The sequence below is a fragment of the Frateuria sp. GZRR33 genome (genome assembly GCF_051900425.1).
Lineage (GTDB): Bacteria > Pseudomonadota > Gammaproteobacteria > Xanthomonadales > Rhodanobacteraceae > Frateuria_A.
In genome coordinates, this window is the sequence record NZ_JBHZGK010000006.1 from 56381 (window position 1) to 113350 (window position 56970).

48 protein-coding genes, 1 tRNA gene and 1 riboswitch (2 of these 50 only partly in view) are annotated in these 56970 nt (G+C 68.1%); of the genes, 19 read left to right on the top strand and 30 right to left on the bottom strand.

Annotation, left to right across the window (positions count from 1 at the left end; translation table 11 throughout):
* On the top strand, positions 1-152 hold the 3' end of the coding sequence (pstB, locus tag ACFWZU_RS09285; RefSeq protein WP_439701430.1) for a phosphate ABC transporter ATP-binding protein PstB. Its footprint begins 619 nt before the window's first position; the window shows 152 of its 771 coding nt (coding positions 620-771); its start codon lies beyond the left edge, outside the window; it ends in the stop codon at positions 150-152.
* Positions 153-270: 118 nt separating this feature from the next.
* The gene (gene phoU / locus ACFWZU_RS09290; protein ID WP_439701225.1) at positions 271-987 is read left to right on the top strand and encodes a phosphate signaling complex protein PhoU; all 717 of its coding nucleotides are present in this window, start codon (positions 271-273) and stop codon (positions 985-987) included.
* Between the two features lie 247 nt (positions 988-1234).
* On the opposite strand, the gene ACFWZU_RS09295 is transcribed toward phoU, so the two are convergent.
* From ACFWZU_RS09295 to rnr, 3 genes are read right to left on the bottom strand one after another with little or no spacing between them, the layout of a single operon-like run.
* Positions 1235-1516, bottom strand: a complete 282-nt coding sequence (locus ACFWZU_RS09295) for a CBU_0592 family membrane protein (RefSeq protein WP_439701226.1) — start codon at positions 1514-1516, stop codon at positions 1235-1237.
* Positions 1513-2265: a 23S rRNA (guanosine(2251)-2'-O)-methyltransferase RlmB gene (gene rlmB, locus ACFWZU_RS09300; protein ID WP_439701227.1), complete on the bottom strand. Its 753-nt coding sequence runs from the start codon at positions 2263-2265 to the stop codon at positions 1513-1515. Before rlmB ends, ACFWZU_RS09295 begins: the two co-directional genes overlap by 4 nt.
* On the bottom strand, positions 2262-5150 hold the full coding sequence (rnr, locus tag ACFWZU_RS09305; RefSeq protein WP_439701228.1) for a ribonuclease R: 2889 nt from the start codon (positions 5148-5150) through the stop codon (positions 2262-2264). Before rnr ends, rlmB begins: the two co-directional genes overlap by 4 nt.
* Positions 5151-5286: 136 nt before the next feature.
* Between rnr and ACFWZU_RS09310 the strand changes: the two genes are divergently transcribed.
* Positions 5287-5371: transfer RNA gene (locus ACFWZU_RS09310), tRNA-Leu, on the top strand.
* A gap of 218 nt (positions 5372-5589) precedes the next feature.
* On the opposite strand, the gene ACFWZU_RS09315 is transcribed toward ACFWZU_RS09310, so the two are convergent.
* Positions 5590-6000 (bottom strand): VOC family protein, encoded by a 411-nt coding sequence (locus tag ACFWZU_RS09315; RefSeq protein ID WP_439701229.1) that lies wholly within the window; start codon positions 5998-6000, stop codon positions 5590-5592.
* Between the two features lie 203 nt (positions 6001-6203).
* Positions 6204-6297: riboswitch (glycine riboswitch) on the top strand.
* 38 nt (positions 6298-6335) lie between these two features.
* Here ACFWZU_RS09315 and gcvP point away from each other — a divergent pair.
* Entirely contained in the window at positions 6336-9224 is a 2889-nt protein-coding gene (gcvP, locus tag ACFWZU_RS09320) for an aminomethyl-transferring glycine dehydrogenase (protein WP_439701230.1), read from the top strand.
* Between the two features lie 827 nt (positions 9225-10051).
* Entirely contained in the window at positions 10052-12541 is a 2490-nt protein-coding gene (locus ACFWZU_RS09325) for a beta strand repeat-containing protein (RefSeq protein ID WP_439701231.1), read from the top strand.
* Positions 12542-12577: 36 nt separating this feature from the next.
* Here the strand turns inward: ACFWZU_RS09325 and ACFWZU_RS09330 are convergent, their stop codons facing one another.
* From ACFWZU_RS09330 to ACFWZU_RS09340, 3 genes are all read right to left on the bottom strand, one after another.
* Positions 12578-14662, bottom strand: coding sequence for a putative bifunctional diguanylate cyclase/phosphodiesterase (locus ACFWZU_RS09330; protein WP_439701232.1), 2085 nt, complete (start codon positions 14660-14662; stop codon positions 12578-12580).
* Positions 14663-14767: 105 nt separating this feature from the next.
* The gene (locus tag ACFWZU_RS09335; protein WP_439701233.1) at positions 14768-17734 is read right to left on the bottom strand and encodes a PAS domain-containing protein; all 2967 of its coding nucleotides are present in this window, start codon (positions 17732-17734) and stop codon (positions 14768-14770) included.
* Between the two features lie 453 nt (positions 17735-18187).
* Positions 18188-18607: a hypothetical protein gene (locus ACFWZU_RS09340; RefSeq protein WP_439701234.1), complete on the bottom strand. Its 420-nt coding sequence runs from the start codon at positions 18605-18607 to the stop codon at positions 18188-18190.
* A 144-nt stretch (positions 18608-18751) separates the two neighbouring features.
* Between ACFWZU_RS09340 and ACFWZU_RS09345 the strand changes: the two genes are divergently transcribed.
* Positions 18752-19255, top strand: coding sequence for a cupin domain-containing protein (locus tag ACFWZU_RS09345; RefSeq protein WP_439701235.1), 504 nt, complete (start codon positions 18752-18754; stop codon positions 19253-19255).
* Here the strand turns inward: ACFWZU_RS09345 and ACFWZU_RS09350 are convergent.
* Both ACFWZU_RS09350 and ACFWZU_RS09355 read right to left on the bottom strand, forming a co-directional pair.
* On the bottom strand, positions 19252-20133 hold the full coding sequence (locus ACFWZU_RS09350) for an NAD(P)H-hydrate dehydratase (RefSeq protein ID WP_439701236.1): 882 nt from the start codon (positions 20131-20133) through the stop codon (positions 19252-19254). The two genes, ACFWZU_RS09345 and ACFWZU_RS09350, sit on opposite strands and share 4 nt — an antisense overlap.
* Complete coding sequence (locus ACFWZU_RS09355; RefSeq protein ID WP_439701237.1) at positions 20130-20900, bottom strand: histidine phosphatase family protein; 771 nt, start codon at positions 20898-20900, stop codon at positions 20130-20132. The genes ACFWZU_RS09350 and ACFWZU_RS09355 overlap by 4 nt, the downstream gene beginning before the upstream one ends.
* A gap of 242 nt (positions 20901-21142) precedes the next feature.
* On the opposite strand from ACFWZU_RS09355, the gene ACFWZU_RS09360 reads away from it, so the two are divergent.
* On the top strand, positions 21143-21370 hold the full coding sequence (locus ACFWZU_RS09360; protein WP_439701238.1) for a hypothetical protein: 228 nt from the start codon (positions 21143-21145) through the stop codon (positions 21368-21370).
* Positions 21371-21466: 96 nt separating this feature from the next.
* Here ACFWZU_RS09360 and ACFWZU_RS09365 read toward each other — a convergent pair whose 3' ends face one another.
* From ACFWZU_RS09365 to miaA, 9 genes are all read right to left on the bottom strand, one after another.
* A complete protein-coding gene (locus ACFWZU_RS09365; RefSeq protein ID WP_439701239.1) occupies positions 21467-22816 on the bottom strand; it encodes a type II toxin-antitoxin system HipA family toxin in 1350 nt (449 codons plus the stop codon).
* Positions 22817-22819: 3 nt separating this feature from the next.
* Positions 22820-23086: a helix-turn-helix domain-containing protein gene (locus ACFWZU_RS09370; RefSeq protein WP_439701240.1), complete on the bottom strand. Its 267-nt coding sequence runs from the start codon at positions 23084-23086 to the stop codon at positions 22820-22822.
* Between the two features lie 282 nt (positions 23087-23368).
* Positions 23369-24661, bottom strand: a complete 1293-nt coding sequence (locus ACFWZU_RS09375; RefSeq protein ID WP_439701241.1) for an adenylosuccinate synthase — start codon at positions 24659-24661, stop codon at positions 23369-23371.
* Positions 24662-24722: 61 nt separating this feature from the next.
* The gene (locus ACFWZU_RS09380) at positions 24723-24908 is read right to left on the bottom strand and encodes a DUF2065 domain-containing protein (RefSeq protein ID WP_439701242.1); all 186 of its coding nucleotides are present in this window, start codon (positions 24906-24908) and stop codon (positions 24723-24725) included.
* Between the two features lie 6 nt (positions 24909-24914).
* On the bottom strand, positions 24915-25778 hold the full coding sequence (gene hflC / locus ACFWZU_RS09385; RefSeq protein WP_439701243.1) for a protease modulator HflC: 864 nt from the start codon (positions 25776-25778) through the stop codon (positions 24915-24917).
* The gene (gene hflK, locus ACFWZU_RS09390; protein WP_439701244.1) at positions 25775-26818 is read right to left on the bottom strand and encodes an FtsH protease activity modulator HflK; all 1044 of its coding nucleotides are present in this window, start codon (positions 26816-26818) and stop codon (positions 25775-25777) included. The genes hflC and hflK overlap by 4 nt, the downstream gene beginning before the upstream one ends.
* A gap of 335 nt (positions 26819-27153) precedes the next feature.
* Complete coding sequence (gene hflX / locus ACFWZU_RS09395) at positions 27154-28488, bottom strand: ribosome rescue GTPase HflX (RefSeq protein WP_439701245.1); 1335 nt, start codon at positions 28486-28488, stop codon at positions 27154-27156.
* 161 nt (positions 28489-28649) lie between these two features.
* Positions 28650-28916, bottom strand: a complete 267-nt coding sequence (gene hfq, locus ACFWZU_RS09400) for an RNA chaperone Hfq (RefSeq protein WP_439701246.1) — start codon at positions 28914-28916, stop codon at positions 28650-28652.
* A 216-nt stretch (positions 28917-29132) separates the two neighbouring features.
* The gene (gene miaA, locus ACFWZU_RS09405) at positions 29133-30071 is read right to left on the bottom strand and encodes a tRNA (adenosine(37)-N6)-dimethylallyltransferase MiaA (RefSeq protein ID WP_439701247.1); all 939 of its coding nucleotides are present in this window, start codon (positions 30069-30071) and stop codon (positions 29133-29135) included.
* A gap of 105 nt (positions 30072-30176) precedes the next feature.
* On the opposite strand from miaA, the gene ACFWZU_RS09410 reads away from it, so the two are divergent.
* The 3 genes from ACFWZU_RS09410 (at position 30177) to kbl (ending at position 33095) form a co-directional block, all read left to right on the top strand.
* Complete coding sequence (locus tag ACFWZU_RS09410; protein ID WP_439701248.1) at positions 30177-30611, top strand: hypothetical protein; 435 nt, start codon at positions 30177-30179, stop codon at positions 30609-30611.
* An 80-nt stretch (positions 30612-30691) separates the two neighbouring features.
* Positions 30692-31726, top strand: coding sequence for an L-threonine 3-dehydrogenase (tdh, locus tag ACFWZU_RS09415; protein WP_439701249.1), 1035 nt, complete (start codon positions 30692-30694; stop codon positions 31724-31726).
* Between the two features lie 175 nt (positions 31727-31901).
* Complete coding sequence (gene kbl / locus ACFWZU_RS09420) at positions 31902-33095, top strand: glycine C-acetyltransferase (protein WP_439701250.1); 1194 nt, start codon at positions 31902-31904, stop codon at positions 33093-33095.
* A gap of 267 nt (positions 33096-33362) precedes the next feature.
* Here the strand turns inward: kbl and ACFWZU_RS09425 are convergent, their stop codons facing one another.
* The gene (locus tag ACFWZU_RS09425; protein ID WP_439701251.1) at positions 33363-34145 is read right to left on the bottom strand and encodes a pseudouridine synthase; all 783 of its coding nucleotides are present in this window, start codon (positions 34143-34145) and stop codon (positions 33363-33365) included.
* Between the two features lie 106 nt (positions 34146-34251).
* Between ACFWZU_RS09425 and ACFWZU_RS09430 the strand changes: the two genes are divergently transcribed.
* Genes ACFWZU_RS09430 through ACFWZU_RS09460 form a run of 7 tightly spaced genes read left to right on the top strand, consistent with a single transcriptional unit; the run spans position 34252 to position 40961 of the window.
* On the top strand, positions 34252-35193 hold the full coding sequence (locus ACFWZU_RS09430) for an acyl-CoA desaturase (protein WP_439701252.1): 942 nt from the start codon (positions 34252-34254) through the stop codon (positions 35191-35193).
* Positions 35194-35196: 3 nt separating this feature from the next.
* Positions 35197-36441 (top strand): NAD(P)/FAD-dependent oxidoreductase, encoded by a 1245-nt coding sequence (locus tag ACFWZU_RS09435; protein ID WP_439701253.1) that lies wholly within the window; start codon positions 35197-35199, stop codon positions 36439-36441.
* The gene (locus ACFWZU_RS09440) at positions 36441-37211 is read left to right on the top strand and encodes a DUF1365 domain-containing protein (RefSeq protein ID WP_439701254.1); all 771 of its coding nucleotides are present in this window, start codon (positions 36441-36443) and stop codon (positions 37209-37211) included. Before ACFWZU_RS09435 ends, ACFWZU_RS09440 begins: the two co-directional genes overlap by 1 nt.
* A gap of 1 nt (position 37212) precedes the next feature.
* Positions 37213-38568, top strand: coding sequence for a class I SAM-dependent methyltransferase (locus tag ACFWZU_RS09445; protein WP_439701255.1), 1356 nt, complete (start codon positions 37213-37215; stop codon positions 38566-38568).
* Positions 38565-39107, top strand: a complete 543-nt coding sequence (locus tag ACFWZU_RS09450) for a DUF2878 domain-containing protein (protein ID WP_439701256.1) — start codon at positions 38565-38567, stop codon at positions 39105-39107. Before ACFWZU_RS09445 ends, ACFWZU_RS09450 begins: the two co-directional genes overlap by 4 nt.
* Positions 39094-39885, top strand: a complete 792-nt coding sequence (locus ACFWZU_RS09455; protein ID WP_439701257.1) for a DUF1295 domain-containing protein — start codon at positions 39094-39096, stop codon at positions 39883-39885. Before ACFWZU_RS09450 ends, ACFWZU_RS09455 begins: the two co-directional genes overlap by 14 nt.
* Positions 39882-40961, top strand: coding sequence for an SAM-dependent methyltransferase (locus tag ACFWZU_RS09460; RefSeq protein WP_439701258.1), 1080 nt, complete (start codon positions 39882-39884; stop codon positions 40959-40961). Before ACFWZU_RS09455 ends, ACFWZU_RS09460 begins: the two co-directional genes overlap by 4 nt.
* 152 nt (positions 40962-41113) lie before the next feature.
* On the opposite strand, the gene ACFWZU_RS09465 is transcribed toward ACFWZU_RS09460, so the two are convergent.
* A complete protein-coding gene (locus ACFWZU_RS09465) occupies positions 41114-42247 on the bottom strand; it encodes an OmpA family protein (protein ID WP_439701259.1) in 1134 nt (377 codons plus the stop codon).
* A 343-nt stretch (positions 42248-42590) separates the two neighbouring features.
* On the bottom strand, positions 42591-44042 hold the full coding sequence (locus ACFWZU_RS09470; RefSeq protein WP_439701260.1) for a bifunctional 2-methylcitrate dehydratase/aconitate hydratase: 1452 nt from the start codon (positions 44040-44042) through the stop codon (positions 42591-42593).
* A 372-nt stretch (positions 44043-44414) separates the two neighbouring features.
* Between ACFWZU_RS09470 and ACFWZU_RS09475 the strand changes: the two genes are divergently transcribed.
* Entirely contained in the window at positions 44415-45092 is a 678-nt protein-coding gene (locus tag ACFWZU_RS09475; protein WP_439701431.1) for a TerC family protein, read from the top strand.
* A gap of 39 nt (positions 45093-45131) precedes the next feature.
* On the opposite strand, the gene ACFWZU_RS09480 is transcribed toward ACFWZU_RS09475, so the two are convergent.
* From ACFWZU_RS09480 to prpB, 3 genes are all read right to left on the bottom strand, one after another.
* Entirely contained in the window at positions 45132-45905 is a 774-nt protein-coding gene (locus tag ACFWZU_RS09480; RefSeq protein WP_439701261.1) for a hypothetical protein, read from the bottom strand.
* A 282-nt stretch (positions 45906-46187) separates the two neighbouring features.
* On the bottom strand, positions 46188-47333 hold the full coding sequence (prpC, locus tag ACFWZU_RS09485; protein WP_439701262.1) for a bifunctional 2-methylcitrate synthase/citrate synthase: 1146 nt from the start codon (positions 47331-47333) through the stop codon (positions 46188-46190).
* 120 nt (positions 47334-47453) lie between these two features.
* Entirely contained in the window at positions 47454-48338 is an 885-nt protein-coding gene (gene prpB, locus ACFWZU_RS09490; protein WP_439701263.1) for a methylisocitrate lyase, read from the bottom strand.
* A gap of 119 nt (positions 48339-48457) precedes the next feature.
* Between prpB and ACFWZU_RS09495 the strand changes: the two genes are divergently transcribed.
* On the top strand, positions 48458-49474 hold the full coding sequence (locus ACFWZU_RS09495; RefSeq protein WP_439701264.1) for a MerR family transcriptional regulator: 1017 nt from the start codon (positions 48458-48460) through the stop codon (positions 49472-49474).
* A 238-nt stretch (positions 49475-49712) separates the two neighbouring features.
* Here the strand turns inward: ACFWZU_RS09495 and ACFWZU_RS09500 are convergent, their stop codons facing one another.
* From ACFWZU_RS09500 to ACFWZU_RS09525, 6 genes are all read right to left on the bottom strand, one after another.
* Positions 49713-50699 carry a malate dehydrogenase gene (locus ACFWZU_RS09500; protein WP_439701265.1) on the bottom strand — a complete coding sequence of 329 codons (987 nt, stop codon included), beginning with the start codon at positions 50697-50699 and terminating at the stop codon, positions 49713-49715.
* Between the two features lie 59 nt (positions 50700-50758).
* Positions 50759-51958, bottom strand: a complete 1200-nt coding sequence (locus ACFWZU_RS09505; protein WP_439701266.1) for an aminotransferase class I/II-fold pyridoxal phosphate-dependent enzyme — start codon at positions 51956-51958, stop codon at positions 50759-50761.
* A gap of 172 nt (positions 51959-52130) precedes the next feature.
* Entirely contained in the window at positions 52131-52640 is a 510-nt protein-coding gene (locus ACFWZU_RS09510; RefSeq protein ID WP_439701267.1) for a peptidylprolyl isomerase, read from the bottom strand.
* 76 nt (positions 52641-52716) lie between these two features.
* Positions 52717-54402 carry a trehalase family glycosidase gene (locus tag ACFWZU_RS09515; protein ID WP_439701268.1) on the bottom strand — a complete coding sequence of 562 codons (1686 nt, stop codon included), beginning with the start codon at positions 54400-54402 and terminating at the stop codon, positions 52717-52719.
* Positions 54399-55475, bottom strand: coding sequence for an alpha/beta hydrolase (locus tag ACFWZU_RS09520; RefSeq protein WP_439701269.1), 1077 nt, complete (start codon positions 55473-55475; stop codon positions 54399-54401). Before ACFWZU_RS09520 ends, ACFWZU_RS09515 begins: the two co-directional genes overlap by 4 nt.
* A gap of 272 nt (positions 55476-55747) precedes the next feature.
* Positions 55748-56970, bottom strand: partial view of a glycoside hydrolase family 65 protein gene (locus ACFWZU_RS09525; protein WP_439701270.1) — the 3' portion only. It continues 1162 nt past the right edge of the window; the window shows 1223 of its 2385 coding nt (coding positions 1163-2385); its start codon lies beyond the right edge, outside the window; the stop codon is at positions 55748-55750.

Below are 56970 nucleotides of genomic sequence, written 5' to 3' on the forward strand. Positions count from 1 at the left end.
TCACGCACAACATGCAGCAGGCGGCGCGCGTGTCCGACCGCACGGCCTTCATGTATCTGGGCGAGCTGGTCGAGTTCGACGAAACCGAGAAGATCTTCACCAAACCCGGCAAGAAGCAGACCGAGGACTACATCACCGGCCGCTTCGGCTGACGCGAGCTGCCTGCTCTGCCCCGGCCTTTGTCGAGGATGGGGAGGAGCGCTGGGCGAGGGCCGGGGTCGCCCTGATGTCCTTGCTCTGCCCGCCTAACGAACTACCCGAGACGAACCCATGACCAAAGACCACATCATCAAGAGCTACGACAGCGAACTGGCGCGCCTCACCGGCGAGATCGTCCGCATGGGCGAGCTCGCCGCCGCGCAGCTGGAGGCGGCCATCGACGTGGTCGAGCGCCGCGACGATCGCGCGGCCCAGCGCGTGGTTGCCAACGACGATGCGATCGACGCGCTGGAACAGGAAATCAGCCACGACGTGGTGCGCCTGCTCGCCCTGCGCGCCCCGATGGCCGGCGATCTGCGCAACGTGTTTGCCGCCCTGCGCATCGCCTCCGACATCGAACGCATCGGCGACTACGCGGCCAACGTCGCCAAGCGCTCGATCCCGCTGTCGATGGTCGCGCCCGTCGCCCCCACCAGCGGCCTGGGCCTGCTCGCCAGGCTGGCGGCCGCCGAGGTGCGCGACGTGCTCGGTGCCTATGCCCGGCAGGACGCCGAGCAGGGCTACCAGGTATGGAAACGCGACGCCGGGCTGGATGAGGCCTACACCGGCTACTTCCGGCAGCTGCTGACCTACATGATGGAGGACCCGCGCAACATCACGCCGTGCACGCACCTGTTGTTCATGGCCAAGAACATCGAGCGCATCGGCGACCACGCGACCAACATCGCGGAGAACCTCTGGTACCAGGTGTACGGCGAGCCGCTCGACAAGCAGCGCGACAAGCGCGACCTCACGTCGAATCCGGAAATGCCGAAGCTGGGGGGCTGAGGCAAGGTCTCCCCCATCCGGCCTGCGGGCACCTTCCCCCTGAACGGGGGAAGGAACAAGGCGGTGAGCGGCGGGGGCGACAAGCCTGGCGGGAACCTCCAAGGCGAGCCCTTCCCCCGTTCACGGGGGGAAGGAACAAAGCGGGTGATCGGCAGGGCGACAAGCTTGGCGTGAACCTCCAGGGCGAGCCTTCCCCCGTTTACGGGGGAAGGTGCCGACAGGCGGATGGGGGAAGCCTTGCGCCGAACTACAGATCCGGCAGGCTCGCCCGCTCCGCCTGCCGCCGTCGCGCGCTGCGCACGATCCCGAAGATTCCGATCGCCATCCAGGCCACCTCCAGCGCGAACGCCGACGCGTTGAAGCTCCCGAACAGCAGCGACAACGCCACTCCGAGTGCACCCAGGACGTTCATCAGCTGATAGGTAAGCCCATTGCCGTGCAGCTTGTGGGCCTGCAGCAAGAGAAACGCGAGCAGCACCAGCACCACGCCGGCGAAGCCGGCCCAGTCGTACCAGAACAGCGTGCTCATCGCTTTGCCCCCCGCTGTCGCAACGCCTCGAAAAGCACCACGCCGGTGGCGACCGATACGTTGAGGCTCTCCATCATCCCGGGCATCGGGATCTTCGCCACGAAATCGCACAGTTCGCGGGTCAGCCGGCGCATGCCCTCGCCTTCGCTGCCGAGCACCAGCGCCACGGGACCACGGAAGTCCACCTCGTAGACCGAGGTGTCGGTGTCGCCGGCCAGCCCGGTAATCCACACCCCGGCATCCTTGAGCTCGCGCAGCGTGCGCGCCAGGTTGGTGACTGCCACCAGCGGCACGCGGTCGGCGCCGCCGGCCGAGGCGCGGCGCACCACCGGGGTCAGGCCGACGGCGCGATCCTTCGGCACGACCACCGCCGTGACCTTGGCCGCCGCCGCCGAGCGCAGGCAGGCACCCAGGTTGTGCGGGTCGGTGATGCCATCGAGCACCAGCACCAGCGTCTCCATGCCGTCGCGTTCGAGCAACCCGGCCAATTCATCCTCGTGGGCCATCGGCGGCGGCTCGTAGAGCGCAACGATGCCCTGGTGGCGCGCCTGGCCTGCCAGCTTGTCCAACTGCTCGCGCGGCCGGTGGTGCACCGGGATGTGGTGGCTGCGCGCCTGGTCGACCAACTCCTTGATGCGTGCATTGCGCTGGGCGGTGGCGATGTCCACCAGCACTTCACGCACGCGCGAGGCGTCGTTGGCCAAGGCGCCTTCCACCGGGTTGATACCGACGATCCAGCTCTCGCTCATGCATCACCCTTGGGCTTGCGCCGACGGCGCGGCCGCTTGTTTGCATCCGACGCTGCCTCGAGCGCCTTGCGCTTGCCGCCGACGCCGCGGTTGGTCACTGCCGGGCTGTCCTTGGCGACCGGGTGGCTGGCCGGATTGGCCCTCGCTTCCCCGCCCTTGCGCGGTGCCGGCTTGCGCTGGCCCTCGTTGGCCTGGCGGCCACCAGCCGCCCTGCTCGACGACTGATGGTCCTGGCGCTGACGGGTACGCTCGGGCGCGCCGCCATCGGGTAGCGCCCGCCGGCCGACCGCCTCCGAAACAACCTTTGTGGCCTTGGACTTGACTCGGGGCAATTCGCGTGTCTGCGCCGGCGTCGCCTGGCGACCCAACGCCTCGGAAGCCACCTTGGCGGCCTTGCCACGCACGGCCGGCTGCTCCTGGGCCGGCGCGGGTGGGGTCCCTCGCCCGAAGGCGCGACCCACCGCCTGGGCCGCACGACCGAAGAAGCCCTGGGCCTTCACCGGCGCCTTGGGCGCGGCCTTGGGCAGCGAGTAGCGCTCGCCGCTGGCGCTGTAGTCATAGACCTTGCGCGAGCCGGCCGGCGGTGCGGCCTTTTCGCGGCGGGGCACCAGCCGGAAGTCGATCTTGCGGTCCTCCAGGCTCGCGCGCAGCACCTGCACACGCACATGGTCGCCGAGGCGGAACTGGTCCCCGGTGCGCTCGCCCTTGAGCAGCTTGCGGATCGGGTCGAAGTGGTAATAGTCGTTGGCGAGCTGGCTGATGTGCACCAGGCCCGACACGCGCGATTCATCCAGTTCGACGAACAGGCCGAACGAGGTCACGCCGGTGACCACGCCGTCGAATTCGCTGCCGACGTGCTTGGACATCCACGCGGTCTTGAAGCGCTCGTCGACGTCGCGCTCGGCCTCTTCGGCGCGGCGCTCGCGCTGCGAGCAATGCACCGCCATCGCGGCCATGTCGCTGGGCGAGTAGGCGTAGTCGCTGGGCTTGCCACCGGTGAGCGCGTAGCGGATCGCGCGGTGCACCAGCAGGTCGGGATAGCGGCGGATCGGCGAGGTGAAGTGCGCGTAGGCCTCCAGCGACAGGCCGAAGTGCCCGCGGTTCTCCGGCTGGTAGGCCGCCAGGCTCTGCGAGCGCAGCAGCACCGACTGGATCAGCTCGCGCTCCGGGCGGTCGCTCACCATCCGCAGGATGTCCGCGAAATCGCCTGGCGTGACTTCCTCCACCGGCGGCATGCGCAGCTTGAACTCGCGCAGGAACTGCTGCAGGTCCTCGTACTTTTCCGCCGGCGGCGGCTCGTGCGCGCGGAACAGCGCCGGGATCTTCTTCCTGCTGAGGAACAGCGCTGCCTGGACGTTGGCGGCGATCATGCATTCCTCGATCAGCTTGTGCGCGTCGTTGCGCTCGGTGGCGCCCATCGACTGGACCTCGCCACGCTGGTCGAGGCGGAACTTCACCTCCGGCGTCTCGAAGTCGATCGCGCCGCGGCGCTTGCGCTGCGCGGCCATCGCCTTGTAGAGCGTGTGCAGGTGTTCGAGCTGCGGCAGCACGTCGGCGACCTGGTCGCGCGCTTCCGGTTCGAGCAGGCCGACCGCCTGCCACACGATGTCGTAGGTCAGCCGCGCGTGCGAGCGCATCACGGCGTCATAGAACTTCGACTTGACCACCTCGCCGTCGTCGTTGATCTGCATGTCGCAGACCATGCACAGCCGCTCGACCTTGGGGTTGAGCGAGCAGATGCCGTTGGACAGCGTCTCGGGCAGCATCGGTACGACGAAGCCGGGAAAGTAGGTCGAGGTGCTGCGCTCGTAGGCCTCGCGGTCCAACGCACTGCCGACCTTGACGTAGTGCGAGACGTCGGCGATCGCGACCACCAGCCGCCAGCCGCCACCGCGGCGCGGCTCGGCGTACACCGCGTCGTCGAAGTCGCGCGCGTCGGCGCCGTCGATGGTCACCAGCGGCAGCTTGCGCAGGTCGGTGCGGCCCTGGCGCTCGGCGGCGGTCACTTCCGGCTCGACCTGCGCGGCGTCGCGCAGCACGTCGGCCGGCCATTCGTGCGGCAGGTCGTAGCTGGCGATCGCCATCTCCACCAGCAGCGAGGGCTGCAGGCGCTCGCCCAGCACCGACACGATCGTGCCCAGCGGTCCGCGATGCGGCGTGGGCGGATCGGTGATCTCCGCGACCACGATCTGCCCGGCGCGCGCGCCCTGCTCCTTCCCCGGGGGGATCATCACGTCCTGGTGCAGGCGCCGGTCGTCGGGCGAGACCAGCGTCACGCCGTTCTCGATCACCACACGGCCGACCAGCCGGGGCGAACGCCGCTGCAGCACTTCGGCGATCGCGCCCTGGCGCCGGCCGCGCCGGTCGATGCCCACCACGCTGGCGAGCACGCGGTCGCCGTGCAGCACCATGCGCATCTGCTGGGGCGAGAGGTAGAGGTCATCCCCGCCCTCGTCCGGGCGCAGGAAGCCGTAGCCCTCGGCATTGGCCAGCACCACGCCGGGGATCAGGTCCAGCTTGCGCACGGGCGCGAAATCACCGCGCCGGCCCTGCAGCAGCTGGCCGTCGCGCACCATCGCGCCGAGCCGCTTGCGCAGCGCGCTGATGTCGCTTTCCTCATGAAGGTCGAGCGCCTCGGCGATGCGTGCCTCGCTCAGCATCTCGCCGCGTTCGTCCAGCAGCGCCAGAATCGCCTCGCGGCTGGGAATGGGCCGCTCGTAGCGTTGCGCTTCACGCTCGGCGAATGGATCGCGACCACCCTTGGCGTGGGCGGGCGCGCCGGCCGGTGGCGTACGCCGTGAACCGCCCCGGGCGCGTGGTTTGGGGGCGCGCGGGGCCGCGGTGTCGCCGCCCTTGCCGGTGCGGGATGTCTTCTTTCTGGTCACAAAGGATCCTTGTGTTGGAGCGCCGCGCAGCATGCCGCGCGTTGCAATGAATTTCCTATCAACGAAGTGTTGACAAGCTGGGGGGACATGCCTACTCTACGCGGCTCGCGCAGCCCGAACGGCTCGCGCGACACCTGCCCAGGTGGCGGAATTGGTAGACGCACTAGTTTCAGGTACTAGCGGGTAAAACCGTGGAGGTTCGAGTCCTCTCCTGGGCACCAATTGTAGATGAAGCCCGCCGCAAGGCGGGCTTTTTCGTTTCCGGCTTTCGAATCACGCACGCATCCGCTGATGCCTCCTCTCCCCTTTAGGTAGAGGGACGGGGTGAGGGCGGGGCTCGCGGGGATGGTTGGCGCGACCGCTCCTGGAAGACCGCTCGTAGCAAGTCCATCGCAAGAGTGTCCCCATCACCTGAACCTTTTCGCGGAGGGGAGAGGGCTCAAGCGGGCGGGCCCTTCAACTCCACCATGTTCCCCTGCGGGTCGTAGCAGTAGATCGACGGCCCCTCGCCCTGCGCCCCGTAGCGGGAGCCGATGTCGCCCACGCGCACGCCATGCGCCTTCAGGTACGCCACGATGGCCGCCTCGTCGTAGCCCTCCACGCTCAGGCACAGGTGGTCCATGTTGTGCCCCTCGCTACCCGGCCCGGCGCCGCCCAGGCGGCCGAGCTTGCCGTCGAGCGGTACCAGGTCGATCAGCGAACTGCCCGCGCGCAGCTGCACCAAGCCGATGGCGTCCTGGCGCCGCTCCTCGGTACAACCGAGCACGTCGCAATAGAACGCCTGCATGGCCGCCAGGTCGTAGACGCGCAGTACCACATGGTCGATCTGCTGGAGTCGGAAGGGAGGCATGGGGCTGTGCTGCCAGCTGGGAGAGTGCGATGTTACAGACACCGGCCGAACGCACACCCACGCGCGCGGGCCGTTAAGCCAGGCCGCACGCGCGCGGATGGCCGGCCTGTATAATCGACCCTTCGCACGCGCCGGGAGAAGCGGGGAACAACCCGCTGCCGAAGACGCAACGCCCGTAATCGCTCAGGCCCGATACCGCCGCGTGCAAAAACTCTGGAGAGAGCGGTTCGATCCGCCGCCGAAGGGGCACGAAGCGTTCGCTTCCAAACTCTCAGGCAAAAGGACAGAGGGGCGCCCCGCGTGCGGCATGCACGCGTTGCCTTCGGACGCCCGTCATGAGCCACAACTCCACCCCTTCGCTGCGCGACCTGGAAAACCACGACGCCTTCATCGCGCGCCACATCGGCCCCAACGATGCCGAGATCGCGCAGATGCTGCGCACGATCGGCTACGACTCGCTCGAGGCGATGACCGACGCCATCGTGCCGGGCAGCATCAAGTCGCCCGCGCCGCTGGATCTGCCTTCGGCGGTGACCGAAGTGGAGGCGCTCGCCAAGATCCGCGCGATCGCCGACAAGAACCAGGTCTTCCGGAGCTTCATCGGCCAGGGCTACTACGGCACCCACACGCCCAACGTCATCCTGCGCAACATTCTGGAGAACCCGGCCTGGTACACGGCCTACACGCCCTACCAGGCGGAGATCTCCCAGGGCCGCATGGAAGCGCTGATCAACTTCCAGACCATGTGCGCCGACCTCACCGGCATGGAGATCGCCAACGCCTCGCTGCTGGACGAAGGCACCGCGGCCGCCGAGGCGATGACGCTGGCCAAGCGCTCGGGCAAGTCGAAGTCGAACGTGTTCTTCGTCTCCGACCGCGTGCACCCGCAGACGCTGGAAGTGCTGCAGACCCGCGCCGAGGCGATGGGCATCGACCTGGTCGTGGGCTCCGATGCCGACGCCGCCGCCGTCGACAGCTACGGCATCCTGCTGCAGTACCCCGACACCTTCGGCCACATCGGCGACTACAAGGCGCTGGCCGACGCCGTGCACGCACGCGGCGGCATCGTCTGCGTGGCAACCGACCTGCTTGCGCTCACCCTGATCGCCGCGCCCGGTGACTGGGGCGCGGACATCGTGGTCGGCAACACCCAGCGCTTCGGCGTGCCGTACGGCTTCGGCGGCCCGCACGCCGCGTTCATGGCCTGCCGCGACGCCTACAAGCGCTCGATGCCGGGACGCCTGATCGGCGTGTCGATCGACGCCGAGGGCAAGAAGGCCTACCGCCTGACCCTGCAGACGCGCGAGCAGCACATCCGCCGCGAGAAGGCCACCTCCAACATCTGCACCGCGCAGGTGCTGCTGGCGGTGATGGCGAGCATGTACGCCGTCTACCACGGTCCCGAAGGCCTGACCCGCATCGCCCGCCGCGTGCACCGTCTGGCCGCGATCCTGGCCGCCGCGCTGGGCAACGCCGGCGTGGCGGTGGGCAAGGAATTCTTCGACACGCTGCACGTCACCGGCATCGACGCCAAGGCGGTGCTGGCCAAGGCCGAGGCCGCGCGGATCAACCTGCGCCATATCGACGAGACGAGCGTGGGCATCAGCCTGGACGAGACCACCACCCGCGCCGACGTCGTCGCGCTGGCCGGCCTGTTCGGCGCGCAGGCGGACATCGACGCGCTCGACGCGGCCATCTCCGACGCCCTGCCCGCGGCGGCCGTGCGCAAGAGCGCCTTCCTCACCCACCCGGTGTTCAACACCCACCACAGCGAGCACGAACTGCTCCGCTACATGCGCGCACTGGCGGACAAGGACCTGGCCATGGATCGCACGATGATCCCGCTGGGTTCGTGCACCATGAAGCTCAACGCCACTGCCGAAATGATCCCCGTGACCTGGCCGGAATTCGGCCAGATCCATCCGCTGGCGCCGGCCTCGCAGACCACCGGCTACCAGGAACTGATCGACGGCCTGGAAGCGATGCTGGTCGAGTGCACCGGCTACGACGCGGTCAGCCTGCAGCCCAACTCCGGCGCGCAGGGCGAATACGCCGGCCTGCTCGCGATCCGCGCCTACCACCGCTCGCGCGGCGAAGGTCATCGCGACATCTGCCTGATCCCCGAGTCGGCTCACGGCACCAATCCGGCTTCCGCGCAGATGTGCGGCATGCAGGTGGTGGTGACCAAGTGCGACGCCAACGGCAACGTCGACCTGGAAGACATGCGCCGCAACGCGGAGAAGTATTCCGACCGCCTCGCCGCGCTAATGATCACCTACCCGTCCACGCACGGCGTGTTCGAGGAGGACATCGTCGCCATCTGCGACATCGTGCATAAGCACGGCGGCCAGGTGTACACCGACGGCGCCAACATGAACGCGCTGGTCGGCGTGGCCAAGCCCGGCAAGTGGGGTTCGGACGTCTCGCACCTCAACCTGCACAAGACCTTCTGCATCCCGCACGGCGGCGGCGGCCCGGGTGTCGGTCCGTGCGCGGTCAAGTCGCACCTGGCCCCGTTCCTGCCGCGCAAGCTCGGCGAGGACACGCCGGTGGGCATGGTGTCGGCGGCGAGCTTCGGCTCGGCCTCGATCCTGCCGATCAGCTGGATGTACATCACCATGATGGGCAACGAAGGCCTGCGCCGCGCCACCCAGGTCGCGCTGCTCAACGCCAACTACATCGCCAGACGCCTGGCCCCGCACTTCGAGACGCTCTACACCGGCCGCAACGGCCTGGTGGCGCACGAGTGCATCCTCGACCTGCGCCCGCTCAAGGATGCCACCGGCATCAGCGCCGAGGACGTGGCCAAGCGCCTGATCGACTTCGGCTTCCACGCCCCGACGCTGAGCTTCCCGGTCGCCGGCACCCTGATGGTCGAGCCGACCGAGTCCGAGTCGATGCACGAGCTGGACCGCTTCATCGACGCGATGATCCAGATCCGCGACGAGATCCGCGCGGTCGAGGACGGCCGCCTGGACCGCGAGGACAACCCGCTCAAGCACGCCCCGCACACCGCCACCCAGGTCTCGGCGACCGAGTGGACCCACGCCTACCCGCGCGAACTGGCCGCCTTCCCGCTGCCGAGCCTGAAGTTCCAGAAGTACTGGTCGCCGGTGGCCCGCGTGGACAACATCTACGGCGACAAGAACGTGTTCTGCAGCTGCGTTCCGATCAACGATTTCAAGGAAGAGATCGAGGCGTTCAGCGAACCGAACGTGTCCTGAGGCAAAGGAAGGGCTCCGGAAGGAGCCCTTTTTTTGTCCGCCCGAAGCCGGCATTGCCGGGGGCGAGGCGGCTGCCACCCGGCACACATAGCTCACGGCCGGGACCCAGTAACAGGTTGCGGCCCGATGTACCGATCCGCATGTCCGCTGCACCCAGCGGCATGCTCCGGTAGGCGATACCCTGCCCTGCAAGCGGGCCAGGCTCGCGTCGGGCCCGGATCCGCGTCCATGCCCACACGGCCCGCCTCGGGCTCGACCAGGCGCTGCCAGGCAGCCATGACGCACAGCTCGAGCTCGTCGGGGCTTCACCTGACACCCTGCGCTCCTGCGAACACTGGCTGCCGGGTGGCCTCGGCACGCTAGCAGCATGGCTGCCGGGCACGCTGGTGGGGACCTCGCTATCCCGGCCGGCTCAACGGCGATTGCCTTCATGGCGCATGGCGCATGGCCCTCGCGCCCTCGCGCACTCGCGCACTCGCGCACTCGCGCACTCGCGCCGGCAGCTTCGCGGAGTGCGGTGTGCCGCGCTACAGCCAGCCACCAGCCCGGAGACCGGCCTGGCCGGCACTGGCCGATGTCGGCGCCAGCCCGGCGATCGACTTGCCGGACGCGGGCATGCACCCTCCGCTCCTGGCGGGCGCCTCGAAGGTCCGCCCGAGATGCGCCGACGGCACCGGGCGCACGCCTTCGTGTTGCTCCAGGTCGGCTTCTGAGCGTCCTCGCCCAAGCAGGACATGGCGTTCCGCGGTACTCACGAGTCCGCCACATCCGTCTTCGTAGCTTGCGCGCGCTTGCCTGCTCGCCCCCATTCCATCAAGGAAGCCCCCATGTACAGGAACAGTGGCTGGACCAACCCGGTGCTGGTCGCCGCCATCGCGCTTGCCCTGCATGCGCCGGCTGCGGAGGCCGCCGTGGGCACCCGACAATTGCCCGGCATGGGCCGGATCGTCAGCGGCGAAGTAAGCGCAGGCATCGTCGACGCCGGCACACAGACCATCACGATCGGCAACGCGGGCAGCAGCGGGAGCGCCATCGCGGTCATCGACTGGGGTTCCGGCACGGACATCAACCCGACACGGGCGGGCGGCTTCAACCTCGGTCCCCAGGCGCAGCTGACCTTCAACGACGGTACCGCCGGCTACGGTGCCGCGGTCCTCAACATCGACAGCAGCGGCAGCCCTTCGCAGATCTTCGGTCGGCTCACGGGCAACGGCACCAGCATCTTCGTAGCCAACCGCAACGGCATCGTCGTGGGCGCCGGGGCGCACATCAGCTCGACCGCGAACGTGGGCCTGATCGCAAATACGCTCGTGTCCGGCGGTGTCAGCTTCGACGGCAGCACCGCGTCGCTGGCTTATGACGGCCACGGCGGCGCCGTGAGCGTGGCGAAGGGGGCGACCGTCAGTGGCACCACCGTGCTGATCGCCGGCGGCAGCATCGTCAATGTGCACCTGAGCGCATTGACCGGCCCCAGCGGCAGCACCACCCTGAGCGCCGGCATGGCGTCGGCCAATGCGGGAGCCGGGACGTCAAGCGACGCGACCGCCTCGCTGACCACCCTGGGCAAACTGCCTTCCGGAAGCAGCCTCGCCGGCTTCAGCTCTGCGGGCTCGGCCCTCAACAAGGGCACGCTCGTGCTGGACGATTACAGCGTGTCCGGCCTGTTCACCAACCTGGGCACCCTGACGCTGCCGGCTTCCAACGGTGCCGTGGACAACCAGGGGACACTCGTCAGCAACGTGGCGGCGACCTTCAGCTCGCTGACCAACGAGGGCACTTACAGCGCCCCACGCATCACCGTCTCGCACGGGAACCTGATGAACAGCGGCACGATCAAGGGCGCCCAGCTGATCGACGTGGTGGACGGAAGCATCGACAACAGCGGCCACATCGTGGGCGTGGTCGGGTTGAGCACCTCGTCGGACCGCCGCTACCAGGGCGGTGCGGACTACTCGATCACCAACACCGGCACCATCACCAGCTACGGACAGCTGACCATCGACGCCAACCGCGCAAACCATTACGGCGGCGGCAGCAACAGCTCGACCGGCAGCCTGGTCAACACCGGCGTCCTGCAACTGGCCAAGGGGGCCAAGCTCCAGGTCAAGGGCTGGCAGGACGTCTATCTCGGCGGCAAGGTGCAGACCGGGTTCGGCGCGAACGCTGCCGACGTGTCGGCGACCAACCCCATCGGCGAACTGGTGAGCTCGGCCGGTGGTTACAACGCCACCAACGACACGCCCACGTTCTGGACCGACGGCATCCTCACGCTCGCCACGCCGCTGGCGGTCGATGGCGCGATCGTCCACGGGCGCCAGGTGAAGATCCTGAGCAACCTGCTCGGCGTCGGCAGCAACGGCGCGCAGGCGGGCAACATCACCATCGCCGCCGGCAGCGAAATGGCCGACGACTACGCAGTCACCATCGCCGATGGCGCGACCGTGTCCGCGCACATGATCAGCATCAAGGGTCCGACCTATACGATCGCGCCCACGGATGGCCGTGTCGTCGATCCGAACGTGCTGCTCGGTGGCACCCTGACCGCCGGCTGGATCTACCTGGGCGATGCGGGCCAACCGCTCAGCAGCGTCTATGCCGGGCCGCACGGCAACCTCGCCTTTACCGGCACCGATCCGCGCCTGACCGTCGCCTTCACCGGCACCGTGGGCGCACTGCCTTCGCCCGGCACCGACTTCCGCTACGCCTATCTGCCGGTGCACTCCAGGCGCGCACCGTTGAGGATCTGGCTCAAGCCGGTCACCTACAACAAGGCAGCCGGCTCGGTAAACCTTCTGGTGGATGGCAGCGTGACCCTGGTGCCGCCGTCGTACCTCAATTCGCCCGGCATCTTCGGCGACGGTTCGGCCCCGGCCCCGGCGACGATCCCCAACACACGCCTGGTGATCCAGGCCTCCGGCAACATCGCTACCGGCAGCGGCAGCAAGTTCTACTGGCCGGGCTACGTCTACCTGGGGAACGTGGCGACCGGCGCCGACGGCTCGCCCGCACCCGCCACGCTCGGCAGCGGCAGCATCAGCCTCGGCGGCAAGTTCAGCAACGTTCTGCCCGGGAGCACCGCCAGCGACGCCGGGATCGAGTTCATCACCGCCAACCCGCTCCAGCTCAACGGGTACACCGTGAATACCAACGCCAACAGCGCCATCGGTTTCGGTACCCAGGCGCTGACCGCGCAGTACGCAAGCGGCGCTTTGGGTGCGGGAAGCTTCTATGGCGGCACGCAGAATGGCGACACGGTGATCTACGCCCCGCTCGATCCGTCGATGTTCCAGACCGACACACCGCCGGCCGCGCAATAGTCAGGTCCCGAGGCAGGGCCGCGCACCCTGCCTGCGTCACCCCGGGGCCGCGACCGCGGCCCTGGGCAGGCAGCGGCGCTCGAACTCCGCGGCGGGCATGGGCCTGGCCAGCAGATAGCCCTGCACCTGGTCGCAACCCAGCGCGCGCAGCGCGGTGGCCTGCGCCTGCGTTTCGACGCCTTCGGCGACCACTTCCATGCCCAGGGTGTGCGCCAGTTCAATGATCGCGGCAATGATCGCGCGCGGTTCGTGTCCGCCCTGGTCCAGGGCCTGCACGAAGAACTGGTCGATCTTGAGCTGGCGCACCTGGAACTTCTGCAGGTAGGCGAGGCTGGAATAGCCGGTGCCGAAGTCGTCGATGGCGAATTCGAAGCCGTGGGCGCGAAAGTCCTTGAGGATCGCGGTGGTGCGCTCGGCGTCGCGCATGGCCATGCTCTCGGTCACCTCGAACATGATCTGCGAGGTCTGGAGCCCGGCCGCGCCGACGATGCCCGCGGCGGTCTGCACCAGCCCCGGCTGCTGGATCTGCATGGGCGAGAGATTGATCGCGATGCGCACCGGTGCGAGGCCGCGGTCGTGCCAGTCGCGCAGTTGACGGCAGGCCTCGCGGATCACCCATTCGCCGAGCCGGGCGATCTGGCCGCTGCGCTCGGCCACGCCGATGAATTCCAGCGGCGATACCGCACCGAGCTCCGGATGGCGCCAGCGCAGCAACGCCTCGGCGCCGACCAGCGCGCCGGTGTCGCCGCGGTGCTTGGGCTGGAAGTGCAGCGACAGGCTGCCGTCCTCCACCGCGGTCTGCAGGCCGCGCTGGATCGCCAGCATGCGCATCGCGCGGTCGTGCATCGACGGGTCGTAGCAACGGTAGCCGTTGCGGCCGCCCTCCTTGGCCTCGTACATCGCCGCATCGGCATGGGCCACCAGTTCCTCCGCGCTCTGGCCATCGCGCGGGTAATAGGCAACCCCGATGCTCGGCGTGACCCGCAGCGCGGTGCCGCGTACGTCAAAACTGTCCTGCATCAGCCCGATGAGGCGCTGGGCGATACGCAGCGCCGAGTCCGGGCTGCGCATGTGTTCGAGCACCGCCACGAACTCGTCGCCGCCCATGCGCGCCAGGCTGTTCATGTGCAGCACTGCGGCCAGCCGCTCGGCCACCGCGCGCAGCAGGTCGTCGCCGAAGCCGTGCCCGAGCGTGTCGTTGATGGTCTTGAAGCCGTCCAGGTCGATGTACAGCACGGCCAGGTGGCCGTGTCCGGCCCGGGTGCGCGCCAGCGCCCGCTCCATCCGCTCGGCGAGCAGGTGGCGATTGGGCAGCCCGGTCAACGGGTCGTGCGTGGCCAGGTGGTGCAGGCGGCTGTTGAGGTGATCGAGCGAGCCGGAGAGCCGTTGCGCGCGCACGTAGAGCCTCGCCACGATCTCCGACAGCGCCAGCGCCGAACCCATGGCCAGTATGGCCACCATGCTCACCACCCCGCCAAGCCACACCGCAGCCGGTGACGCCGCCAGCGCCGACACCGGCCGGTCGCCGTAGGACAACCGCGTGGTGAAATCCAGCAACGCCACGATCAGCAGGCCCATCAGCACCGACAGGAACGCCCGGCGGGCATACTTCGCGCGCATCGGTCGCGGGCGGAATGCGTGCATCAGGCGCAAGCCGGCGGCGACGCCGAACGTGCAGAGCAAGACCCAATAGAGCCACACCCGCGGGTGGTAGCTGGTTCCGCCGGCGATATGCAGCGCGCCTTCGCTGAACATGTGGATGAAGGCCACGCCGACGCCCAGCGCCAGCGATCCACCCAACCAGCGCAACCGTCCCAGCACCTGACAGTCGGCGACCCACAGCAGGCCCAGCCCGACGGCGAGCGCAGCCAGCCCGGAGGCGGTGCTCAACACCGGATCGAACGTGCCTACCGCCTGCGGCAGGCGTGCCAGCATGCCGACGAAATGCACCGACCACAGGCCGAGGCCGAGCATCCAGGCGCCGACCCCGTACCAGATCACGCGATGGGCGGCCGCGCGCGAGGCGGCGATACGTCCGGTGGCATCGACCGCCTGGTACGCGATCAGGCTGCCGATGAGCAGCGAGAGCAGCTCAAGACTGAGGCGATAACTACCGACCATGGCGTCCCCGAAGCCGACAAGCCGGCAATTCTCCGTGATATAGCGGCGCCTGCGCCTGCTTCTTGAGCCGCGTGGCGTTCGCGCGGCATAGCAGGTCCCGCCCGGTCAGTCGCACGCGTCCTCGACCAACTCCTTGACCCGCGCCACCAGCTGGTCGATGACGAACGGCTTGGTCAGCACCCGCATGCCCGGCTCGAGCTGACCGCCACCGATCACCGCGGTTTCGGCGAAGCCGGTGATGAACAACACCTTCTGTGCCGGCTGTCGTTCGCGTGCTGCATCGGCGAGCTGGCGTCCGTTGAGACCGCCGGGCAAACCCACGTCGGTGATCAGCAGGTCCGGGGACATGCCGGCGCGCAGCATGTCCAGCGCCTCCGCACCATCGCAGGCCTCCAGCACGGTGAAGTCGTGGTCGCCCAGCACGTCCGCCACCAGCATGCGCACGGTCGGTTCGTCGTCGACGACCAGCACCGTCTTGCCCCGCGGCAAGCCCGCCACGCCAGCCGGTGCGCGATTTTCATCGACGGGGAATTCGCCCAGGTGCCGTGGCAGCAGCAGGCTCACCTGCGTTCCCTCGCCCGGCCGCGAGTGGATGTGCACGCGACCGCCCGATTGCTTGGCGAAGCCATAGATCATCGACAAGCCCAGGCCGGTTCCCCGCCCCAGCGGCTTGGTCGTGAAGAACGGTTCGAACGCGCGTGCCACGACGTCTTCGGGCATGCCGATGCCGGTGTCGCTCACGCTCAATTCCAGGTAATCGCCAGGAGCCAGGTCGAGCGCACGCGCCGATGCCGCATCGAGCCGGTGGTTGGCCGTCCCGATGCGCAGCTGGCCGCCCTGCGGCATGGCATCGCGCGCGTTGATGCAGAGGTTGAGCAGTGCATTCTCGAGCTGGTGCGCATCGGCCAGCGTGATCCACAACCCCTCGGCGCGGTCGACTTCCAGCGCCACGGCCGGGCCGATGGTGCGCCGGACCAGCTCCTCCATGCCGGCGATCAGCCGGTTGGCATCGACCGGCCGCGGATCCAGCGTCTGCCGCCGCGAGAAGGCCAGCAACCGATGGGTCAATGCGGCCGCCCGACGGGCGGCGTCCTGCGCGGCGCCAAGGTAACGCGGCAACTGTTCGGTGCGTTGCTGATCGATGCGCACCTGCATCATGTCCAGGCTTCCGCTGATGCCGGCAAGCAGGTTGTTGAAGTCGTGCGCGAGCCCGCCGGTGAGCTGGCCGACCGCCTCCATCTTCTGCGCCTGCAACAGTTGTTCCTGCGTCTGGCGCAGCGCCTCGGCCTGCTCGCGTTCGGCACTGACGTCGCGCCCGGAGGCGTACACCAGGCCGTCTTCGACCGACGTGCTCCAGGAGATCCAGCGCGGCGTGCCGTCGTGGTGCCGGTAGCGGTTCTGGAATGCGGTCAGGCGCTGGCTGGCGGTGACCGCTTCGAGCGTGGAGGTCTGGTCCTCGGGCCAGACCCATTGCAGGAAGTGCTGCCCCAGCAATGCCTCCGGCGCGTAGCCCAGGATCGCCGTCCAGGCCGGGTTGACGCGAAGGAACAGGCCGGATGCGTCGACCACGGCCAGCAGGTCGCGCGAGTTCTTCCAGATGCGGTCGCGCTCCGCGGTGCGCTCCTCCACCTTGCGCTCGAGCAACGCGGCGAGCTCGCGAACCTCCCGTTCGGCGCGACGGCGCTCGATGACCGCGCGGGTCCGCTCGCCCACCTCGCGGATCAAGGCCAGCTCGTCGTCGGTCCACTCGCGCGCCGTGGCGTGGTTCAGATACAGCAGCGCGACGAACCTGCCGTCTTCGGTGATCGGCATGTTGACCACCGACTGCGCGCTGATCGCCTTGAGTGCCCCGGCGCGCAGGGCGGTACGCGGATCCTTCTCGGCGTCGGCGAACACCACCGTTTCGCCGCGGCGCAGGTTCTCTATGTAGTGGCCGTAGTCGCGGAAGCGCAGCACGCCGGCCAGGCTGCGGATGCCCGGCGCATTCCAGTCACGCTCGATGGTGATGGTCTCTTCGGCCAGGTCGATCGTGCCGTAGCCGGCACGGCTGACACCCAGCGTCCGGCCGAGGATTTCGCCGGCCGCGAAGGAAAGCTCGGCGGGGGACTGCACGTCGCGCAGGCGATCGGCCAACTGGATCAGCAACTCCTGGCGCCGCGCGTGGGACTCGAGCGCCTGCTGCGCCAGGTGGGCCTCGGTGACATCGTGGCCCTCGACGAAAATCCCCGTGACTTCACCGGTTTCGTCGACGGTCGGCGCGTAGACGAAATCGAGATAGCGCTCTACGACCGGCTGGCCCGGGGCGGGTGAAAGGCGAATGGGCACGTGCGAGGCCACGTAGCGCTCGCCGCTGCGATAGACGCCATCGAGCAGTTCGAAGAAGCCCTGCCCTTCCAGCTCGTCGAAGGCCTCGCGGGCCGTGCAGCCGATCAGCTCGCGCTGGCCCACCAGCCGGCGATAGGCGTGGTTGGCGAACTCGAACTCATGCTGTGGTCCGCGCAGGATCGCGATGAAACCTGGCGCCTGCTCGAACAGCTTGCGCTGCCGTTCGCGGGCGGCGGCCTGCTGGCGCTCCAGCAGGACTTTGCGGGTGGTTTCCATCGCCGAGACCAGCAACCCGGCCACGCGGTCCTGCTCGTCACGCAAGGGCGTGAAGGAGAAGCTGAACCAGCGCACCTCATCGGTGGCGCCGCCGGCCAGCGCAAACGGCATGTCTTCGACCCACTGCGGGCGGCCGGCGAATACCTCGGCCACCATCGGCTCGAGCACGTCCCAGACCTCGGCCCACAATTGCGCCCCTGGCTGGCCCACACCCGCGGGATGCTTGCTGCCGAGGATCGGCAGGTAGGCATCGTTGTAGATGGTGGTCAACTGCGGACCCCATGCCACCAGCATCGGCTGGCGCGCCTCGAGCGTAATCCCGACCGCGGTTTTCAGGCTCTGTGGCCAGCTTGCCGACGGACCCAGCGGCGTGGCCGACCAGTCATGCTTCCAGACCAGCGCCCGCAAGCTCCCATCGCGTACTTCCTCCGGATGGGCCGCTTCATCGGCGGCACCCGGGGGCGCTGTCATCGGCTCGCTTTGCATGGGGTGGGCATGTCCGAAAAAGGCCCAGCTTACCGCCTGCACAGCGCGTGCGGATGCCCTGCACGCAAGCTGTCGTCTGCCCGCCTGCTGACCGGAGACCGGTCAGTGCCCGCGTGCGTCGCTGTGGGGCGCGGGCCGACCGATCGGGTTGGCGAACATGGGCGGGACACCGCCAGGCATGGCCGGCGCCTTGGCCAGAGCCGGCGCGGGCCGTGCGAAGCCGGGGTGGTCACCGCCGCTGGCCGGCGGCCGGGCGGCAGGCTGGGACTCGTCGATAGGCATGGCGGCGGGTTCCATGTTTCGGTCCGGCCACCATGCCGGGACAGCAGTGGAGCGGGCGTGTGCGTGATGGCAAGAAATCGACGTTGTCCCGCCGGCCGGCTTTGCGCGCCGGCTCCGTACGGGCACCCGCCGGCAAGGCAGCCGACCGGTGTCGGCTCAGGCGCGGCCGCCGCGGGTCGGTGCGCCCGGCGGCGGATCGAGGCCCCCGTCACCCTTGCCGCCGACGCCGTGGCCCTTGGTCGAGCCCACGCCGCTTTCCCGATGCTTGCGCTCTTCGATCTGCTGCTGCAGATCCAGGCCGGTGCCTCCGGTCTGGTAGGTGGGGCCGTTCTCAGGCACAGGCAGGATGGCTTCCGGGTCGACCGGCTCGCCCAACGCCTTCTGTCCGTGCGGGTCGCCGAAGCCGTGGTGCGGACGCATCTGGCCGTTGCCGCTTTCGCCGCCGGTGCCGCCTGCCGGCTCCACCGCTTCGCGGGTTTCGCCCTCGACCTGTACTTGGTTCTGCTCGGCCCGCTTGCCGATGGCGTCCTGCAGGTTCGCGTTGGTTCGACCGCGCGGGTCGTCGATGCTGCCCATGGGGTTCTCCCGTTCCGGTTGCTGGGTTGAATCGTGCCCGAGCGAAGGTCAGCGGGGCGTGCAGCGACAATGGCCGCAGCGTTAGCCGATTCGTGCACATGCCTCGGGGCAAGCTCGCGCGATGCCATGCACAGGCCACCGACCATGCAGACCGAAGCGTTCCGGCTCGCGCCCCACGACTGGGTCCCCAACCATCCGCGCCTGCCCGTATTGCTCTACCACCAGGCGCTCGACGAGCTCGGGGACGACGCCGCATCGACCTTCGAGGCGCGCTTCGAGGACAACGGATGGCCGCCGCAGTGGCGCGCGGGCATCTACGATTTCCACCACTATCACTCGACCGCGCACGAAGTGCTTGGCGTGGCCAAGGGCACGGCACGGCTGGTGCTGGGCGGGCCGGGCGGGCGCGAAGTCGAGGTGGGCGCGGGCGACGTGGTGCTGCTGCCCGCGGGCACGGGCCACCGCAGCGTCGAATCCAGCGAGGGCTTCCTGGTCGTCGGCGCCTACCCGCCCGGCCAGAAATGGGACATCTGCCGCGAGGCGCCCACGCAGGGGATGCTCGAGCGCATCGCGCACCTGCCCTTCCCGGCCTGCGATCCGGTGAGCGGGGAACAGGGCCCGATGCTCGCCTGCTGGAGCCAGGCCTAACGCCTGGACCGGTGCAGGCGATCGAGGATGCCCGGCAGCGGCGCGGCGATCTCGCGCGCCAGGAAACCGAGCGACCCGACCGAGGCTTCCAGCGCGCGCCCCGCCTCGGCATGCACGAACACGCCCCACAACGCGGCCTGCACGGGGTCGCCGCAGCGCGCGGCCAATCCGGCGATCACGCCGGCCAGGACGTCGCCCGAACCGGACGTCCCCAGCCCGTGGCAACCGCCCGCATGGATCCACAGCCGGCCGTCCGGGGCCGCGATGAAGGTGGTAGCGCCCTTGAGCACCAGCACGCTGCGCGTGCGCCTCGCGAAGGTGCGCGCCAGGGCCTGCGGTTCCTGCTGGACCTGCGCTTTCTCCTGTCCGGACAACTTGGCCATCTCGCCGGCGTGCGGGGTCAGCACGCAAGGCTTGCCGGGCGGCGCGCGCAGGTCCGGCGACAGCGCGCCGGCGTCGATCACCAGCGTGCCCGCCGCCTGGCGCAACACCCGCTGCACCAGCGTGGCGGTCGCCCGCGTGGGACTCATGCCGGAGCCGACCAGTGCGGCGTCGCAGCCGTCGAGCGCCTGGTCCAGGGCGGCGCTTCCACGCACGATCTCGCCCTGCGCGTCGACCGGCAGGCCCAGCACCAGCGCCTCGGGCATCGCCACCGCGAGCGGCAGCGCCACGTCGTCGGCGGTGGCCATCTGCAGCTTGCCGGCGCCGACACGCATCGCTCCGGTGCCCGCCAGCAGGGCGGCGCCGGGAACGCGACGGGACCCGCCGATGACCAGCACCCTTCCGCGTTGTTCCTTGCCACCATCCGGCTCCGGCAACGGCATGCTGCGCAGGAGCCTCGCGGTGAGGCGCTGCGGCTTCGCCTCCGCCGGGCTCATCGCGCGCCCTTGGGCCGGTCCGACTCGATCGTCACCGGCGAGCCGGCTTCCACCAGCGGCGCCACGAAGTTGGTGCGCTGGAGCAGCAGGCCGCAGCCGTCGGGCGCCTCCATGTACTCGGTGATACCGCAGTTGGGCACGTCGCCGTTGCGGTCGATCGCCAGGATGGTGGTCTCGTCCATCCGCTCCAGCAGGTAGCGGAAGCAGTTCACGATGACCTGGTGGGCGACGATCATCACGCGTTCGCCCGCGTGGTTGCGCTGCAGGTCGCCCAGCATGCTGCGCAGGCGCAGGACCACGTCGCACCAGCTCTCGCCGCCCGGCGGGCGGAAGTAGAACTTGCCGACCAGCTGGCGTTGCTCGGCCAGCTCCGGGAATTTGGCGCGGATGCCGGCGCGCGTGTAGCGGTCGAGCACGCCGAACTCCTTCTCGCGCAGCCGCTCGTCCACCACCACGTCCTCACCCACCTGTCCCAGCGCGTCGGCGACCGCGACCGCGGTCTCTCTGGCGCGCTTGTAGGGCGAAGCCATGAACGTGGTGGGCCGGTCATCCTCCGGCAGGGCTCGCACCCAGGCGCCCAGCGCCTGCGACTGCTCCAGGCCCAGCGGCGACAGCGGCACGTCGGCGTCGCGATGCTTGAGGTCGATAAGCGGCGCGCCCGAGGCTTCCGCGTGATCGCGCGCGACGTTTCCCGCGCTCTCGCCGTGCCGGATGATCCACAACCGCTGTGGCCAGCCCACGTTGCCCTGTATGACCGCTGCTCCCACGCCGCTCTCCCGCTCTGCAACAGGGCGAGCTTTGGCACGCCGCGCGTGAATGGCCGGTCGACCGGCGGCAGGCAGGCGACACCCCCGCCCCGGCCGCCGCGCGCCTGAGCTTTTTCCTAGCGCCAGTTAGACGATGGCCTCACGGCCGCTCGGCCAACATCGCTTCACGAGCGGCGGCTTCGTCGACCGCCCGCACCGCATGCCTGCCCACCCGCGCCTGACCGTCGAACGAGACCCAAGCCATGCGAAATCCCCTGCAACTGCGCTGCAACCAGTTGGAGCGCTCGATGCGCGCCCTGCACGACGAATGCGACCGCCTGATGCGCGAGAACGCCATGCTGCGCGAGCGGATGCAAGGCGCCGGGCAGTCGGTGCAGCGGCTGGACGACGAGCTGGCGCGCATCGCCGCCGGGCCGGACGCGGAGCAGGAGCGGTTCGTGATCCGCGCTTCGTCGATGCGGATGTACTAGGAAATCCGTTTGGAGCGAGCCTTGGCCGCGCTCCGGCTATGTGTCGCTGTAAAGGCCGATTGTCCGAAAGCACCCTAGGTCGCCCCAACGCGCCCGTCAGGGGGCCTTACCGGCTTTTCGTTGGTCTGGCTCACTGCCGAGGCGCTTTGCGGCGTCCAACATCCCCTTGCTGATGGCATCGAATACGGCCCCCGGGTAACCGTCAGGCAGGCGCCTACTCACATCATCCAGCACAACAGGCGTGCGCTCGACCAGGTCGGCAATCATCGCCGGCACCTCGGGTAGGCCCAGGGCGGTTCCCATCTCGACCCAGTGCCAGCGGTGAATGCCGTAGAGATCGTAGTGGCGATTTTTCCCCGATACGGCCATGGCGAGACTCGCCTCGCGCGGATCCAAGCGATTGGCCCCACGGCCCATGATGGGGTAAGCGGAAAGAATGTCGTAAAGGGGTGCAAGACGGTAGTTTCCGCCAGGCAGTAGTGTCAGGCTGAAATTTTTTGCATGGCCGTCGGTGGCGCCCATCAGCCAGAACAGCAACTGGCTTCGGAAGAAGGCCATCCGATCCTTCTCGGCATCCTCGGAACCACGCAAGACATCCATGATCTGCCGAATGCCTGGACCTCCATCGGCTTCATACTTCTTGCTCGGCATCACGCCCAACGCCTGGCAGAAGTCTTCCTGTGGGCTGCGTATCCACCAGGAGCGGTCGCCCGAGAGGGTGCGGTCGAAGCGCTCGACGACCAGGGCCTTCTGGTCTTCAAAGCGACCGATCTGCGTGTTGGCCACGGAAAGCCCGAAGGCGCGCGCGATTTCCATCGACAGCCATTCGATTTCGACCGAGTCGCGCATATCCGCCTGCATGTTGCCTACCAGGCCAAGCGGCAACTTGAATATGTGCGTGCTGGGGGTCGACCGCTGGGGGATGCACCACTGTCCCTCATGCCGAAGAAGAGCCGTCTTCTCCTGGGCTCCTGCGATGGACAGGCGGAATGCCTCGCGCTCCCGCCGGCCCAGTGGCCGGGCCAGCGTGGTGTCCCGCAGTACTTGTGCTACGCCCGCCTCGGTGAGTGGATCGGCATGGATGGCATGCACGTCGTCCGGCGCCTTCCCTGCCGGCATCAATTGCACCGCACCGACACAATCGCGTCCTATGGTCGCGAGCAGATCGAACGCGGAGGTGCTTGCGGCACTGTATCGATCGCGCAATCGGCGGAGAATGCGGTCGTTGTCGGGCAGAAGATTATCGAAGTAGGCAGCGACCGCTGGCGGAGGGAATCTGGCGGTTGTCGCAACGAAAGGCAGTGACAGGGACAACGGCCTGCCTTCGGGTGCCGCCATCCATGCGTCGTCATAGGTCAGTTGGTCGGCCCCGCTCCGGGTGCGGGACCAGCGGCCGACGTACAAGCCGTTCATCCAGATGTCGATCGCGCGAGTGCGGCTGTCCACGGATTACCAGGCCGCTTTGGCTGGCGTCATGGGTTTGGCCGTTTTCGGCGTACCCGTCGACTTCTCTTGCAGCCCGAGTTCCAGCCCCAGCAGCAGGCAAAGTCGATGGACACGGTCGAAGGAGGCTCGGCCCGCATTGGTCTCCAGTTTGGACACGGCCTGTGTGCTTATGCCGAGCTGCCTGGCAACATCCGCCTGAGTCATGCCGCGCTGCACGCGAGCGGCACGAAGCTTGGGGCCGAGCTGGTTAGGGAGCCGGATGACATCCATGGGATCAACCTGCAGGTTGAAAGCGTCAAAATCAACTTACAGGTTGATAAGGCCAAAATCAACCCCAGGGTTGAGTTACGCTTCTTGGTCAGCGTCTCAGGCCACAGCTTCCACGGCGATACTGGGGGCAGCAGCCATGCCCAAGCAGCCCGCAAGAAGACAAGGGGCCGGCGCGGCCAGGGCGACCTGCTGCGCGTGAGCCCGGACAGTTTTACCGTCGATTACCGTGGCGCGTGAACTAAGCCCCGCAGTGCGGGGCCTTAGGGTTGTTTGATACGGATGCTAGGCGAACGGATCATCCAGCACGATGGTGTCGTCGCGGTCGGCACCGGTGGCGACGATGGCCAGGCGGCAGCCGGACAGCTCTTCGACCGCACGCAGGTAGGCGCGGGCGGCGGCAGGCAGCTTGTTCCAGTCGCGGATGCCGGCGGTGGATTCCTCCCAGCCGGGGAATTCCAGGTAGACCGGCTTGCACTCGGCCCAGCCGTCGGCGTCCAGCGGCGCCAGCTCACGGCGCTTGCCCCGGTATTCGTAGGCGACGCAGACCTTGATCGACGGCAGGCCGTCGAGCACGTCCAGCTTGGTGATCGCCAGGCCGTTGATGCCGTTGATCTGCACCGCGCGCTTGAGCGCCACCAGATCGATCCAGCCGCAGCGGCGCGGCCGGCCGGTGCTGGCGCCGAACTCGTTGCCGACCTTGCGCAGCCGCTCGCCCATTTCGTCGTTGAGCTCGGTCGGGAACGGGCCACCGCCCACGCGCGTGGCGTACGCCTTGCAGATGCCCAGCACGTAGTCGATGTCGCCCGCGCCCACGCCGGTTCCGGCCAATGCGCCGCCGACGGTGGTGTTGGACGAGGTGACGTACGGGTAGGTGCCGTGGTCGATGTCCAGCAGCGCGCCCTGCGCACCTTCGTACAGGATGTTGCCGCCCTCGGCGCGCACGTCGTGCAGGATGGTGGCGACGTCGTCGACCATCGGGCGGATGTACTCGCCCCAGGCCAGCGCGTCGTCGAGCACCTTCTGGTAATCGACCGGCTCGGCCTTCAGCCACTGGGTCAGGATGAAGTTGTGGTACTCGACCGCCGCCTTGATCTGCGCCGGGAGCTCGTGCGGGTACATCAGGTCGGCCACGCGGATCGAACGGCGGGCGACCTTGTCCTCATAGGCGGGGCCGATGCCGCGGCCGGTGGTGCCGATCGCGCCCTTGCCGGCGGCGGCCTCGCGCGCCTTATCCACGGCGATGTGGTACGGCATGATCAGCGGCGTCGCCGGGCTGATCTTGACGCGCGAACGCACGTCCACGCCCTGGGCCTCCAGCTCGGCGATCTCGTGGATCAGCGCCTCGGGCGAGAGCACCACGCCGTTGCCGATCAGGCACAGCGCGTCGTCGCGCAGGATGCCCGAGGGAATCAGGTGCAACACGGTCTTCTTGCCCTTGATCACCAGCGTGTGGCCGGCATTGTGGCCGCCCTGGAAGCGCGCCACGGCACTGACCCGCTCGGTCAGCAGGTCGACGATCTTGCCCTTGCCTTCGTCGCCCCACTGGGCTCCAAGGATGACGACTGACTTGCCCATGAAAATTCTCGCTCGTTGGATGCTCCCGCAGGAGCCGTGAGTGTGGGAAACAGGAAAAGCTTCAGCGCACCAGTTGCAGGACGGCAAGCCCCGCGACCACCGCCACCGCGCCGAACACGCGCAGCGTGCGCGGCGAAAGCTCCAGCGCCTGGCGCACCATCGACTGCCAGTGGCGCGGGGCGGCGAACAGCATCAGGCCTTCGAGCACCAGCACCAGGCACAGTGCCACGGACAGTTCGTGCGGCATCGATTTTCAGCGCTTGGCGCTGTCCTGGAAATAACGCAGCAGTTCGGAGTCCGGCTTGAGCACCAGTGTGCCGTGGCCATCGGCGAAACCGGTCTTGTACGCCGACAGGCTTCGATAGAACGCGAAGAACTCCGGGTCCTGGCCATAGGCGCCCGCGTAGATCGCCGCCGCCTGTGCGTCGCCCTGGCCGCGCACGGCAGCCGCGTCGCGCTCGGCGTCGGCGCGCAGCACCTGGCCCTGGCGGTCGGCGTCGGCGCGGATCTTCTCCGCCTGTTCCTGGCCGGTGTAGCGCAGTTCGTTGGCCAGTTGCAGGCGCTCGGCGCGCATGCGCTTGTAGACCGATTCGCTGACCTCTTCAGGCAGGTCGATGCGCTTGATCCGCACGTCGACCACGGCGATGCCCAGATGCTTGCGGGCGGCCGCATCGGTCTGCTTGCGCACGCGCTCGGTGATGTCCTTGCGGCCGCCGGCGATCAGTTCCTGCAGGCTGCGCGAGTTGAATTCGAAGCGCAGCGCGTCCTTCACGACCGGGCTCAGCCGCTGCGCCGCCTGGTTGGCGTCACCGCTGGTGGCGCGGTAGTAGGCGGCGTTGTCGGCGATGCGCCACTTCACGTAGAAGTCGACGTTGACGCTCTTCTTTTCCGAGGTGAAGTAGCGCTCGGGCGGGGCGTCCAGGCCCTGGATGCGGCTGTCGAAACGCATCACCTGCTGGATCAGCGGCGCCTTGAAGTGCAGGCCGGGCTGGTAATCGGTCTGCACGATGCGGCCGAACTGGAGCAGCAGCGCGCTCTGCCCCTCGCGCACCACGAAAGCGCTGTTGAGGCCCAGCAGCACCAGCAGCACGGCGATCACGGTCCAGACGATCTTCATGGCTGGTTCCCCTTGTCGCTGGCGTCATCGGTGGTGACGGTCGCCGCCGTGGCCGGGCTCGCCGGGGCGGACGGCGGCAGGTTGATGATGGTGCGGCCGTTGGAGCCGTCGACGACCTTGCGGTTGCCGGCCATCACCTGCTCCATCGTTTCCAGCCACAGGCGCTTGCGGGTGACTTCGGGCGCGGCCTTGTATTCCTTCAGCAGCAGGCTGAAGCGCTCGGCGTCGCCCTGCGCTCGGGCGATGCGCTCGGCCTTGTAGCCGGCCGCCTCGGCGGCGATGCGCGAGGCGTCGCCACGCGCCACCGGCACCACCTTGTTGGCGTAGGCCAGCGCGTTGTTCTCGATGCTCTGTTTGTCTTCGCGCGCCTTGTTGACGTCGTCGAAGGCGTCCTTGACCTCGGCCGGCGGCGCGACGTTCTGGAAGCTCACGGCGGTCACCTGCAGGCCGCAGTGGTAGCTGTCCAGGGTCTTCTGAAGCGCCTGGCTGGCCTCGCCGACCAGCGCGGCCCCCTCGCCGGACAGGATGGTGTCCATGTCGCTGCGGCCGATCACCGAGCGCACGGCCGCCTCGGAGGCGGCGGCGATGGTGTCCTCGACGTCATCCACCGCGAACAGGTAGGCGCGGGCATCGTTCACCTGGTACTGCACGGTGAAGTCGATGGTGATGATGTTCTCGTCGCGGGTGAGCATGCGCACACTGTCCTGCAGCGAGCGCACGCGGGTGGTTTCGACCTTGGTGACGGTTTCCACCGGCTGCGGCAGCTTGAAATGGAAGCCCGGGGGCAGCGTGCGGCTGTACTGGCCGAAGCGCAGCACGACGCCGGCCTGGCGGGCGTCGACGATGGTGTAGCTGCTCAGCAGCAGCCAGGCCAGGACCAGCGCCAGCACGATGGTGATGATGCCGCCTGGGCCGCCATGCCTGCCCAGCCGGGCGCGCAGGCGCCGGAAGGCGTCGTCCAGGCCATTGTTGCCACCGCCGCTGGGACGCTTGCTGTTCCAGGGATCGCGCTGGCCGTTGCCGGGTTCGTTCCAGGCCATGTCAGTCTCCTTGGGACAAGCGGCAGGCCGGCGGGACGGGCCGGAAGATGCATTGCGGAATCAGGGTCATGGAACGCGGCGTCGAGGTCGGGGATGGGTAAACCGCGGCGCGCCGCGATCGATCTCGGTGCGGGCGGGCAAACGCCGCACAAACGCCGGTTAGTCTAGCAGAGGTGAAATGGGGCGTGGCCTGGGTGGTTGCCCCGCGGCACGAAATCATCCTCATTCCGGTCGCCCCTGAAGCCGGGAGCGAAGTTGCGGAGCGAGCGACTTGAAGCCCACGCCTTCAGGCGGAGAGGCGGGAGCGCGGATGGATTGTCCGCCGACCCTGTCGCCTAGAGCGGATCCGGCGACCCGAGCACCCCGCGCAACAGCGCCGCGTCCTGCGGATGGCCACCACCGAGCGGCGCGATCACGCTGCGCGGTGCGTCGATCTGCAGGCGCCAGCCGTGCTCGTCCACCGTCTCTTCGGCGATGGCGCCCGCGGCGCGCAGGCGCGCGTGCAGGCGGCCTGCGGACAGCGGCAGCTGCAGTTCGGTCTGCACGCGCTCGCCGCCGAGCAGCTCGCCCAGCGCCTGGCGCAACAGGTCCAGCCCCGCGCCGGTGCGGGCCGATAGCCAGACCTGGGTCGGCCGTCCCTCGCCATCGCGCACGATGCGGGGTTCGGTGCCCGCGCGCGGCTCGTCCTCGCCTTCGCCCAGCATGTCGATCTTGTTCATGACGTGCAGTTGCGGCACGTCGCCGGCACCGATCTCCTCGAGCACGCCGTCGACCACGCGGTGCAGGCGCACGCGTTCCTCGTCGGCAGCGTCGCTGACGTGCAGCAGAAGGTCGGCGTCACGCGCCTCGGCCAGCGTGGCGCGGAAGGCCGCGACCAGGTCGTGCGGCAGTTCGCGGATGAAACCCACCGTATCGGCGAGCACCGCCGGGCCGCACGAAAGGTCCTCGATCTTACGCACCGTTGGATCGAGCGTGGCGAACAGCAGGTTGGCGGCAAATACCTCGCCCTCGGTCAGCGCATTGAACAGCGTCGACTTGCCGGCATTGGTGTAGCCGACCAGCGCCACCCGCGGCACCGTGTTGCGCATGCGCGCGCGCCGCTGCTGGGTCCGCTGCACCTGAACCTTCTCCAGGCGCCTGGTGAGCATCTTCACGCGCTCGCCGAGCAGGCGGCGGTCGGTTTCCAGCTGCGTTTCGCCGGGTCCGCGCAGACCGATGGCGCCGCCGCGCTGGCGCTCCAGGTGGGTCCAGCCGCGGACCAGGCGGGTGGCCAGGTGCTTGAGCTGCGCCAGCTCCACTTCCAGCTTGCCTTCGTGCGAGCGCGCACGCTGGGCGAAGATGTCCAGGATCAGCCCGGCGCGGTCGACCACGCGCACGGCCAGCAGCTTTTCCAGGTTGCGTTCCTGCACCGGCGTGAGCAGGTGGTCGACCAGCACCACGTCGGCTTCGGTCGCGCGCACCGCTTCGGCGACCTCATCGGCCTTGCCGGTACCGATGTAATAGCGGGGATTGGGATCTTCGACGCGCGCGGCAACGCTGGCGAGCACGTCGGCGCCGGCCGACCGCACAAGCTCGGCGAATTCCTCGGCGCGGCGGGCGGCGTCGCCCTCGCCGCGGGCGTGCGGCAGGACCAGCACGGCGCGCTCGCCCTTCTTCTGTCTATCGAACACTGGGTTGGCGTGGCCTGTGGGAACGGATTCGCGCCATCGACGGGACGGCGCGGGGCCGGCATTGTATGCCCATCAGCACGCGGCCGTCGGCAAGGCGCCACGGCCCATGGCCGCCGGCGGGCCAGGTAGCCTGCCAGCGGCGCGTGGAACCATCCATGGGGTCAGTCTTCGCCCTCGGCGGGTGCGTGGCTGTCGACGTGGCCTTCGTGGCCATTGCCCATGCGCACGTTGCGGCTCGGCACGACGGTGGAGATGGCGTGCTTGTAGACCATCTGGCTCACCTGGTTGCGCAGCAGCACCACGAACTGGTCGAACGACTCGATCGTGCCCTGCAACTTGATGCCGTTGACGAGATAGATGGCCACCGGAACGCGCTCACGGCGAAGTGCGTTGAGAAACGGATCCTGCAAAGACTGCCCTTTGGACATGTTGTTGTACCCCCTCGCGAACCTTCGCGGGCCGGAGAAAAGACGCGCACGTGGCGGCCGGCCCAAGTCGCAGCGATCTTAACCGCTTTTAAATGGCGGGCGGAAGCGCGGGAACCACGACGTGCGTCGCGGCATCGTCTGCTTGTTGTCAGGGTGCTGACGCTGGCCGGACAGCCGATCAGGAAACGCGGCCCACCACGGGCTTTCCAGCAGACGCTACAGGAACAGGTCCAGGGCATCGCAGGCGAGGTCGAGCAGGCGCGGTCGATCCGGGTCCAACGCGCGGGCATCCAGCTCGGCACGCAGCCAGGTGATCTGTCGCTTGGCCAGCTGCCGGGTGGCGAAGATGCCCTTGTCGCGGAAGGTGGCCGCATCGGTGGCGCCATCCAGGTGCTCCCATGCCTGGCGGTAGCCGACCGCCCGCAGCGCAGGCAGGTCCGGGGCGAGGTCGCCGCGCGCGCGCAAGGCGCGCACCTCGTCGAGGAAGCCGGCCGCGAGCATGGCGTCGAAACGCTGTGCGATGCGCGCATGCAACGGGCCGCGGTCGGCAGGCAGCAGCGCCAGCTTGAGCACGCGCCAGGGGAAACGGCCGCCGCTGCCGCCGGTCTGCTGTTCGGAAAGCGGCCGACCGGTCAGTTCGATCACTTCCAGCGCCCGCTGCAGGCGTTGGGCGTCGTTCGGCCCGATGCGCGCCGCCGCCGCGGGATCGCTGGCCGCCAGTCGCGCGTGCAGCGCGGGCCAGCCGTGTACCGCCGCTTCCGCGGCCAGCCGCGCGCGGATGTCCGGCGCCGCATCGGGTAGCGCCGACAGGCCGCGCTGCAGCGCACGGAAATACAGCCCGGTGCCGCCGACCAGCAGCGGCACCCGCCCCTGCGCGCGGATGCGCGCCATGGCCGCCAGCGCGTCGGCGCGGAAATCGGCCGCCGAATACGGTTCGGACGGGTCGCGCAAGTCCAGCAAGGCGTGCGGATGTCGGGCCAGTGTGGCGGGATCGGGCTTGGCCGCGCCGATATCCAGCCCGCGATAGACCAGTGCCGAGTCCACGCTCACCAGCTCGAGCGCGAAGCGTTCGCGCAGCGCACAGGCCAACGCCGTCTTGCCCGAGGCGGTCGGGCCCATCAGGAAAACGGCTGGCGGTCGGGCGTCGGCAGGCATCGGGCCATTGTAGCGGCCGGCTTGCGCGGCCACCGCGTTTGACGAGGGTCAAGAACGATCCACCCGGCACGTCCTACAACGGTTTCCCGGCACCGGGAGGCCTCCATGAAACCCATCCCAAACGTCGCTGACAGTCCCGATCGCACGGTGGAAGACGGTCTGCAGTCAAAAGAAGGTGAATCCGGTCACGTCATGGGCGATAATTCGGCCATAACCCCGAACGATGGCTTGCCTGCAACCTTGCACCGGCACACCATCGGGGCACGGCAGGCACACAGAATTCACGCAATGGCGCACCGAATCGACGCGGAACATGATCAGGACGGCGGACACGGCGCCGTTGTCATGCTGCGGCCGGGAGTCGCCACGGCTGCGCCACGCGTCCGTCCGGCGAACCAGCCCCTGCCCTCGCGTCCGACGCAGGCAGAGCCGCCGGCGGACCCCAAGCCGATCTGGGACAAGGACAATTTCGGTTTCTGGCTGACCGTGTGCATCCTCATCAGCCTGGTCTTCTCGATCGCCTGGCACGCGCTCGGCTGAGTGCGCGGCCGCCTCCGCGGCAAGGCCCTATAATCGTCCGCTTCCCCGCCCGCCTATGCGGGCCAGACGATGGTGGTCCCATGCCGCAGACGATGAAAGCCCTGGTCAAGCGCAAGCCCGAGCAGGGCATCTGGATGGAAGAGGTGCCGGTCCCGCAGATCGGCCCCAACGAGGTCCTGATCAAGGTCGAGAAGACGGCCATCTGCGGCACCGACCTGCACATCTACAAGTGGGACGAGTGGTCCCAGCGCACGATCCCCCAGGGCCTGACGATCGGCCATGAATTCGTCGGCCGGATCGCCGAGCTCGGCAGTGCCGTCACGGGCTACAAGGTCGGCGACCGCGTCTCGGCCGAGGGCCATATCGTCTGCGGCCATTGCCGCAACTGCCGCGCCGGCCGCCAGCATCTGTGTCCCAACACCGTGGGCATCGGCGTCAATCGCAACGGCGCCTTCGCCGAATATGTGGCGGTGCCGGCGTCCAACCTGTGGCCGATCCCGGACCAGATCCCGAGCGAACTGGCCGCCTTCTTCGACCCCTACGGCAACGCCGCACACTGCGCGCTGGAATTCGACCTGATCGGCGAAGACGTGCTGATCACCGGCGCCGGCCCGATCGGCATCATCGCCGCGGGCATCGCCAAGCACGTCGGTGCGCGCAACGTGGTGGTCACCGACGTCAACGATTACCGGCTCAAGCTCGCCGCCGACATGGGCGCCACCCGCGTGGTCAACGTGTCCAACCAGTCGCTCAAGGACGTGGTCAAGGACCTGCACATGGAAGGCTTTGATGTCGGCCTGGAGATGAGCGGCAACCCGCGCGCCTTCAACGACATGCTCGAGGTGATGTACCACGGCGGCAAGGTCGCCATGCTCGGCATCATGCCGCGCGGCGCCGGCGTCGACTGGGACAAGGTGATCTTCAAGGGCCTCACCCTGCAGGGCATCTACGGCCGGCGCATGTACGAGACCTGGTACAAGATGACCCAGATGGTGCTGACCGGCTTCCCGCTGCAGAAGGTGCTGACCCACCAGATCGCCATCGACGATTTCCAGAAGGGCTTCGACCTGATGGACGCGGGCCAGTGCGGCAAGGTCGTCTGCTCCTGGACCTGAGCCCCGGGCCACCTGCACAACCACCGACTCACCTTTGACTGGACGTCATTCCCGCGAAAGCGGGAATTCCTTCTCGCCTGCGCCCCAACAGCGGGGCGGACTCCCGCTTTGGGGAATGACGCCGCGGCGAGGTTGTAACGAGCGCTCTGCGCCCTCCCCGAGACTGGAGATCACCGTGACCTACACCACCCGCGACCGCTACGCCGCCGAACTGGACTCCATCCGCGACCAGGGCCTGTTCAAGGGCGAGCGCATCATCGTCTCGCCGCAGTCTTCGGAGATCACGCTGGCCAACGGCCGCAAGGTGCTCAACTTCTGCGCCAACAACTACCTGGGCCTGGCCGACCACCCCGACGTGATCGCTGCGGCCAAGCAGGCGCTGGACACGCACGGCTTCGGCATGGCCTCGGTGCGCTTCATCTGCGGCACGCAGGACCTGCACAAGCAGCTGGAAGCGAAGATCGCCGAGTTCTTCGGCACCGAGGACAGCATCCTCTATGCCGCCTGCTTCGACGCCAACGGCGGCCTCTACGAGCCGCTGCTGGGCGAGGAGGACGCGATCATCTCCGACGCGCTCAACCATGCCTCGATCATCGACGGCATCCGCCTGTGCAAGGCCAAGCGCTTCCGCTACGCCAACTGCGACATGGCGGACCTGGAGAAACAGCTGCAGGCCGCCGATGCCGCGGGGGCCCGCACCAAGCTGATCACCTCCGACGGTTCGTTCTCGATGGACGGTTTCATCGCCCCGCTGGACCAGATCACCGCACTGGCGAAGAAGTACAACGCGATGGTCCACATCGACGAATGCCATGCCACGGGCTTCCTGGGCGCCACCGGCCGCGGCTCGGCCGAGGTGCACGGGGTGATGGACCAGATCGACATTTTCACCGGCACGCTGGGCAAGGCGCTGGGCGGTGCCCTCGGCGGCTTCACCACCGGCCCGAAAGAAGTGATCGAGCTGTTGCGCCAGCGCTCGCGTCCCTACCTGTTCTCCAACTCGCTGCCGCCGCACGTGGTCGCCGCCGCAATCAAGGTCTTCGACATGCTGGTGTCGGCCGGCGAGCTGCGCACGCGCGTGCAGGAGAACACCGCCTACTTCCGCAAGGCGATGACCGAGGCCGGCTTCGACATCAAGCCAGGCGTGCACCCGATCGTCCCGGTGATGATCTACGACGCGCCCAAGGCGCAGGCAATGGCGGCGGCGCTGCTGGAGGAAGGCATCTACGTCACCGGCTTCTTCTACCCGGTGGTGCCGCAGGGCCAGGCGCGCATCCGCACGCAGATGAGTGCGGCGCACTCGCGCGAGCACCTGGACCGGGCGATTGCGGCGTTCACCAAGATCGGCAAGCAGCTCTGCGTGATTTGACTCTCGGTGCGCTCTCCCCACCGTGGAGAGGGCTTAGATCCGGCCGCTGGCCGGTGGATCGACGTCGCGCGCGCAGCGCTTCACGTCCTCCACGGCCAGATGACGCTTGGGGGGGATCTGAGCTTCTGCTCCCTCCGGGGAGATGGCTGGGGTGAGGGGCCGCTCCCGGGTAAACGTCACATCCATCAAGCCCCTCGACAAGCGGCCTGATCACCTTCACCGCGAGCCCCTCCCCTCATCCAACCCTCTCCCCGGAGGGGAAAGGGCTCAGGTCCGGCCGCCGGTGGCTCGGGTTCTCGCGCGCAGCGCCTGGACTTCTTCCACGGCCAGGTGACGCCACTGGCCTTTCGGCAGGTCGCCGAGCGTGAGCCCGCCGATGGCCACGCGTACCAGCCGCAGCACGCCGATGCCATGCGCCTCCAGCAGGCGCCGGATGTGCCGGTTGCGTCCCTCGTCCAGCACGATTTCCAGCCAGGCGTTCTTTTCGCCCGCGCGCAGCACGGCGACCCGTAGCGCGGTTAGCCGCTCGCCGCCGTCGACCGCGCCCTCGCCGAGCCGCCCCAGCAAGGCCGCATCGGGCACGCAATCGACCTGTACGTGGTAGGTCTTCTCCCGGTGGGTGACCGGATCGGTGATGCCTGCCGCCCACGCGGTGTCGTTGCTCAGCAACAGCAAGCCCTCGCTGGCCTTGTCGAGCCGTCCGACGGCGCCCAGCCACGGCAGGCCGGCCTGGGCCAACGCGTCGTAGACCGTGGCGCGGCCTCGCTCGTCCGACGCGCTGACCACCAGGCCGCGAGGTTTGTTGAACATCACGTACACCGGCGCGGCCTCACCGATCGGCAGGCCGTCGACGGTAATGCCGGCCTGCCCCGGTGCGGTCGGATACTCCGGGTCGCGCACCACGCGGCCGCCCAGTGCCACCCGGCCGGCGCGCACCCACTGCTCGGCCTGGCTGCGCGAGCACACGCCTCGCTTGGACAGGACCCGCGCCAATCCATAACGTGGACCGGTGGGAGCGGAAGCAGACGAGGGGCGGCGGCGCGCGGGCATCGGGAAAGCGTATCGACCGCGCCGCAAAGCCGGCAAGCGGTTCGGTGCATCCGGCCGCGCGGCTCATCCGTATTCACTTGGGCAACACGCACCGACAGGGCCACCCATGAACGAGACCGCCGAAGCTGTTCCCGGATTCACCCGACGCCTGGTGACCGGCGTCCTGCGCTGGTTCGATACCAGCGCCGTCGAAGCGGCCGACGACGACCGCATCGACTGGGCTCGTGTGCTGCCCTTCATCGGCATGCACGTGGCTTGCCTCGGCGTGCTTTGGGTCGGTTTCTCCTGGTTTGCGTTCTGGGTGGCGCTGGCGCTATATGCCATCCGCATGTTCGCGGTGACCGCGTTCTACCACCGCTATTTCTCGCACCGCGCCTTCCGTGCCTCGCGTGCCGTACAGTTCGTGTTTGCGGTCATCGGCGCAAGCGCGGTCCAGCGCGGACCACTGTGGTGGGCCGCGCACCACCGCAACCATCATCGCCACGCCGACACCCCGGCCGACGTGCACTCGCCGGTCCAGCACGGTTTCTTCCGCAGCCACGTCGGCTGGTTCCTGAGCCGCAACGGCTTCCGCACGGACTGGAAAGTCATTCCTGACCTGGCGCGCTTTCCCGAGCTGCGCCTGCTCGACCGCTTCGACCTGCTGGTGCCGGTGGCGCTGGCGGTAGGCCTGTACCTGCTCGGTGCCTGGCTGCGTACGGCCCACCCGGGACTGGGGACGGACGGCCCGCAACTGCTGGTATGGGGTTTCTTTGTCTCGACCATCGTGCTGTTCCACGTCACCGTGACGATCAACTCCCTGGCTCACCGCTTCGGCAGCCGGCGTTTCGTCACGCGCGACAACAGCCGCAACAACTGGCTGCTGGCGCTGCTCACCTTCGGCGAGGGCTGGCACAACAACCACCACTTCTTCCCCGGCTCGGCGCGGCAGGGCTTTCGCTGGTGGGAGGTGGACCTCACCTTCTACCTGCTCCGGCTGCTTGCGCTGTTCGGCGTGGTGCGCGAGCTCAAGGCCGTTCCCGCTGGCTTCAAGCGCGGCGGTGGTTGAACCATGCGCATTGCAGTCATCGGATCGGGCATCGCCGGCATGGCCAGTGCGTGGCTGCTTTCGCGCCGACACGAGGTCACGCTGTACGAGGCCAACGCCTATATCGGCGGGCACACCCACACGCACGACGTCACGCTGGGCGGGCGCAACTACGCGGTGGATACCGGCTTCATCGTCTTCAACCGGACGCATTACCCGCTGTTGAGCCGCCTGTTCGACGAACTGGAAGTGACCACGCAGCCGACCACGATGAGCTTCGCGGTGCACGACGAGCGCAGCGGGCTCGAGTACGGTGCCGCGTCGCTGCGCACCCTGTTCTGCCAGCGGCGCAACCTGGTGTCGCCACGCTTCCACGGCATGGTGCGCGACATCTTCCGCTTCTATCGCGAGGCGCCCGCGCTACTGGAGCAGGACGGCGAGGGCCCGACGCTGGGCGACTATCTCGACGCCCAGGGCTACGGGGCGATGTTCCGCGACGACCACCTGGTGCCGATGGCCTCGGCGCTGTGGTCCTCGCCTTCGCGGCAGATCCTCGCCTTCCCTGCCAAGTACCTGGTCGCCTTCATGGCCAATCACCAGATGCTGCAGGTGGAAGGCCGGCCGCAGTGGCGCGTGGTCAGCGGCGGTTCGCGCCGCTACGTCGACGCGCTACGCTCGTGCTGGCAGGTTCGCGAGCGCCTGGCCTGCCCCGTGCTGGCCGTGCATCGGCCAGCGGCCGGTGGCGTGGAGGTGCAGAGCCTGGCCGGATCCGAGCGCTTCGACCAGGCCGTGCTGGCCTGCCACAGCGACCAGGCCCTCGCCCTGCTGGCCCAGCCAAGCCCGGCCGAACGCGAGGTGCTGGGCGCGATCACCTACCGCTCCAACGATACGGTGCTGCACACCGATACGCGCCTGCTGCCACGGCGGCGCAGCGCGTGGTCGGCCTGGAACGCGCTGGTGCCGCGCGACCGCGACGACGCGTGCACGGTCACCTACTGCATGAATCTGCTGCAGTCCATCCGTGCCCCCGAGACGTTCTGCGTGTCGCTCAACTGCACCGACCGTATCGACCCGGCGAAAGTCCTGCGCCGACTGAGCTACGCGCACCCCGAATACACCCACGCCTCGGTCGCGGCGCAGCGGCGCAAGGCGGACATCCAGGGCACCGACCGACTGTGGTACGCGGGCGCCTACTGGGGTTGGGGCTTCCACGAAGACGGCATGCGCAGTGCAGTGGCCGTGGCCGAAGCGCTTGGGGTGCGCTGGTAATGGCCGCGCCCCTGGCCAGTGCGATCTACGAGGGCTGGGTGCGGCATCGGCGCCATGCGCCGCGGCCGCATGCGTTCCGCTATCGCATCGCGCTGCTCTACCTGGACCTGGGCGAGTTGCCCCGATTGTTCCAGGGCCGCTGGCTGTGGTCGTACGGTCGTACCAACCTGGCCCAGTTCCGCCGCAGCGATTACCTCGGCCCCGTCGAACTGCCGCTCGACGAGGCGGTGCGCCGACGCGTGGCCGAACACACCGGCCGGCGCCCCGAGGGGCCCATCCGCCTGCTCACGCATCTGCGCTACGCCGGTCACTGCTTCAACCCGGTGAGCTTCTACTACTGCTACGGCGCCGATGGCCGCACGCTCGAGGCGATCCTCGCCGAGATCACCAACACGCCCTGGAAAGAGCGCCACGCCTACGTGCTGCCACTGGCCGGGGCCGAACGGCACGGCCGCGTATGCGCATGGCGCTTCGCCAAGACCTTCCACGTGTCCCCGTTCATGCCGATGGCGCGCGGCTACGACTGGCGCTTCTCCGAGCCGGCCGAAGCCCTGCGCGTGCACATGAACGTGCTGCGCGACGGCGGCCGCGACTTCGACGCCACGCTCGTGCTCCAGCGCCGTCCCTTCGACGGCACGCAGCTGGCGCGCGTGCTGTGGCGCTTCCCGCTGATGACCCTGAAGGTCGTCGCCGCCATCCACTGGGAGGCGCTCAGGCTCTGGCTCAAGCGCAACCCGGTTTACGACCATCCACGCCACCACGGGACCTGACATGGATCTGGAACTGAATTCGTCCGAACAGCGCACCGTCGGTGGCGTCGTCGATCCACCCCGCTACGCCGACGTGGCCACGGTCGCGAAGCTGCCTCGTCCGTCCGCGCCCCTCGGGTATGGCCGATTCGACCGCGCGCTGCGTTCGCGTCTGCTGGGACAGATGGCGCAACTGCAAGGCGCGCGCGTCGTGATCGTCGATGCACTCGGCCGCGTGGAACTGGGGCAGCTTGCCGATGGCGAAGTCCCGCTTCGCGTGCAGGTCCACGTGGACGATCCGCGCTTCTATCGCCTGGTCGCCGCCAACGGAAGCGTGGGGGCCGGCGAGGCCTACATGGAGGGCCTGTGGCGCTGCGACGATCTCGTGGCGCTGATCCGCGTCATGGTCCGCAACCGTGACCTGCTCGACGACATGGAAACCGGCGTGGCGCGCCTGGGCGGCTGGGCGCTCAGGGCCTGGCACGCGCTCAACCGAAACACCAGGCAGGGCAGCCGGCGCAACATCGCCGCGCACTACGACCTGGGCAACACGCTGTTCGACCTTTTCCTCTCGGACGACCTGATGTATTCGTCCGCGATCTTCGCGCGCGAGGATGAGCCGCTGGAGGTCGCCTCGCTGCGCAAGCTCCAGCGTATCTGCGACAAGCTCGCCCTCGGGCCCGATGATCACGTGCTGGAAATCGGCAGCGGCTGGGGCGGCTTCGCGCTGCACGCGGCCATCCACCATGGCTGCCGCGTCACCACCACCACGATCTCGCAGGAACAGTACGACCTGGCCTGCGAGCGCGTGCAGGCTGCCGGGCTGGGCGACCGGGTCACCGTGCTGCTGCAGGACTACCGCGAACTGCGCGGCCGATATGACAAAGTGGTTTCGATCGAAATGATCGAGGCGATCGGTGCGGCCTACATGCCGACGTACTTCGCCACCATCTCGCGGCTGCTGAAGCACGACGGGCAGGCGCTCATCCAGGCCATCACGATCGAAGACCATCGCTACGCGAGGGCGTTGAAGTCGGTCGATTACATCAAGCGCTACATTTTCCCGGGCAGTTTCATTCCCGCGGTCAGCGCAATGCTCGAGGCCGCGCGACAGGCGAGTGACCTGCGCCTGTTCCACCTGGAAGACATAGGGCCAAGTTACGCGCTGACGCTCAAGCACTGGCGCAAGCGCTTCCTGGCCAAGCGCGACCACGTGCTGGCGGCCGGTTACGACGAACGCTTCGTGCGGATGTGGGAGTTCTACCTGGCCTACTGCGAGGGCGGATTCCGCGAGCGCTCCATCGGCGACGTCCAGATGCTGCTCACCCGGCCCGGCTGCCGGCGCGAGTCCTACCTGCCGGACCTGGGGCCGCGATGAACCCCTGGCTCAACGCCATCGGCTACCAGGCGGTCTGGCTGGCCGCGGTCTGGGGCGCCTCGCACCAGCGGGCCTGGCTCGGGCCGCTGGTGCTGCTCCCGTTCGCGCTGCTCCATCTGCGCGGGCGCGACGGGCGGCTGGACGCGTGGCTGCTGCTGGCCGCCGCGGGCGCGGGCACGGCGCTCGATTCGCTCTATGCAGCGACCGGCACCATTGCCTACGCATCGCCCTTCCCTACCGCCCATGCCGCGCCGCCGTGGATCATCGCCCTTTGGGCGGCCTTCGCGCTGACGCTGCGGCACAGCCTGCGCTTCCTGCAGGGGCGCTGGCTGCTGGCGACGGTGTTCGGTGCCGTCGGCGCGCCGCTGGCCTACTTCGCCGCGGCCCGCGGCTGGCGGGCGGTCAGCTTCCCGCAGGGCCCGGTGGCGGCCATCGGCGCACTGGCGCTGGGCTGGGCACTCATCCTGCCGTTGCTAATACGCCTGGCGATGCTCATTGAAGCCCAACCAGGTCCGCAGGCAAAACATGTCCACGGCTGAATTCCTGCACCCGCCCGGCTGGGTCTGGGTGGCGAGCGCCATCGCCATGGGCCTTGGCTGGCTGGTCCAGCGACGCACGCGCAATGCCGGCATCGTCGACGCGATCTGGACGGCGGGCATGGGCGGCAGCGCGCTCTACTACGCCGCGATGGGCGAAGGACTGCCCGACCGCCGCCTGGCCTTGGCGTTGCTCGGCAGCCTGTGGGCGGCGCGCCTGGGATTGCACCTGGGCCTGCGCATCCTGGGCGAAGCGGAAGATGGCCGCTATCGCCATCTGCGCCGGCACTGGCATGACGACCAGTGGAAGTTCTTGCTGTTCTTCCAGGCACAGGCGCTGCTGGTAGCCCTGTTCTCGCTGCCGTTCCTGGCGGTAGCCGCCAACCGCGCTCCGTGGTCGGGCTGGGACGGCGCCGCCGTCGCGGTGTGGCTGGTGGCCATGATCGGCGAGAGCCTGGCCGACCGCCAGCTCGCACGCTTCCGCGCCGATCCGGCGAACCACGGCCTCACCTGCCGTCAGGGCCTGTGGCGCTACTCGCGCCACCCCAACTATTTCTTCGAATGGCTGCAGTGGTTCGCGTACCTGCTTCTGTCGGTGGGTTCGCCGCTGTGGTGGCTGGCGCTGCTGGGGCCGGTGCTGATGCTGGCCTCGCTGTACTGGATCACCGGCATTCCGTTCACCGAGGCACAGGCGCTGCGCAGCCGCGGCGAGGACTACCGCGACTACCAGCGCCGCACCAGCCCTTTCTTCCCCTGGTTCCCCAAGGACCCTTCGCCATGACCGAGAGCCTCGCGCTCGACACTCCCGCCGCCGTTCCCGAGCGCGGCCTGATCCATCTCGCCGAGCGCGGGCTGGTTCCCGATGCCGTACTGCGGCTGGGCATCCGGCGCCTGTGCGCGCAGCGGCTTCGCGAGGAGCGACAGGGCGGCACCGAGGCGAGCTGGGAACGCTTTCGCGCCCTGCTGGACGAATTGCGCCACAGCCCGCTGGCACTGCACACGGACGCGGCCAACGCCCAGCACTACGAACTGCCGCCCCCTTTCTTCCAGCTCTGCCTCGGTCCGCGGCTGAAGTATTCGAGCTGCTACTACCGGCTCGGCACCGAAAACCTGGAACAGGCCGAAGAGGCGATGCTCGGGCTCTATGGCCGCCGCGCACAGCTGGCCGACGGGCAGGACATCCTGGAGCTGGGCTGTGGCTGGGGCTCGCTCACGTTATGGATGGCCGAACGCTATCCCGGCTCACGCATCACTGCCGTGTCCAACTCGCGCCTGCAACGCGAACACATCGAGGCGCGCTGCCGCGAGCGCGGGCTGCACAACGTGACGGTGGTTACCTGCGACGTCAACCGACTGGCACTCGATGCTGCGACCTTCGATCGAGTCGTGTCGGTCGAGATGTTCGAACACGTGCGCAATTACCACCGCCTGTTCGAGCGGATCGCGCAATGGTTGCGGCCTGACGGCAAGCTGTTCGTGCACATCTTCTGCCATCGCGAACTGATGTACCCGTTCGAGACCGCCGGCGGCGACAACTGGATGGGGCGGCACTTTTTTACCGGCGGATTGATGCCTGCGGCCGATACCTTCCTGCATTTCCAGGATCACCTTGCCCTCGAGCACCAGTGGCGCCTTCCCGGCACCCACTACCAGCGCACCGCGAACGCCTGGCTGGATCGCCAGGATGCCAACCACGGGCAGGTCCTGCGCGTGCTGGCCGAGGCCTATGGGAAGGCGGCCGCGCCGCTTTGGCACCAGCGCTGGCGCATGTTCTGGATGGCCTGCGCGGAGCTGTTCGGCTACGACAACGGCAACGAGTGGCTGGTGGCCCATTACCGTTTCGGTCGGCGCGGCTGAGCGTTTGCGGCGTGGGCTTCAGCCCACGCCCCGCCCTCTCCTTCGAAAACCTCCCGTTGGGCGGGAGCCCAGCCTGCGGTTGATCTCTCAAGCGCGATACAAAAGAAAAGCCCGGCTTGCGCCGGGCTTTTCCTGTTGCGTTGCAGTTCCGGTTACTGCTGGACCTGCAGCTCCGTGCGGCGGTTGCGCGCGCGGCCTTCGTTGGTGTCGTTGGTGTCGATCGGATCGGCTTCGCCGTGGCCGATCGGGCCTTCCAGACGGCTGGCATCGATGCCGTGGGCGGTCAAGTAGTCGTACACGATCTTCGCACGACGCTCCGACAGCGCCTGGTTGTAGGCGTCGGTACCAACCGAGTCGGTGTAGCCGGCGACGGTCACGTGCACCTGCGGATAGCGCTGCAGCGTGTCGACGGCCTGGTCGAGAATGGCCAGCGAGTCGGAGGTCGGCTCGGCCAGCGCCTTGCTGATGTCCATCTCGCCCTTCGACGGACGGTCGAACTTGAAGTTGACGCCACGCAGGTCGATCACGACCTTCTGCGGGCAACCGTCCGGACCGACGATGGTGCCGGCGGCGGTGGCCGGGCACTTGTCTTCGCAGTCGTTCACGCCGTCGTTGTCGCTGTCCTGCGTGGAGCAGTCATTCGCCGGCGGGGGCGGCGGCGGGGCAGCCTGCTCCGGAGCGGCAGCCGGCTCGCCGAAGCGCGAGACGATGCTGAAGCCCAGGAACCAGTCGCCGTAACCATCCTGCGCCGGCTGGCTCTTGTCGTCCCAGTCGTAGCGGTAGCCGGTCTCGATGCGGATGTCCGAGCTCTCGGCGACCTTCTTGGACACGCCCACGCCCAGCTCGGCGGCCGGGGACCAGCCGTGGTCGGCCGCGTTCTTGTGGTAGCTGCCCATCACGCCGGCGAGCAGGTACGGGCGCCAGGCGTTCCAGTCGCCGGCGTAGAAGCGAGCGGCCACGCCATAGTTGGTGTTCGACCAGTTGCCGCCGCCCACCGCGGTATCGCGGTCACGGTTGGTGCGGTCGATGAACAGGTCGATCGAAGCGTTCGGAGCGATGAAACGGCCAACACCAAGCCCGTAATAGAACTGGCGGCTGTTGGTGTTGCGATCGGTGTCGTTGTAGTAACCGCCAAGGGTCGGGGCGATATACCAACGGCCGTCATAATCGCCCGTGGTGCTCATCGGAGCGGTGTCGCCGGCGGCAGCGGTATTGTCCTGCGCATGAACGGCACCTACGCCGCCCAGGGCCAAGGCAATAAGGAAATACAAGCCCTTACGTTTCATCAGGTGTCTCCTTCATTTATTGGTGTTCGCAGCCGTTTCACCTCAATACGGACCGCGCGTCAAACTCACTTTGACTTCCGGAAGCTTGAGCCGCCCCCTCGCTTATGTCCCTACGGGCAAGCGGCACGAGTGTAGCAAAACCGTTAAGCCGTTCTCACAACGGCGCAGGTCCCCCGGTGAGGCCTTGTTCAGCAAAGCCCCTTGTCCATTGCGACCCGAATGGCGTGGAAGTGGCGTGAATACGAGAAAACCCGGCCGCTGGGACCGGGTTTTGCCGAGGGCGCATTGCAGGCGTTAGCCTGTTCTCATTGCCCCGCAATAGCCGATGCGGGGCTAATTGTGGTTAAAGCGTGAAAAGGCCGAGGAAGCGCTGGATCGGCATGGCGTCCAGCGCCGCCGGATCGGCAGTCGCCTCCAGAATGGCCTTGACGCGGTGCGCCGGCAGGTGGCCACGCAGGGCCGCCTCGAACTTCTTCAGCAGCACCGGAATGCCCTCCGCGCGGCGCTTGCGGTGGCCGATCGGGTAATCGATCGAAACCTTCTCGGTGGACGAGCCGTCCTTGAAGAACACCTGCACCGAGTTGCCGATGTAGCGCTTGTCCGGATCGAAATAATCCTTGGTGAACTGCGGGTTCTCGCGCACTTCCATCTTGTCGCGCAGCGCGTCGATGCGCGGGTCGGCGGCGATGTCGTCGTTGTAGTCCTCGGCGGTCAGGCGGCCGAAGATCAGCGGCACCGCCACCATGTACTGGATGCAGTGGTCGCGGTCCGCGTAATTGGCCAGCGGGCCGGTCTTGTCGATGATGCGCACGCCCGCTTCCTGCGTTTCGATCACGATCTTCTCGACCTGGTCGAGCCTGCCGGCCACCTGCGCGTGCAATTGCATGGCGCACTCGACTGCCGTCTGCGCGTGGAACTCGGCCGGGAAGCTGATCTTGAACAGCACGTTTTCCATCACGTAGCTGCCGAAAGGACGCTCGAACTGGAATGCGTTGCCCTTGAAGGCGACGTCGTAATAGCCCCAGGTCTTGGCGCTGAGCGCCGACGGATAACCGACCACGCCGCGGTAAACCGCATTGATCGCATGGGTCACGGCGCGGCGGCAGGCATCGCCCGCAGCCCAGCTCTTGCGCGGGCCGGTGTTCGGCGCGTGGCGGTACGTGCGCAGCGCACCGTTGTCGATCCAGCTGTGCGACACGGCGGTGGTGATCTGCTCCTTGGAGCCGCCGAGCATCGCGGTGGATACCGCGGTGGAAGCCAGGCGCACCAGGATCACGTGGTCCTGGCCAACGCGGTTGTAGCTGTTCTTCAGGGCGTAGCAGCCCTGGATCTCGTGCGCCTTGATGGCGTAGCCGAGCACGTCACGCACGGTGAACGGCTGGCCACCCTCGCGTTCGGCCTTGCGGCTGAGGTAGTCGGCGACCGAGAGGATCGCGCCGAGGTTGTCCGAGGGATGGCCCCACTCGGCTGCCAGCCAGGTGTCGTTGAAATCCAGCCAGCGGATCTGCGTACCGATCGCGAAGGCGCCCTGCACCGGATCGAGCTCGTGGCTGGTGCCCGGCACGCGGGTGCCGCCCGGCAGCGTGGCACCCGGCACCACGGGGCCGAGGTGCTTGACGCACTCGGGGAACTTCATCGCCAGCATCGCGGTACCGAGCGAATCCAGCAGCATGTAGCGGGCGGTGTCGTAAGCCTCCTTCGACTCGATCCGGTAGTCGGCCACGTAGTTGGCGATGTCGACCATCGGCTGGTCGGGATCGGGGCGAACGGCGGAGCGGATGTCGTGGGCACTCATGGAGGGCTTCTCGCGGGAGGAAAAACCGCCATTGTAGCCGGCCGGCCGCGCCGCTGCCTCTCTCTCTGCAGGAGCGCACCTGTGCGCGACCGCCAAGTGCGGCTGTCTGGAGAGGGCAGTCGCGCGGGTGCGCTCCTGCAGGTTTCTGCTTGACCGCCGCCGGCGTCGCCCCCGACAATCGCCACACACCCAAAGGGGAGTAGTTCCGGCGCCGCAGTTTGACGTGCGGCGCCGTGCGGTGATCGTCATCACGGACGCCTTCGCGTCCCGGTCACGCCGGCGAGGGTCCCTCGCGAACGAGACTTTTGCGGTGGTGTCGGGCCACTGCGCGTGTCCGCCACCATCGCCATGAGTCACGCGCGGGAGTTCTGCATGGACATCAGCGGTACCGATTTCGTCTCGGGCCTTCTGGCCATCATCCTGCTCGACCTCGTGCTCGCCGGCGACAACGCGATCGTGATCGCGCTGGCCGCGCGCAACCTGCCCAAGACGCTGCAGAGGAAGGCGGTGTTCTGGGGCACCTTCGGCGCAGTGGCGGTACGCGTGGCGCTGACCGCGGTCGTGGTCTACCTGCTCAAGTTGCCCGGTCTGATGCTGGTGGGCGGCCTGTTGCTGCTGCCGATCGCATGGAAGCTGATCAAGCCGGAAGCCGAAGGCGGCCACGAGGTCAGTGCGGCGGACAGCTTCTGGGCCGCGCTGCGCACGATCGTGGTAGCCGACGCCTTGATGGGCCTGGACAACGTGCTGGCGATCGCCGGTGCGTCCAAGGGCCACCTAGGCCTGGTCGTGCTGGGCCTGCTGATCAGCGTGCCGCTGGTGGTGTGGGGCTCGACGCTGATCCTGAAGCTCATCGAGCGCTTCCCGGCCATCGTCTACGTCGGTGCCGGCGCGATTGCGTGGACCGCAGGCCGCATGATCGCGCACGACCACCTGTTGCGCGCGTGGTTTGACGCCCATCCCTGGTACGGCTACGCGCTCGACTTCCTGCTGATCGCGCTGATCTGTGGTGGCGGTTGGCTGGTGCAGCGCCGCCGCGCCAGGGCCGGGTAACCGCGGCGGGCCGCGGCCGGATCCGGCGGCGGCCCTTTCTTACCAGCGGAGCTTGACGAAGGCGGAGGGGCCGCTGAGCGTCATGTCCAGGTCGGCGTCGTAGGTGCTGCGGTTCCAGTGCAGCTTGATCTGGCTGTAGCCGTATTCCAGCCCGAAGCCGAGGTTCTCCAGCGGCAGCCACTCCATGCCCAGCGCGGCATTGTAGATGTGACCACTGATGCGCCCACCGTTCTTGCGCACGCCCGATGCGTCGAGGTACATGCGCCACTGGTCGTTGAACATGTGCCGCCAGCCGAGCTGAAGCATGGGCGCCCAGGCGCTGTCGTTGCTGGTGGTGGCCACCGATACCGGTTGCGCGCTGCCCTGCCCCAGGTCGTATGAGCCGTCGCCCACGAGCGCGGTCTTGACGCGATACCAACCCGCGCCCAAGCCGACGCCGTAAGCATCGTTGCCCTGGCCGAACCACCAGCGCCAGGCAACGCTCCCGAAGTTGAAATCGAGCTTGGCGCGGACATCGGCGTTGGCGCTGTAGTCCACGCCGTCGTAGCTGATATCGCGCGCAAGCGTCTGGTGGCTCGAGCGATCGATGTTGTAGTAATCCAGTGCCAGGCCCTGGTGTTCGCCGAACAGGAAGTCGGCGCGCACGCGCGGCACGGTCTTGTCCTGGTCGAAGCCGAGGTCGTCCTCGAGGTTGATGGTGCCGCTGAGCGTGTCGCTCGGATCGGCCAACCTGACGTCCGTGTCCACGCTGGCGTAGTAGCCGCCCAGTCTCACGCTGGCCCGGTCGAGCACCGGGGACGCGTCCTGCGCCATGGCTGAGGTGCTCGCCAGGGCGAGCGGAACCAGGACAAGGCCTGCGCCGAGCGCGGGCCACGACGGACGCTTTGCTGGATGTCGCATGCAGGGTCTCTCTCGGGGATGGCGAGCCATGTTAGGCAGCGCCCCCGTGGACAGGCCGTGGACAGTGCAGCAGTGATATGGCGTGGATCTGTCGCCTGAGGCAACGCCGAAAGCTTTTCGCTCCCGCACGCCCGCGATCACCCCGAGCCATCTCCCCCAGCCCTCTCCGCGGGGGAGAGGGCTCCCAGGCAGGCCTCAGCGCTTTTCGATCGGCACGTAGTTCTGGTCTTCCGGGCCCGTGTAGTTCGCGCTCGGGCGGATGATCTTGCCGTCCTGGCGTTGCTCGATCACGTGCGCGCTCCAGCCGGAGGTGCGCGCGATGACGAACAGCGGCGTGAACATCGCGGTCGGCACGCCCATCATGTGGTAGGCGCTGGCCGAGTACCAGTCGAGGTTGGGGAACATCTTCTTGAGGTCCCACATCAGCTTCTCGATGCGCTCGGACACCTCGAACAGCGTCGGGTTGCCGCCCTCGGTGCAGAGCTTGCGCGAGATCTCCTTGATGATCTCGTTGCGCGGGTCGGACACGGTGTAGACCGGGTGGCCGAAGCCGATGATGATTTCCTTGCGCTCCACGCGCGCGCGGATGTCCGCCTCGGCGTCGTCGGCATTGCGGTAGCGGGCGATGATCTCCATCGCCACCTCGTTGGCGCCGCCGTGCTTGGGACCGCGCAGTGCGCCGATCGCGCCGGTGATGGCCGAGTACATGTCCGAGCCGGTGCCGGCGATCACGCGGGCGGTAAAGGTCGAGGCATTGAACTCGTGCTCGGCGTAGAGCACCAGCGACTTGTCCAGCGCCTGCGCATGCAACTCGCTGGGCGCCTTGCCGTGCAGCAGGTGCAGGAAGTGCGCGGCGATCGACTCGTCATCGGTCTGCGTCTCGATGCGCTTGCCGTTGTGGCTGAAGTGGTACCAGTACAGCAGCATCGAACCGAAGCTGGCCATCAGGCGGTCGGCGATCTCGCGCGCGCCGGTGAGGTTGTGGTCCTCCTTCTCCGGCAGCACGGTGCCCAGCATCGAGCAGCCGGTGCGCAGCACGTCCATCGGATGGGTCGCCGCCGGCAGCAGCTCCAGCGCGCCCTTCACCGGCGCCGGCAGGCCGCGCAGGCGCTTGAGCTTGGCCTTGTAGTTCTGCAGCTCGCGCCAGTTCGGCAGCACGCCGTGCACCAGCAGGTAAGCCACTTCCTCGAAACTGCCCTTGGCGGCCAGGTCGTGGATGTCGTAGCCGCGGTAGTGCAGGTCGTTGCCGCTGCGGCCGACCGTGCACAGCGCGGTGTTGCCGGCAGGAACGCCGGAAAGCGCGACGGACTTCTTGGCCTTGGGGAGGACTTGTTCGGTCATCGGGTATCTCCTGGATGCAAGGGTTGGTGCCAGGCGGAACTCTCGCCGGAGCGCCCCCTGTGCGCGACCGGATGTGCGAAACACGGGTCGCGCGCAGGTGCGCTCCTGCACGGAGCCCGATCAGCTCTCTTTGGAAAACAACGCGTCGAGCTTGTCCTCGTAGGCGTGGTAGCCGAGGAAGTCGTACAACTCCTCGCGCGTTTGCAGGGTATCGATGATGCCCTTCTGCGTGCCTTCGCGGCGCACGGTTTCGTAGAAGTTGAGCGCGGCCTTGTTCATCGCGCGATAGGCTCCGCAGCAGTAGAGCGCGATGTCCACGCCAGCCGAGCGCAGCTCGTCGGTAGTGAAGAACGGCGTGGAACCGAACTCGGTGAGGTTGGCCAGGATCGGCACCTTCACCGCGGCCTTGAACCGGCGATAGTCGTCCAGCGTTTTCATGGCCTCGGGAAAGATCATGTCGGCGCCGGCCTCGACATAGGCACAGGCGCGCTCGATCGCCGCGTCGATGCCTTCCACGGCCGCCGCGTCGGTGCGCGCCATGATGACGAAGCCCGCATCGGTACGCGCGTCCACCGCCGCCTTCACCCGGTCGACCATCTCCGCCTTCGACACGACCTCCTTGCCCGGCCGATGACCACAACGCTTCTGGCCGACCTGGTCCTCCATGTGCACCGCGGCCACGCCGACGTTGATGAACGACCGGATGGTGCGGGCGATGTTGAACGCGCCGCCCCAACCGGTATCGATGTCCACGAGCAAGGGAAGCTGGGTGGCGTCGACGATGCGCCGCGCGTCGGTGAGCACGTCCTCCATCGTGCTGATGCCGAGGTCGGGCATGCCCAGCGAATTGGCTGCCACGCCGCCGCCGGAAAGGTAGAGCGCCTTGTAGCCGACGCGCTTGGCCATCAGTCCGGCGTAGGCGGTGATCGCGCCCATCACCTGCAAGGGTTGTTCTGCGGCCAGCGCGGTGCGGAAACGGGCGCCAGGGGATGCGGTGGGGGACATGGAAGGCTCCGCGGGAAAAGCGCCATTTTAGCGCACCGGCCGCCCCGCCCCCTGTCCGGGGGCTTGACCCTCACGTAACGTGAGGCTGGAACCTGCCGGCCCGCACCGAGGAGACCCGCATGCCGCTGACCGTCGGCGAACTCGCCCGCCGCTGCGGACTGACCGTCCGCACGCTGCACCACTACGACGCCATCGGCCTGCTCAAGCCCTCGCTGCGCTCCGATGCCGGTTACCGCCTTTACGACCGCGCCAACGTGGAACGCCTGCACCGTATCCAGGCACTACGCCAGCTCGGCCTTTCCCTGGCCGACATCGGAACCGTCCTGTCCGGACCCGAGCAGCCGCTGGCCGAGGTCATCGACCGCCAGATCGCCCAGCTCGATCAGGAACTCGCGCAGGCCACCCGGCTGCGCGGGCGGCTGGTCGCGCTGCGCGGACAGCTCGCCGCCGGACAGTCCCCCGACCTGGCCGACTGGCTGGACACGCTGGAACTGATGACCATGTACGAGAAGTACTTTTCGCCGGAAGAACTGAAGCAGTTGCCGATGCATTACGATCGCGACGCGCAGGCCCAGTGGCAGGCGCTGGTGGCTGCGGTGCAGGCGGCGATCGACCGGGGCGCGCGCCCCGACGACCACGACGCGCAACTGCTGGCGCTGCGCTGGATGCAGAACCTGCAGCGGGATACCGCGGGCAATCCGGATTTCCTGCTGCGGCTCAACGCGATGCACGAAAGCGAGCCAGGAATGGTGGCGCTGTCCGGAATCACGCCGGCGCTGAAGCAGTTCGTCGAGCAGGCGATCGCGGAGGCCCGGCTGGCGATCTATGCGCGTTATCTGGAGCCGCAGGAACTCGCGTTCATGCGCGAGCACTACCGCGAGCAGATGTACGCCTGGCCGTCGCTGATCGCCGAATTGCGCAAGGCGATGGATACGGGGGTTTCGCCCGCGTCGCCCGAGGTGCAGGCGCTGGCGCGGCGCTGGATGGCGATGTTCCGCACCTACGCCGGCGACGACCCGGCGACGCATGCGCGGATTCGCGAGGCGAACATGAAAGAGCCGGACCTGATGAACGGGACGTGGGTGGATGAGGCGCTGCTGGCGTATCTCAGGGAGGCGATGCGTGCGGCGGCGTGACGTTTCCAACTGCACGAGGAGCGCTTGTCGCAAGAGTGGCCCCTCACCCCAACCCTCTCCTCGGAGGGGAGAGGGAGCCGATCAGGCAAAGTGGGGGAGGTCCGATTGCCCGAGACCTTGCTCCCTCTCTCCTGCGGGGAGAGCGCTGGGGCGAGGGGCCAAGGCTTGCGGGTAGTTCCAGCGGAAGCAAAAAAAGGGCGGCCCCAGGCCGCCCTTTTTCAAACCCCATGAGGTGGCCTTACTTCTTCGCGAACAGATGCTCGACGCCACCGCGCTCCTCGCGCAGTTCCTTGTCGGTGGCATCCATGCGGCCACGCGAGAAATCGTTGACTTCCAGGCCCTGCACGATCGTGTACTTCCCATCCTGCACGGTGACCGGATAGCCATAGATCACGCCCGGCGCGATGCCGTACGAACCGTCCGACGGGATGCCCATCGACACCCAGTTGCCCTCTTCGGTACCCAGCGCCCACGAGCGCATGTGGTCGATCGCGGCCGAGGCGGCCGAGGCGGCCGAGGAAGCACCGCGGGCCTTGATGATCGCCGCGCCGCGCTGCTGCACGGTCGGGATGAAGTCGTTCTCGTACCAGGCCTGGTCGACCAGCGAGAGCGCCGGCTTGCCGTCGACGGTGGCGTGGTGCAGGTCCGGGTACTGGGTCGAGCTGTGGTTGCCCCAGATGGTGACCTTCTTGATCTGCGTGGTGTGCTTGCCGGTCTTCTCGGCCAGCTGGCTCAACGCGCGGTTGTGGTCCAGGCGCACCATCGCCGTGAAGCACTTCGGATCGAGGTCCGGCGCGTTCTGCTGGGCGATCAGCGCGTTGGTGTTGGCCGGGTTGCCGACCACCAGCACCTTCACGTCGCGCTTGGCGTGGTCGTTCAGCGCCTTGCCCTGCGGGCCGAAGATGGCGCCGTTGGCTTCCAGCAGGTCCTTGCGCTCCATGCCCGGGCCGCGCGGACGGGCGCCGACCAGCAGCGCGTAATCGACGTCCTTGAAGGCGACGTTGACGTCATCGGTCGCCACCACGCCGGCGAGGGTCGGGAACGCGCAGTCGTTGAGCTCCATCACCACGCCCTGCAGCGCGGGCAGCGCCGGGGTGATCTCCAGCAGGTGCAGGATCACCGGCTGGTCGGGACCCAACATGTCGCCGGCGGCGATGCGGAACAGCAGTGCGTAGCCGATCTGGCCAGCAGCACCGGTGACGGCAACTCGAACGGGGGCTTTCATAACTTTCTCCGGGAATCGTGAATGGAAAATCGGGAATCGGAAAAGCGGCGATCCCGGGTTTACTGAAGTTCGGCGAAGAACTGCTGGATGCGTTCCAGGCCCGGCTGCAGCTGGGCCGTCGGGCAGGTGTAGGAAATGCGCAGCGAATGCGGCTCGCCGAAGGCGGAGCCAGGCACGCAGGCGACGCCCTTGGCTTCCAGCAGGGCCGCGCAGACGTCCACGTCGCTGTTGATCGGCGTGCCGTTGTGCGACTTGCCGAAGGCAACGGAGATGTCAGGGAAGGCGTAGAACGCCCCCTGCGGACGCGGGCAGACCACGCCGGAAATCGCGCGCAACGCGGCAACCACGATGTCACGCTTCTGCGCGAACTCCGCACACTTGGCCTGCGGCACGTCCTGCGGACCGCTGAAGGCGGCCACCGCGGCGGCGGTGATCACTTCCGGCACGCTTGTGATGTGGTTGGAATTGAGTGTGGTCACCGCCTTGGCCACCGACTCGGGGCCGGCCAGCATGCCCACACGCCAGCCCGGCATGCCGTAGGTCTTGGATACCGAATCGACGAACACCAGCCGCTCGCGCAGCTCCGGCCGGGCGAACACGAAGTTGTGGTAGCCGATCCCGTCGAACACCATCGAGTTGTAGATGTCGTCGGTGATGATCCAGGTGTCCGGATAGCGCACCAGCACGTCGGCCAGCGCGGCGATCTCCTCGCCCGTGTAGACCATGCCGGTCGGGTTGGACGGGTTGTTGAACAGGAATACCTTCGGCTTGCGCTTGAGCGCTTCCTCGAGCTGCGCCGGCGTGAGCTTGTAGTTCTGCGTCGACGGGCACGGCAGCACGTTGATCCTGGCGCCGACGATGTCCGCGATGTCGCGGTAGGTCGTCCAGTACGGCGCGGCGAAGCAGATCTCCTCGCCCTCGTCCAGCAGCGCTTCGGCGAGGTTGTAGAGCACCTGCTTGGCGCCGATGCCGATCGAGAGGTTCATGCGGCCGTAGCCGCTGAAGCCGAGCGCCTCGATGTGCTTGAGGAAGGCGTCCAGCAACGGCTCGGCGCCGCGGTTGCTGCCGTACTGGCCCGAGTCGTGGCTGAGCGATTCGCGCGCCGCGGCGTAAACGTGCTCGCCGGGCAGGAAGTTGGGGACGCCGATCGAGAAGCTGATGATGTCCCTCCCCTGCGCCTTCAACTGCTTGGCCTTCTCGGCGATGACCATGATCGCGCTGGGCTTGGCGCGGCCGACACGCTGGGCGAGCTGGGGCATGGCTTCCTCGGGGATGTGGGAGTGAGGTAACCGGCGGATTTTAGCACGCGGCCCGCGGCTGCTTGGCGCGGGGCCGATGCGCCCTGCCGGGTGCGTGGTGGCCACGCTCCGGTCGCCCCCAACCCGCCCTTCGGGACTCTTCCCCCGCGACGCGGGGGAAGGGTCGGTTTGCTCAGCCGCGCTGGTCGAGCTTTTCGTTCCAGTCCTTGATGCGATCGGCTTGCGCGGCCATCAGCGCGTCGACGTCGCCTTCGACGGCGACCCGCTCGATCGTGTCGCCCTGGCGGATCGCATTGACGACCTTCTGGTCGTCCCCGCTGACCACTTCGCCGAATACGCTGTGCTTGCCATCCAGCCACGGGGTCGGGCCGTGGGTGATGAAGAACTGGCTGCCGTTGGTGCGCGGGCCGGCGTTGGCCATGGACAGCACGCCCGGCTTGTCGTGGCGCAGCGAGGGGTGGAACTCGTCCTCGAACTTGTAGCCCGGGCCGCCGGTGCCGGTGCCCAGCGGGCAGCCGCCCTGGATCATGAAGTCGTTGATGACGCGGTGGAACGACAGGCCGTCGTAGTAGCCGCGGCGTGCCAGGTTGACGAAGCTGGCGACGGTGACCGGCGCCTTGTCCTCGTGCAGGCGCAGGTGGATCGGACCGCGGTTGGTCTCGAAGGTGACGTTGATGGTCATGGGCAAACCCTTGGGACGTGAGCGAAAGGCCGGCAAGAATAACGCAGCCGCCGGCCGTCGCCCGTGAACCACCGCTTCAATGCACCGCGGGCGCCTGCGTGCTCTGCGCGGCGGCGGGTGCCTGCGCGGGCGCGCCCTGCAGCAACTGGTGCAGTTTCAGGTACACCGCGTTGGTCCAGCCGAAGCCGATCACGTTCGTCGTGTAACCGGCGGTGATCTTTACGTCCGCGTTGCCCAGCACCATGTTGTATTTCTCGCGGATGGTGCCGTCGTGGGCGAAGCCGGTTTCCACGGTGCCCATGAACTTGCGCGCGAGGCGCTGCGCATCGTCGTGGAAGCCGTAGGCGTCCAGGCCGGAGATCGCCAGCCAGTTGGTCGGCGCCCAGCCGAACGGCTCATCCCATTGCGCACCGCTGCTGAGGTTGTCCATCGACAGCCCGCCCTTGCGCTCGAACACGGCCAGGTGCCTGTCCAGCGCGGCGGCCTGCGCCTTGGAGGCGAGCCCCGCCCAGAGCGGCCAGTAGGTGGTGACGTAGGGTTGCTCCGAGGCCTTGCCGCGCGTGAAGTCATAGTCCATGAACATGCCGCGCTTGTCGTTCCACAGGTACTTGCCCATGGCCGCCTTCCGCTTCGCTGCGGCATCCGCCCACGTCTGTGCTTCGGCCACCTTGCCCAGCTGCAGCGCGAGGTCATGCAGATCCCGCTCGTAGCGGTAAAGCAGGCTGTTCAAGCCCACGCCGGCGTAGTGGTGGGTGGTGCCGCCGTAGGGGCCGAAGTGGAAGTTGGTGTCGAAGCCGGACTCACGCATGGCGCGGTCGCCCAGGTAGTAGTCGGCGCTCAGCCGGTAGCCACTGGCCCAGGCACCGGCGCAGACGGTTGAGGCTTCGATGTCGCAACTGCTGGCTTTCAGCTTTGCCATCTCGGCGGCATCCGGATGCTCGGAGGCTTTCACCAGGTAGCCGGGATCCTGCTGCGGATGCGCCAGCACCCAGGCGATCACGCCACGGTAGTACTCGCTGCCGTGCATCTCCGGCACCGGTCCCTGGCCAAGGTCGAAATAGCGCGCCAGGCCGGTGTCGCCGGCACGGTGCTCGGCTCGCGTCCAGATGTGGTAGTTCGCGACGACCAGCGGATAGGCGTGGGCCAGCCAGGCATGCCGTTCGGCCTCGTCCTTGAAGGCCTTCGGCGCGGCCAGCACGTCGGACACCATGCGGCTCAGGAACGGCGGCTGCGAGCGGGTCAGGTAATAGGTGCGGTTGGCGTTGAGCACGCCGCCGTAGTGCTCGACCTCGAACAGCATGTTGTCGGTCATGTCGCGCGCCAGATCGTCGCGGTGGTCGGCGAGCAGACCCAGCTGGATGAAGTAGCTGTCCCAGCCGTACATCTCGTTGAACTGGCCGCCGGGCACCACGTAGGGCCGGGGCAGGTAGAGCAGGCCTTCGGCCGGAAGCTCCGAGGGCATCAGGTCGCCGAGCCGCTCGATGCGCTTCGGTAGCGTGCGTACCTCCACCTTGCAGCGTTTGGCGATGTCATCGATGCCGGCGGGCTTGTCCAGGTCGGCGGGCAGGTAGAGCACCGGGCGCGCGTCCATCTTCGGATCGTGCAGCGCCGAGCAATCGTCCAGCGAGCGCGTGAGGGTGTTCCAGGCCTTGTGGATGTAGGCCTGCGTCTTCGCCGGGCTGGGCGTGGCGGCGCTGGCCGCGGTGAAGAGGACCAGCGCCGTGGGGCCGAGCAGGGAGACGATCCGCGGACGGGTCTTCATGGATGGGCTTCCTCTTGCGGTGGGGCGAGGTGGCGCTCGAAGAACGCCACGATGGTGCGGTAGGCCTGCTCCGACTCGGGCAGCTCGGGATCGGAGAAGAACGAATGCCACATGCCTTCCCAGACGTGCAACTCGGCGTCGACACCCGCCTGCGCCAGCAGCGCGTGGCTGTGGACGACGGAGCTCATCGCCATGTCGCGCGTGCCGGTGATCAGCAGGGTCGGCGGGAAGTGTTTCAGCAGCGCGGGCGACAGGCCCGGCTGCACCATCGGGTCGCGGGCATCGGTGCCGCGGAAGTACGGCAGCGTGGCGAGGTCCAGCGGCTCGTCCGGCACGCCCTGCCCATTGAGCAGCGGGCCCACGTAGGCCGAGTCGCCGGCGATGGTCACCAGCGAACCGCAGAAGGTGCCGATCGCGCCCGGCACCGGCAGCTTGTCCGCGATGAAGCGCGCCACCGCCTCGCCGGTCAGGATGCCGCCGGCGGAGCAGCCATAGATGCCGATCTCGCCGGGTCGGTGGGTTTCCAGCAACTTGCGGTAGACCGCCTCGACATCCTCGCTGGCGGCGGGAAAGGTGTGTTCGGGCCCCTGCCGGTAATCGAGCGTGATGACCTCGATGCGACCGAGGCTCGCGATCGGGATGGCCTCGACCAGCCCGCCGCTGCCCGCGCCCCACAGGAAGGCGCCGCCATGCAGGTTGATCAGCACGCGATGGCGGTTGGCCGGGCTCACCCCCTGCGCAGGCAGCACCACGTCCGCGCCGACGCCCGCGAGGGTCTGGTGGCGCACGGTGACCCGGTAGCGCTTGCGCATGCGCGCGGCGCGGTCGCTGTTGAGGCGGTCGTAGAAGCGCCGACTCTGCTCGATCGGCCCGCTGAGCGGCGGCGCCTGCGCGCCCGCGGCGAGCATCTTCGGGAAGAATGCGCGCGCCTGCGGCGAGGCGAACTGCGAATACGGGATGGCTACCGTGGCGGCCGTCACCGTGCCGTCGGGCTTTACGCCCGCCGCAGGCTTCTCCGCCAGGGCAGCCGGGCACCCGAAAATCCACAGGCAGGCGAACACGAACCTGGCCACCCGCGATGCCGCCCTTTGTCCGGCTTCCCGGGGAAGATGGCCGAGGCGTTCCTCACGCCACGGCAAGTACCAGCCACCCCCTCCCAACCTCCCCCTGCACGCAGGCGGAGGAGCCTGATCCGTTCCCGCGGGGAGATGCCGCCATGCTCCCTCCCCTGCCTGCAGGGGAGGGTTGGGGAGGGGTTCCGCACGTCGCGGCGAGCCCCGGCAGCTCCCTTCCCACGCCCCCCCGACGGCTGGGAAACGACTCCGATGGCGGATTCTCGATCCAGTCATGGCGTGTCCTCCGCGGGTCGGCGCGTGAGCACCACGCGGCCGGTGCGGTCGCGGCTCACGGTGATGTCGTAGTACGCGCCACGCAAGGCTACGTGCGTGAGCGTGAAGGCATGCCACGTCGGCGGCAGCAACGGCGGATAGGCCTCGACCAGCCCCCCCGGCTGCAGCCGCAAGCCGGTGAAGCCGTACTCGATCGTCTGCAGCAGGCCGCCGGCGGCGGTCACGAAGTAGCCGGTGTTGTTGTTCGGCGTCTCCGTGCGCACGTTGAACGGCGGCTGCATCACGCCTGCGTGGCGGTTGCGCTGGAACCAGGCATTGGCCGCGGCTGCGTCGCCCAGCGTGGCGGCGTAGATGGCCATCGGCGCCAGGCCCATGCTGTTCGGATCGCGGTGCGACTGGGTAATCGGCGCCATCGCGTAGTCGTAGTCCCGCCGGCGCACGCCCGCATCCATCGGCAGGTCGAGCGAGGGATAAGCCAGCATCGGCAGGGAACTGCCACCCCAGGAATCGATGTCGTGCGGCACCGACGGGTCGAAGTCCAGGTGATGGCCGGCCTTGGCATCGAACGGGATGTACAGCTTGCCAGCGACCTCCGTCCAGCGCGGATCGGGCCGTTCGCCCAGCACGGCGGCGGCCTGCGTGGCCAGTTGCAGCGCCTTGCGCGCGGACACGTTGGTGAAGGTGTCGTTCGGTACGTCGTTGTAGTCCTCGTCCACCGAGGTGACGTGCAGTATCTCGTAGCGCTTGCGCGCGGGAATCCAGCTCGCGCGGCTGACCCAGAAGTCGGCCACCGCACGGATCACGGGCCAGCCGTGGCTGCGCAACCACTCCTCGTCGCCGCTGGCCAGCCAGTACTGCCACTGCGCGATGGCGACGTCGGCGTTGACGTGGATCTCGCGCTCGCCCAGCACGTGGGCGAAGTGCGGCGTCTGCTCGGTGCCGTACTGCGGATCGGACTCCCACGGGTACATCGCCCCGCGCAGCCCGCGCTCCTGCGCGCGCGCCTGGGCCGCCGGCAGCGTGCGGCTGCGGAAGTCGACCAGCGACCGGGCCCGTTGCGGATGCAGCAGCAGCAGCGCCGGAAAAACCCAGGTGTCGTTGTCCCAGAAGACGTGCCCGGCGTAACCGGGGGTCAGGCCGCAGGCACCGCTCGGCCAGGCGGTGCCGGGGCTGACGTTGGACAGCAGGTAGTAGAGGTCCGAATGCACCATGCGCTGGG

Excerpts from the sequence above, each read along its gene's own strand:
- ACFWZU_RS09335 (WP_439701233.1), bottom strand. The coding sequence starts at position 17,734 with ATGACAGCGCCCCCGGGTGCCGCCGATGAAGCGGCCCATCCGGAGGAA.
- ACFWZU_RS09295 (WP_439701226.1), bottom strand. The coding sequence starts at position 1,516 with ATGAGCACGCTGTTCTGGTACGACTGGGCCGGCTTCGCCGGCGTGGTG.
- gcvP (WP_439701230.1), top strand. The coding sequence starts at position 6,336 with ATGAGCCACAACTCCACCCCTTCGCTGCGCGACCTGGAAAACCACGAC.
- ACFWZU_RS09480 (WP_439701261.1), bottom strand. The coding sequence starts at position 45,905 with ATGGCGCAGGACGCGTCCCCGGTGCTCGACCGGGCCAGCGTGAGACTG.
- ACFWZU_RS09450 (WP_439701256.1), top strand. The coding sequence starts at position 38,565 with ATGAACCCCTGGCTCAACGCCATCGGCTACCAGGCGGTCTGGCTGGCC.
- ACFWZU_RS09345 (WP_439701235.1), top strand. The coding sequence starts at position 18,752 with ATGCAGACCGAAGCGTTCCGGCTCGCGCCCCACGACTGGGTCCCCAAC.
- hfq (WP_439701246.1), bottom strand. The coding sequence starts at position 28,916 with ATGTCCAAAGGGCAGTCTTTGCAGGATCCGTTTCTCAACGCACTTCGC.
- ACFWZU_RS09445 (WP_439701255.1), top strand. The coding sequence starts at position 37,213 with ATGGATCTGGAACTGAATTCGTCCGAACAGCGCACCGTCGGTGGCGTC.
- ACFWZU_RS09360 (WP_439701238.1), top strand. The coding sequence starts at position 21,143 with ATGCGAAATCCCCTGCAACTGCGCTGCAACCAGTTGGAGCGCTCGATG.
- ACFWZU_RS09475 (WP_439701431.1), top strand. The coding sequence starts at position 44,415 with ATGGACATCAGCGGTACCGATTTCGTCTCGGGCCTTCTGGCCATCATC.
- ACFWZU_RS09430 (WP_439701252.1), top strand. The coding sequence starts at position 34,252 with ATGAACGAGACCGCCGAAGCTGTTCCCGGATTCACCCGACGCCTGGTG.
- ACFWZU_RS09455 (WP_439701257.1), top strand. The coding sequence starts at position 39,094 with ATGTCCACGGCTGAATTCCTGCACCCGCCCGGCTGGGTCTGGGTGGCG.
- ACFWZU_RS09325 (WP_439701231.1), top strand. The coding sequence starts at position 10,052 with ATGTACAGGAACAGTGGCTGGACCAACCCGGTGCTGGTCGCCGCCATC.
- ACFWZU_RS09470 (WP_439701260.1), bottom strand. The coding sequence starts at position 44,042 with ATGAGTGCCCACGACATCCGCTCCGCCGTTCGCCCCGATCCCGACCAG.
- ACFWZU_RS09315 (WP_439701229.1), bottom strand. The coding sequence starts at position 6,000 with ATGCCTCCCTTCCGACTCCAGCAGATCGACCATGTGGTACTGCGCGTC.
- ACFWZU_RS09440 (WP_439701254.1), top strand. The coding sequence starts at position 36,441 with ATGGCCGCGCCCCTGGCCAGTGCGATCTACGAGGGCTGGGTGCGGCAT.
- ACFWZU_RS09465 (WP_439701259.1), bottom strand. The coding sequence starts at position 42,247 with ATGAAACGTAAGGGCTTGTATTTCCTTATTGCCTTGGCCCTGGGCGGC.
- hflK (WP_439701244.1), bottom strand. The coding sequence starts at position 26,818 with ATGGCCTGGAACGAACCCGGCAACGGCCAGCGCGATCCCTGGAACAGC.
- ACFWZU_RS09380 (WP_439701242.1), bottom strand. The coding sequence starts at position 24,908 with ATGCCGCACGAACTGTCCGTGGCACTGTGCCTGGTGCTGGTGCTCGAA.
- prpC (WP_439701262.1), bottom strand. The coding sequence starts at position 47,333 with ATGACCGAACAAGTCCTCCCCAAGGCCAAGAAGTCCGTCGCGCTTTCC.
- ACFWZU_RS09495 (WP_439701264.1), top strand. The coding sequence starts at position 48,458 with ATGCCGCTGACCGTCGGCGAACTCGCCCGCCGCTGCGGACTGACCGTC.
- ACFWZU_RS09500 (WP_439701265.1), bottom strand. The coding sequence starts at position 50,699 with ATGAAAGCCCCCGTTCGAGTTGCCGTCACCGGTGCTGCTGGCCAGATC.
- ACFWZU_RS09375 (WP_439701241.1), bottom strand. The coding sequence starts at position 24,661 with ATGGGCAAGTCAGTCGTCATCCTTGGAGCCCAGTGGGGCGACGAAGGC.
- ACFWZU_RS09410 (WP_439701248.1), top strand. The coding sequence starts at position 30,177 with ATGAAACCCATCCCAAACGTCGCTGACAGTCCCGATCGCACGGTGGAA.
- ACFWZU_RS09510 (WP_439701267.1), bottom strand. The coding sequence starts at position 52,640 with ATGACCATCAACGTCACCTTCGAGACCAACCGCGGTCCGATCCACCTG.
- ACFWZU_RS09435 (WP_439701253.1), top strand. The coding sequence starts at position 35,197 with ATGCGCATTGCAGTCATCGGATCGGGCATCGCCGGCATGGCCAGTGCG.
- ACFWZU_RS09340 (WP_439701234.1), bottom strand. The coding sequence starts at position 18,607 with ATGGGCAGCATCGACGACCCGCGCGGTCGAACCAACGCGAACCTGCAG.
- ACFWZU_RS09350 (WP_439701236.1), bottom strand. The coding sequence starts at position 20,133 with ATGAGCCCGGCGGAGGCGAAGCCGCAGCGCCTCACCGCGAGGCTCCTG.
- rlmB (WP_439701227.1), bottom strand. The coding sequence starts at position 2,265 with ATGAGCGAGAGCTGGATCGTCGGTATCAACCCGGTGGAAGGCGCCTTG.
- ACFWZU_RS09425 (WP_439701251.1), bottom strand. The coding sequence starts at position 34,145 with ATGCCCGCGCGCCGCCGCCCCTCGTCTGCTTCCGCTCCCACCGGTCCA.
- ACFWZU_RS09505 (WP_439701266.1), bottom strand. The coding sequence starts at position 51,958 with ATGCCCCAGCTCGCCCAGCGTGTCGGCCGCGCCAAGCCCAGCGCGATC.
- ACFWZU_RS09460 (WP_439701258.1), top strand. The coding sequence starts at position 39,882 with ATGACCGAGAGCCTCGCGCTCGACACTCCCGCCGCCGTTCCCGAGCGC.
- ACFWZU_RS09370 (WP_439701240.1), bottom strand. The coding sequence starts at position 23,086 with ATGGATGTCATCCGGCTCCCTAACCAGCTCGGCCCCAAGCTTCGTGCC.
- prpB (WP_439701263.1), bottom strand. The coding sequence starts at position 48,338 with ATGTCCCCCACCGCATCCCCTGGCGCCCGTTTCCGCACCGCGCTGGCC.
- ACFWZU_RS09330 (WP_439701232.1), bottom strand. The coding sequence starts at position 14,662 with ATGGTCGGTAGTTATCGCCTCAGTCTTGAGCTGCTCTCGCTGCTCATC.
- tdh (WP_439701249.1), top strand. The coding sequence starts at position 30,692 with ATGCCGCAGACGATGAAAGCCCTGGTCAAGCGCAAGCCCGAGCAGGGC.
- miaA (WP_439701247.1), bottom strand. The coding sequence starts at position 30,071 with ATGCCTGCCGACGCCCGACCGCCAGCCGTTTTCCTGATGGGCCCGACC.
- ACFWZU_RS09515 (WP_439701268.1), bottom strand. The coding sequence starts at position 54,402 with ATGAAGACCCGTCCGCGGATCGTCTCCCTGCTCGGCCCCACGGCGCTG.
- hflC (WP_439701243.1), bottom strand. The coding sequence starts at position 25,778 with ATGAAGATCGTCTGGACCGTGATCGCCGTGCTGCTGGTGCTGCTGGGC.
- phoU (WP_439701225.1), top strand. The coding sequence starts at position 271 with ATGACCAAAGACCACATCATCAAGAGCTACGACAGCGAACTGGCGCGC.